The 54721-nt window shown below is 40.7% G+C and carries 47 protein-coding genes and 5 tRNA genes (1 of these 52 only partly in view); 31 read left to right on the forward strand and 21 right to left on the reverse strand.

What is annotated here, in order from left to right; all coding sequences use genetic code 11:
• The 5 genes in view from G6Q06_RS03770 to G6Q06_RS03790 are tightly spaced (at most 41 nt apart) and all read right to left on the reverse strand, a layout consistent with a single transcriptional unit that may run on beyond the window.
• On the reverse strand, positions 1 to 959 hold the 5' portion of the coding sequence (locus tag G6Q06_RS03770; RefSeq protein WP_240329191.1) for a hypothetical protein. 127 nt of this gene lie to the left of the window's left edge; only the first 959 of its 1086 coding nucleotides appear in the window; its start codon is at positions 957 to 959; its stop codon lies off the left edge, out of view.
• A 14-nt stretch (positions 960 to 973) separates the two neighbouring features.
• On the reverse strand, positions 974 to 1396 hold the full coding sequence (locus tag G6Q06_RS03775; protein ID WP_163534410.1) for a 23S rRNA (pseudouridine(1915)-N(3))-methyltransferase RlmH: 423 nt from the start codon (positions 1394 to 1396) through the stop codon (positions 974 to 976).
• On the reverse strand, positions 1393 to 2244 hold the full coding sequence (gene accD / locus G6Q06_RS03780) for an acetyl-CoA carboxylase, carboxyltransferase subunit beta (RefSeq protein WP_163565775.1): 852 nt from the start codon (positions 2242 to 2244) through the stop codon (positions 1393 to 1395). Before accD ends, G6Q06_RS03775 begins: the two co-directional genes overlap by 4 nt.
• Positions 2245 to 2285: 41 nt before the next feature.
• Positions 2286 to 3425, reverse strand: coding sequence for a YbfB/YjiJ family MFS transporter (locus tag G6Q06_RS03785; protein WP_205435855.1), 1140 nt, complete (start codon positions 3423 to 3425; stop codon positions 2286 to 2288).
• Between the two features lie 23 nt (positions 3426 to 3448).
• Entirely contained in the window at positions 3449 to 4585 is a 1137-nt protein-coding gene (locus tag G6Q06_RS03790; protein ID WP_163565801.1) for a YbfB/YjiJ family MFS transporter, read from the reverse strand.
• A 133-nt stretch (positions 4586 to 4718) separates the two neighbouring features.
• On the opposite strand from G6Q06_RS03790, the gene G6Q06_RS03795 reads away from it, so the two are divergent.
• The 10 genes from G6Q06_RS03795 (at position 4719) to mnmA (ending at position 17396) form a co-directional block, all read left to right on the forward strand.
• The gene (locus G6Q06_RS03795) at positions 4719 to 6239 is read left to right on the forward strand and encodes a flagellar hook-length control protein FliK (RefSeq protein WP_163565777.1); all 1521 of its coding nucleotides are present in this window, start codon (positions 4719 to 4721) and stop codon (positions 6237 to 6239) included.
• Between the two features lie 51 nt (positions 6240 to 6290).
• Positions 6291 to 7625 carry a flagellar hook assembly protein FlgD gene (gene flgD, locus G6Q06_RS03800; RefSeq protein ID WP_163565778.1) on the forward strand — a complete coding sequence of 445 codons (1335 nt, stop codon included), beginning with the start codon at positions 6291 to 6293 and terminating at the stop codon, positions 7623 to 7625.
• Complete coding sequence (locus tag G6Q06_RS03805) at positions 7622 to 9427, forward strand: flagellar hook-basal body complex protein (protein ID WP_163564084.1); 1806 nt, start codon at positions 7622 to 7624, stop codon at positions 9425 to 9427. The genes flgD and G6Q06_RS03805 overlap by 4 nt, the downstream gene beginning before the upstream one ends.
• 3 nt (positions 9428 to 9430) lie before the next feature.
• Positions 9431 to 11053 (forward strand): GmrSD restriction endonuclease domain-containing protein, encoded by a 1623-nt coding sequence (locus G6Q06_RS03810; RefSeq protein ID WP_163565779.1) that lies wholly within the window; start codon positions 9431 to 9433, stop codon positions 11051 to 11053.
• Between the two features lie 13 nt (positions 11054 to 11066).
• A complete protein-coding gene (locus G6Q06_RS08540) occupies positions 11067 to 11834 on the forward strand; it encodes a hypothetical protein (protein WP_240329192.1) in 768 nt (255 codons plus the stop codon).
• A gap of 38 nt (positions 11835 to 11872) precedes the next feature.
• Positions 11873 to 13840: an ATP-dependent helicase gene (locus tag G6Q06_RS03820; RefSeq protein WP_163565780.1), complete on the forward strand. Its 1968-nt coding sequence runs from the start codon at positions 11873 to 11875 to the stop codon at positions 13838 to 13840.
• A gap of 119 nt (positions 13841 to 13959) precedes the next feature.
• Positions 13960 to 14451 carry a PAS domain-containing protein gene (locus G6Q06_RS03825; RefSeq protein WP_163533520.1) on the forward strand — a complete coding sequence of 164 codons (492 nt, stop codon included), beginning with the start codon at positions 13960 to 13962 and terminating at the stop codon, positions 14449 to 14451.
• 9 nt (positions 14452 to 14460) lie between these two features.
• Positions 14461 to 15600, forward strand: coding sequence for a methyl-accepting chemotaxis protein (locus tag G6Q06_RS03830; protein ID WP_163533521.1), 1140 nt, complete (start codon positions 14461 to 14463; stop codon positions 15598 to 15600).
• A gap of 17 nt (positions 15601 to 15617) precedes the next feature.
• Positions 15618 to 16316 (forward strand): hypothetical protein, encoded by a 699-nt coding sequence (locus G6Q06_RS03835; protein ID WP_240328702.1) that lies wholly within the window; start codon positions 15618 to 15620, stop codon positions 16314 to 16316.
• Between the two features lie 42 nt (positions 16317 to 16358).
• On the forward strand, positions 16359 to 17396 hold the full coding sequence (mnmA, locus tag G6Q06_RS03840; protein WP_163565781.1) for a tRNA 2-thiouridine(34) synthase MnmA: 1038 nt from the start codon (positions 16359 to 16361) through the stop codon (positions 17394 to 17396).
• On the opposite strand, the gene G6Q06_RS03845 is transcribed toward mnmA, so the two are convergent.
• Entirely contained in the window at positions 17393 to 17917 is a 525-nt protein-coding gene (locus G6Q06_RS03845; protein ID WP_163565782.1) for a hypothetical protein, read from the reverse strand. The genes mnmA and G6Q06_RS03845 overlap by 4 nt on opposite strands.
• A gap of 189 nt (positions 17918 to 18106) precedes the next feature.
• On the opposite strand from G6Q06_RS03845, the gene G6Q06_RS03850 reads away from it, so the two are divergent.
• From G6Q06_RS03850 to G6Q06_RS03865, 4 genes are all read left to right on the forward strand, one after another.
• On the forward strand, positions 18107 to 19150 hold the full coding sequence (locus G6Q06_RS03850; protein WP_205435858.1) for a type II asparaginase: 1044 nt from the start codon (positions 18107 to 18109) through the stop codon (positions 19148 to 19150).
• Between the two features lie 327 nt (positions 19151 to 19477).
• Entirely contained in the window at positions 19478 to 20149 is a 672-nt protein-coding gene (locus G6Q06_RS03855) for an outer membrane protein (RefSeq protein ID WP_240329193.1), read from the forward strand.
• 395 nt (positions 20150 to 20544) lie between these two features.
• A complete protein-coding gene (locus tag G6Q06_RS03860) occupies positions 20545 to 22791 on the forward strand; it encodes a Z1 domain-containing protein (RefSeq protein ID WP_240329195.1) in 2247 nt (748 codons plus the stop codon).
• 120 nt (positions 22792 to 22911) lie between these two features.
• Positions 22912 to 23379, forward strand: a complete 468-nt coding sequence (locus G6Q06_RS03865; RefSeq protein WP_240329197.1) for a hypothetical protein — start codon at positions 22912 to 22914, stop codon at positions 23377 to 23379.
• A gap of 157 nt (positions 23380 to 23536) precedes the next feature.
• Here G6Q06_RS03865 and G6Q06_RS03870 read toward each other — a convergent pair whose 3' ends face one another.
• From G6Q06_RS03870 to G6Q06_RS03935, 14 genes are all read right to left on the reverse strand, one after another.
• Complete coding sequence (locus G6Q06_RS03870; RefSeq protein ID WP_163565783.1) at positions 23537 to 32239, reverse strand: DNA-directed RNA polymerase subunit beta/beta'; 8703 nt, start codon at positions 32237 to 32239, stop codon at positions 23537 to 23539.
• Between the two features lie 96 nt (positions 32240 to 32335).
• Positions 32336 to 32710, reverse strand: coding sequence for a 50S ribosomal protein L7/L12 (gene rplL / locus G6Q06_RS03875; protein WP_163565784.1), 375 nt, complete (start codon positions 32708 to 32710; stop codon positions 32336 to 32338).
• Positions 32711 to 32720: 10 nt separating this feature from the next.
• Positions 32721 to 33203: a 50S ribosomal protein L10 gene (rplJ, locus tag G6Q06_RS03880; RefSeq protein ID WP_163565785.1), complete on the reverse strand. Its 483-nt coding sequence runs from the start codon at positions 33201 to 33203 to the stop codon at positions 32721 to 32723.
• 82 nt (positions 33204 to 33285) lie between these two features.
• Complete coding sequence (gene rplA, locus G6Q06_RS03885) at positions 33286 to 33987, reverse strand: 50S ribosomal protein L1 (protein WP_163564093.1); 702 nt, start codon at positions 33985 to 33987, stop codon at positions 33286 to 33288.
• A 2-nt stretch (positions 33988 to 33989) separates the two neighbouring features.
• Entirely contained in the window at positions 33990 to 34415 is a 426-nt protein-coding gene (gene rplK, locus G6Q06_RS03890) for a 50S ribosomal protein L11 (protein ID WP_006564784.1), read from the reverse strand.
• Between the two features lie 9 nt (positions 34416 to 34424).
• On the reverse strand, positions 34425 to 34952 hold the full coding sequence (nusG, locus tag G6Q06_RS03895; RefSeq protein WP_006564785.1) for a transcription termination/antitermination protein NusG: 528 nt from the start codon (positions 34950 to 34952) through the stop codon (positions 34425 to 34427).
• Positions 34953 to 34967: 15 nt separating this feature from the next.
• Positions 34968 to 35147, reverse strand: a complete 180-nt coding sequence (gene secE, locus G6Q06_RS03900; protein WP_006564786.1) for a preprotein translocase subunit SecE — start codon at positions 35145 to 35147, stop codon at positions 34968 to 34970.
• Positions 35148 to 35172: 25 nt separating this feature from the next.
• A tRNA-Trp gene (locus tag G6Q06_RS03905) sits at positions 35173 to 35248 on the reverse strand.
• Positions 35249 to 35266: 18 nt separating this feature from the next.
• A complete protein-coding gene (gene rpmG / locus G6Q06_RS03910) occupies positions 35267 to 35428 on the reverse strand; it encodes a 50S ribosomal protein L33 (RefSeq protein WP_006564787.1) in 162 nt (53 codons plus the stop codon).
• 8 nt (positions 35429 to 35436) lie between these two features.
• Complete coding sequence (gene tuf / locus G6Q06_RS03915) at positions 35437 to 36636, reverse strand: elongation factor Tu (RefSeq protein ID WP_163533530.1); 1200 nt, start codon at positions 36634 to 36636, stop codon at positions 35437 to 35439.
• 52 nt (positions 36637 to 36688) lie between these two features.
• Positions 36689 to 36763, reverse strand: a tRNA-Thr gene (locus G6Q06_RS03920).
• A 13-nt stretch (positions 36764 to 36776) separates the two neighbouring features.
• A tRNA-Gly gene (locus G6Q06_RS03925) sits at positions 36777 to 36853 on the reverse strand.
• Position 36854: 1 nt separating this feature from the next.
• Positions 36855 to 36939 (reverse strand) — tRNA-Tyr (locus G6Q06_RS03930).
• Positions 36940 to 37015, reverse strand: a tRNA-Thr gene (locus tag G6Q06_RS03935).
• Positions 37016 to 37325: 310 nt separating this feature from the next.
• On the opposite strand from G6Q06_RS03935, the gene G6Q06_RS03940 reads away from it, so the two are divergent.
• The 17 genes from G6Q06_RS03940 (at position 37326) to G6Q06_RS04020 (ending at position 53852) form a co-directional block, all read left to right on the forward strand.
• The gene (locus tag G6Q06_RS03940; RefSeq protein ID WP_163533531.1) at positions 37326 to 37739 is read left to right on the forward strand and encodes a hypothetical protein; all 414 of its coding nucleotides are present in this window, start codon (positions 37326 to 37328) and stop codon (positions 37737 to 37739) included.
• 3 nt (positions 37740 to 37742) lie between these two features.
• Positions 37743 to 38024 carry a YkgJ family cysteine cluster protein gene (locus tag G6Q06_RS03945; protein ID WP_163533532.1) on the forward strand — a complete coding sequence of 94 codons (282 nt, stop codon included), beginning with the start codon at positions 37743 to 37745 and terminating at the stop codon, positions 38022 to 38024.
• 13 nt (positions 38025 to 38037) lie between these two features.
• The gene (locus tag G6Q06_RS03950) at positions 38038 to 39042 is read left to right on the forward strand and encodes a hypothetical protein (protein WP_163565786.1); all 1005 of its coding nucleotides are present in this window, start codon (positions 38038 to 38040) and stop codon (positions 39040 to 39042) included.
• 11 nt (positions 39043 to 39053) lie between these two features.
• Positions 39054 to 40679, forward strand: coding sequence for a hypothetical protein (locus tag G6Q06_RS03955; RefSeq protein WP_163565787.1), 1626 nt, complete (start codon positions 39054 to 39056; stop codon positions 40677 to 40679).
• Positions 40680 to 40967: 288 nt separating this feature from the next.
• Complete coding sequence (gene alaS, locus G6Q06_RS03960; RefSeq protein ID WP_163565788.1) at positions 40968 to 43556, forward strand: alanine--tRNA ligase; 2589 nt, start codon at positions 40968 to 40970, stop codon at positions 43554 to 43556.
• Positions 43557 to 43754: a cbb3-type cytochrome oxidase assembly protein CcoS gene (gene ccoS / locus G6Q06_RS03965; RefSeq protein WP_163499115.1), complete on the forward strand. Its 198-nt coding sequence runs from the start codon at positions 43557 to 43559 to the stop codon at positions 43752 to 43754. It begins immediately after the preceding gene.
• Positions 43755 to 43756: 2 nt separating this feature from the next.
• Positions 43757 to 44713: an NAD(P)-binding domain-containing protein gene (locus tag G6Q06_RS03970; RefSeq protein ID WP_163533540.1), complete on the forward strand. Its 957-nt coding sequence runs from the start codon at positions 43757 to 43759 to the stop codon at positions 44711 to 44713.
• A gap of 123 nt (positions 44714 to 44836) precedes the next feature.
• Complete coding sequence (locus G6Q06_RS03975) at positions 44837 to 45460, forward strand: YbhB/YbcL family Raf kinase inhibitor-like protein (RefSeq protein WP_163565805.1); 624 nt, start codon at positions 44837 to 44839, stop codon at positions 45458 to 45460.
• Positions 45461 to 45539: 79 nt separating this feature from the next.
• Complete coding sequence (fabZ, locus tag G6Q06_RS03980) at positions 45540 to 46016, forward strand: 3-hydroxyacyl-ACP dehydratase FabZ (RefSeq protein ID WP_163565789.1); 477 nt, start codon at positions 45540 to 45542, stop codon at positions 46014 to 46016.
• Complete coding sequence (gene lpxA / locus G6Q06_RS03985; protein WP_163565790.1) at positions 46013 to 46819, forward strand: acyl-ACP--UDP-N-acetylglucosamine O-acyltransferase; 807 nt, start codon at positions 46013 to 46015, stop codon at positions 46817 to 46819. Before fabZ ends, lpxA begins: the two co-directional genes overlap by 4 nt.
• On the forward strand, positions 46816 to 48120 hold the full coding sequence (clpX, locus tag G6Q06_RS03990; protein WP_163533543.1) for an ATP-dependent protease ATP-binding subunit ClpX: 1305 nt from the start codon (positions 46816 to 46818) through the stop codon (positions 48118 to 48120). Before lpxA ends, clpX begins: the two co-directional genes overlap by 4 nt.
• A 30-nt stretch (positions 48121 to 48150) precedes the next feature.
• Positions 48151 to 49188 (forward strand): rod shape-determining protein, encoded by a 1038-nt coding sequence (locus tag G6Q06_RS03995; protein WP_006564795.1) that lies wholly within the window; start codon positions 48151 to 48153, stop codon positions 49186 to 49188.
• A 4-nt stretch (positions 49189 to 49192) separates the two neighbouring features.
• Positions 49193 to 50047, forward strand: a complete 855-nt coding sequence (locus G6Q06_RS04000; RefSeq protein ID WP_240329199.1) for a rod shape-determining protein MreC — start codon at positions 49193 to 49195, stop codon at positions 50045 to 50047.
• Positions 50047 to 52182 carry a glycosyltransferase family 4 protein gene (locus G6Q06_RS04005; RefSeq protein ID WP_163565791.1) on the forward strand — a complete coding sequence of 712 codons (2136 nt, stop codon included), beginning with the start codon at positions 50047 to 50049 and terminating at the stop codon, positions 52180 to 52182. The genes G6Q06_RS04000 and G6Q06_RS04005 overlap by 1 nt, the downstream gene beginning before the upstream one ends.
• Complete coding sequence (locus tag G6Q06_RS04010; protein ID WP_163565792.1) at positions 52170 to 53018, forward strand: hypothetical protein; 849 nt, start codon at positions 52170 to 52172, stop codon at positions 53016 to 53018. Before G6Q06_RS04005 ends, G6Q06_RS04010 begins: the two co-directional genes overlap by 13 nt.
• 290 nt (positions 53019 to 53308) lie before the next feature.
• On the forward strand, positions 53309 to 53653 hold the full coding sequence (locus G6Q06_RS08840) for a polymorphic toxin type 50 domain-containing protein (RefSeq protein ID WP_163565793.1): 345 nt from the start codon (positions 53309 to 53311) through the stop codon (positions 53651 to 53653).
• Positions 53646 to 53852, forward strand: coding sequence for a hypothetical protein (locus G6Q06_RS04020; protein WP_163565794.1), 207 nt, complete (start codon positions 53646 to 53648; stop codon positions 53850 to 53852). Before G6Q06_RS08840 ends, G6Q06_RS04020 begins: the two co-directional genes overlap by 8 nt.
• Here G6Q06_RS04020 and G6Q06_RS04025 read toward each other — a convergent pair whose 3' ends face one another.
• The gene (locus G6Q06_RS04025; RefSeq protein WP_275896949.1) at positions 53853 to 54593 is read right to left on the reverse strand and encodes a phage portal protein family protein; all 741 of its coding nucleotides are present in this window, start codon (positions 54591 to 54593) and stop codon (positions 53853 to 53855) included.
• Positions 54594 to 54721: the final 128 nt, after the last annotated feature.

Consider the following 54721-nt stretch of genomic DNA (forward strand, 5'->3'; position numbering starts at 1 on the left):
TAGGCTTTGATAATTAAAAACTCATCTTGAGGGTGGGTGTTTAAACGCTCTTTAGCCTGCTCAAGCATCTCTAAATCTAGTAGCACAAACAACAAGGCCTTTTCAGCTAACTCGTCTTTGCTAGCTAACAGCTCAAAGAATTTAAACCAATCATCAGGGGATAAAAAGGGTTTAGAGTCTAGTGCCATTTGTAAATACTCTTGTTTATCATAACCCACCCCCACACACAGCTCCACAACTTCTACTTGATTTAAACCCACATTTTTTTGCCAAAACACCTGCAAAAGAACCGCCAAAACAGATTTATCCACTAGCCCTTTAGCGCCTTTAAGCACCTTAGGGATTTCTTTTAAAGAGCCTCTTTGGATGATATTAATCAATGCCTGTTTTTTAGCCTCCGGACTAAAGCCCTCTTTTTTAAGAACATAAGAGGCGTATTTCAGATCGCGATCTATTTTATTGGAAATATTTTGGGTATAAAGAGAATTATGCGTGTCTAAATGGTATTTTTGCCACTCCACTTCCTCTCCGCTTTGTACTTTTTGATAAAGCTCAAAAAGCTGATCGACTCTTTCATGCCCACTTTGTGCTGTGTTTAAATCCTCTTTGAGAAAAAAGCGGGAGAGAATGTTAGAGAGCTCTGCAAAATGGGCGTTAGAATAATTTTGCTTACTAAAACTATTATGGGTGTTTTGATCAATGATCTGCCCTACAAGTTTTTCAAAATCCCGTTTTTCCTTGTAGCGTTTAAAAAAGCTACCAATCCCTCCTAAGAGCATAAAAAATAGGGTAAAAAGGAAAAACACAAACACCGCCCCCACCACCCAAAAAGCAACGGGTAAAACAAAAGTGTGTTGTGCGATATTGAGTGTGAGTTTTTCTGGGGTAGCGTGGTAGATATACCAGCCAATAGCTGCCATAAATAAAATTGTAAATGTACCATAGTAGCGCAGTTTCATATTGCCTCCATTTCTTATTTGTGATAGGGGTGTTTGTTTAAAAGGCTAAGCCCTCTAAAAATCTGCTCGCATAAGACAAGCTTAGCTAGTCCCGCGCTTAAAGTCAGTGGGCTTAAAGAGAGCGGGATTAATTTATCTAAAAAGGTTTTCTCAAAGCCATAAGCCCCCGCGATGAAAAACTGCACGCGGGCATGCGTGCTTAATAGCTGGCTAAATTGCAAACTATCATAAAGCTTACCTGTTGGGTGCATGGCATAAGAATTTGGCTTAAGATAGGGGTTAAAGGCTTTGCTGTAGTGCTCTTTACTCTCTTTTGATACAGAAATATCTACAATTTCAAGCTTAGTCTTAAATTGTAAACACGCCTGTTGGTGGTGTTTTAAAAGAGATGCATAGAGGGGATTTTTCTTAGAAATAGAATAAATAATGCAGGTCATCTATTTTCTCTTAACATCCCTACTAAATCGCTGAGTGTCTTTTTTAAACCTTTGCGTTGTACGATCATATCAATCAAGCCATGCTCAAGTAAAAATTCTGCACTTTGAAAGCCTTCTGGTAATTCTGCCCCGATAGTTTGCTTAATCACTCGCGCCCCAGCAAAGCCAATCATCGCCCCGGGTTCAGCAATGATTAAATCGCCTAAAAAAGCAAAGGAGGCGCTCACACCCCCAAAGGTCGGATCGGTTAGTAGTGAGATAAAGGGCAATTTAGCCTCTGAGAGTTTATTAAGCGCAGCGCTGGTTTTGGCCATTTGCATGAGTGCATAAGTTGATTCTTGCATGCGCGCCCCTCCGCTAGCAGAAACTATAAGCAAAGCTTGGGATTTTTCTACAGCCCGGTTAATTGCCCGCACAATTTTTTCACCCTCCACAGAGCCTAAAGACCCTCCCATAAAGGCAAAATCAAAAACAGCAATTTGTAAAGAAATCCCATTGATTTGCCCCTCTCCGCTGATTAGAGAACTAGGCCGTCCTGTTTTAGCTTGGTACTTTTTAATGCGCTGTTTATAACTTTCCTTGTCTACAAAATTGAGGGGATCAACGGGCTGTAATTCTTGATCATTTTCTACAAAAGTATTAGGATCGCAAAGAAATTCTAGGCGATCATTAGCACTCATTCTAAAATGATAATTGCATTTAAGGCAAACATGGTGCTTAGAAAACACTTCTTTATAATACATGAGAGCCGCACATTTAGGGCATTTGATCCAATGGCTTGGCATGTCCTGTCCAGAGGATTGCACTCTATTTCTCTTAAAATTCTTTAAAAAGTCTGCAAAACCCATCCATTATCCTCAATCAAAAAATAGGGCTATTTTAGCATGGACTAGGCGCTTTTAAAAATCTTTTGTGCAATGGGGAGCAGTACTACAAAACTTAAAAAACACACAACCGCACAGATCATAAACATCCAATAAAAGCTTATAACTCCCAAACACCAAGTAAAAAAGAAGGAAAAGAGTGCTTGAAAAATCCCAAAGGTTAAAAAGATAGCGCTAGAGGCGGGTACAAAATGCTCCTTGCCTACGATATAGATAAGCATAGTACTTGTAAGAACAACATTGCCTGTCGTGGTAAATCCCATTAAAAAGATCGAGAGGTTAAGCCAGTAAATGTTAGTACAATATGCAGCTAGGATACAAGAGAGAGTTTTAAGCAGCAAAACCACACTAGAAGCGTTTTTAAGCCCGATTTTACTAGACATCCCCGCGCTTAAAAAAGTACCTAACACTGCCCCAAAGCCAAAAAACGCCCATGAAGCCCCAGCGCTAGCTTTATTAAAGTGTAAAAAGCGGACTAAATAATCCACCCAAAAAAGCGTGTGGGGTAAATAACCGATCGCATTGAGGGCAACAGAGATAAGCAAGAGTACAAAGTAATAGGAAAATTTAAATTTTTCTGTTTGTGTGGTGGTGGTGGGTTTTGGGGGGTGCAGGGTTTTTAAAGAGAGTGAGCAGAGGAAGGCTAGAAAACTTAACCCCCCTAGAAAAATCCAAGACCAAGAAATGATATGAGCAAAATGGGGCAAGGCAAAACCGCTAAACACCACCCCTACGCCAATGCCACTAAAGACTAAGGCGCTCACATAGGAGCGGTATTGTTCTTTAATAAAACCTAGACACAAAGGCGCGGAGAGAATCATCAAGCAGGAGGAGGCAATGCCAGCTAGAAAGCGCCAAATCCATGCCCAAATAAAGGGGAAATTATCTAAATAGCAAGCAAAAAAACTAAGAGCGATGATTAAAAAGCTTATTTTGCTAATACTCTCTAAGGAAAAGTGTTTTTGTAAAAGACTTAAAACCACACTCCCAAAGATATAGCCCACAATAACAGCAATGCCTAATTGCAAACTCTGATTTTCTGTTAACTTACCAGAGAGAATTAGAAAGGGAATAAGCGCTGTATAGCCAAAGCGAGCTAGACCATTGGAGACAAAGGTAGCTAGAAAGCATACAAATACACGCATTGTCATCATCAACTCCTTTTAAGTTAGGCGCTTTTAAAAGTTTTTTGTGCAATGGGGAGCAACACTATAAAACTTACAAAACACACAGCCGCACAGATCATAAACATCCAATAAAAACTTAAAGTCCCCAAACACCAAGTAAAAAAGAAAGAAAAAAGCGCTTGAAAAATCCCAAAGGTTAAAAAGATAGCGCTAGAGGCGGGCATAAAATATTCCTTGCCCACGATATAAAGCCCCATAGTGCTTGTCAGAGCGGTATTACCCATAGAGCTAAAGCCCATTAAAAAGATAGAGAGATTAAGCCAGTAAATGTTGGTACAATAAGCCGCTAAAATACAAGAGAGGGTTTTAAGTAACAAAATCACGCTGTGGGCATGTTTAAGCCCAATACCACTAGCCAAACTCGCGCTTAAAAAAGTCCCTAAAGCCGCCCCAAAGCCAAAAAGTGCCCATGAGGCTCCGGCGGTGGCTTTATTGAAATGTAAAAAGCGGACTAAATAATCCACCCAGAAAAGGGTGTGGGGCAAATAACCAATCGCATTGAGGGCAACAGAGATAAGTAAAAGTACAAAGTAATAGGAAAATTTAAATTTTTCTGTTTGTGTGGTGGTGGGTTTTGGTGGATTCAGGGTTTTTAAAGAGAGCGAACAAAGAAAGATTAAAAAACTAAACCCCCCTAGAAAAATCCAAGACCAAGAGAGGATATGAGAAAAGTGAGGCAGAATAAAACCACTAAAAACCGCTGCTATGCCAACACCGCTAAAGACTAAGGCGCTCACATAGGAGCGGTATTGTTCTTTAATAAAACCCAGACATAAAGGCGCGGAGAGAATCATCAAACAAGAGGAGGCGATGCCTGCTAGAAAGCGCCAAATCCAGATCCAAACAAAAGGAAAGCTATCTAAGTAGCAAGCAAAAAAACTAAGCGCGATGATTAAAAAGCTGGCTTTGCTGATACTCTCTAAAGAGTAGTATTTTTTTAAAAAACTTAAAACGGCGCTCCCAAAAATATAGCCTACGATCACAGCAATGCCTAGTTGCATGCTCTGTGACTCGCTAAATTTGCCCGAAAGAATGAGAAAAGGAATGAGTACGATATAACCAAAGCGAGCTAGACCATTTGAGACAAAAGTAGCCAAAAAGCACACAAATACACGCATTGCCATGAAAAACTCCTCAAAATTAGACCGGGAAACTAGGGCAAATTGTACTCCTTTTTTTGTTAACAATTTCAGGCTATCTTAGAGGAATTGCTTTTGCTTGTATTTTGCCAATACCACCACAAGGATATTTGTGCCAAGCAGTGTCAAGGGCTTAAATGCCCCTAATCTTAAAAGTAAACCCACGCAAGGGGCTAGCAAAAAACACACAGCTACAGAGGACAGGGACGCCTTTAAAAAGCTTATTGAAACAAAGAAAACTAACCTTAAAACACCTCCTAGTACGGCTAAAGTACCCCCAGATAAGACAAAGAATTTAAATAAGGAAGAAAAAACCTCTGAGAAAAATACCGATAAAACTAAGCACCCCCATATCTCTCCAAATAGCCCTTTAGCCCAACTGCTTGATAAAAAAGCCCCTCTTAAAAGCACAGAGTCTAAAGAAACACACCCAGCAGGAACCAAAGGTAAAGATAAAGCCCCGTTAAATTTTGCACAGCAATCTAAAGCCTTTGAAAAGGCAAATGCCCTTAAAAAAAATAGTGCTAAGCTTTCAGATATTAAACAACTAGATAGCGCCAAACAACTCAAGTTAGGTAAAATCCAACATGAGAGTAAACCCGGTGCAAGTAGTGCTAAAAATCAAGGCACAGAAACAAAGCAAGCCAAAAATCCCCCTAATCCAGAAAGCAAAGCTGATAAAATGTCAACAGCTGATTTATTGGCTCTTAAAAATAACCCCACCACTGCCCCTAAAACCCCCACTCCTCAAGCCACCCCTAAAGAAACCCCTAACCCTGCAGAAGTTAGTAAAACCCCTACTCAAACCCCAAAGCTAGCCTCCACAACCCCCACCACCGCGCCAACCACACCACTAAGTAGCCTCATTAGTAAAAACCAAACACCAACTCCCCCTAAAATAATTAAAGATAGCCATACAAATGATAGAGATATTAAGCAGGCCTTTGAAGAAGCCTTTGAAGGGCCTTTAAGACAAAAACCTGCCATAATCCCCCTCTCCTTTAATCCTAACCATTTGCCTTTACAAAGTCCGGGTAAGCCCCCCACACCCTCTAAAGACACAGGCGAGGAAGTTAAAACTAGTTCTGTAGAAACGCCTAATCATTCTATGCACAACACCCAAGTAGAATCCCAACCCTCTTTACAAGCTCCTCAAATTAAAGAAACCTTAAAAAATTTTGCCACTACTTTACGCCAAGAACTTTTAGATTTTAAACCACCCATCACAAAACTTTCTATAGAGCTTAACCCCGATAATTTAGGCAAAGTAGAGGTTGTGATTGAGCAAGTGGGTAAAAATATTCAGGTGAGTGTGGCTTCTAGTCCGCCGGTAAGTGCTCTTTTAGCCACCCACCAAAGTGAGTTACGGCAAAATTTAGCCCAAATGGGCTTTAACGATGTGGATTTGCGTTTTAATGCTCAAAATGATACAGGGGGGAGTTTTCAGCAAAATTTAGGCCAAAACCCCGGACAACACCCCCAGCAACAACAAAATTTAGACCAAAACCCAAACCAACCCCAGCAAAGCCAGCCCCAGCAAAATATAGAGCCATCTACCCAAGCCCCTACACTCACTACGCGCGATCAAAATGCGCCCCCCTCTACTAGTACACAAATCCCTAACTACGCCTAAAAGCTAGAAGTTCTAGTGTATAATGGGCGCAAATCCTGTTTGGAGGCGCACATGCCCATTGATTTAGCAGAGGTAACCGGGGCTAAGGCAGCAATGGAGAAAAAGAAACACGAGCCCAAAGTTGCCAATGGCTTAAATAAAGATGCGTTCATGAAGTTGTTTTTAGAGCAACTTAAAAACCAAGACCCCACCGCGCCTATGGAGACGGATAAAATTATCAGCCAGACCGCACAACTCTCGCAAGTAGAAATGCAAGAGGAAAACAAAAAGGCGATGAAAGAAGTAGCCGATGCGATGCAATCAACTAAAGAGACAAATAAATCTTTAAAAGACTCTCAGGGCAAGCTTCAAGATACCCTTGAAAATCTGAATAAGGGAATGAATAACACCTTGCAAAGCAACATGGCTATGGCTCAGGTAGCAGGGTTAAATAGCGTCTCTATGATTGGTAAGATTGCTGAAACCGATGTGAAGGGGATTAATGTTACTAAGGGCAAGGTGGATTTTTCTTTGTATTTTGATGAGCCGATTAAAGTGAGTGAGGGTAGCCCGGGAGTGCAGATTTTTGATAAGGATAAGCAATTAGTACGCACCCTCTCTTTAAAAGAGAAAAATGGCAAACAGGGGTATGTAGCCTTTGAGTGGGACGGGTTAAATGATCAGGGTAAACCCGTGCCAGCAGGCACTTATGAAGTTTTTGCCGAATACAATTTAGACCCGACGAGTAATAAATACCTACACACCCGCATTGGTAGAGGCGAGATACAAGGCGTGGTGTTTGATAAAGGAAAGCCCATGTTACGCATGGGGGAGATGATTTTGCCTATGGATAGTGCTTTAGAGTTTTATGATAAAACTAATTCGCGTCAAGAGGAGGAGCAACGCGAAAATATTGCCCATTTTGTACCCTCCAAAACCCAAAAACCCCCCGCACCCACACAAAACCCTCCCTTAAATACTAACCAAAATCACCCCTTAAACGCCCCCTTAAATGCGCGCCATGGTACAAACGCCCCTTTAAATCCTAAAGCCCTCGTAAATACACAAACCCCGTTTGTATCTAATCAAAAACCCCCACAAGTACAACACAGCTTACACGCGCCAGATAAAACCTTACAAGGATTAGGCCAAAAGCCCTCTTTAAATCCGGTAAAAACTACAAATCAAAATACAGCTAGAGTTAATAGCTCAAGTCCTCTAACTCATAGCCAAACCCCACCCAATAACCCCACTCTAGCGCATAATGTGGCAAGTAGTGCTAATAGCGTCCACCCCGCCCCTAAAAGTGCTTTTGAAACGCCTGCTTCAAACACTGCTTTAAAACCTAAACTCAATCCTTTAGAACGGGCTAGTAGCCATTCTAACCCACAAGAAAGCGCCACATGAACGACACCCTCTTACATGCCTACTCCGGGATTAAAACCCACCAGTTTGGAATTGATAGCCTTTCTAATAACCTTGCTAATATTAATACGGTGGGGTATCGCGAGAATGAACCTGAATTTAAATCTCTCTTTGCAGCCCATTTTGATTCGATGAGTAATAATGTTACGGCTGATGATCGCAATTTTGGGGTTGCTAAGGGGAGCAATGCGATTTCAGATAAAGATGGCGAGTATATGCCAAGTGATTCGGATTTTAACATGGCCTATCAAGGGAGTGGGTGGTTTATTGTAGGGCCTAATAAAGATGGGAGTTTTGAAATTGATAAAGATGGCTATAAACAAAGCCAAGAAAACTTTTTTACCCGCGATGGGAATTTTTTACGCGATGCAGATGGTTATATTGTCAACACGCATGGTTATTATGTTTATGGCATTGATTTACACAAGATCAAAAATGGCGTACTTACGGCGGGTAATGAGGCTGAGGAAGCCAAGATTTTAAAGGGTGGCAAGCTTAGTACGCTGTATTTGCCCCGCGATGTGCAGTATCAACCGGTGGTGAGTACTAAGGTTAACATGAGTTTAAATTTAAACCCTAAAAACCATGTGCGCCCGGCTGAGGAATATTTTTTAGATGAAAATGGAGAGGTGATTACTGATCGCTTTTTAAACCAAGATGCCAATGCTTTAGCCAATAGTGATAATGAACCTTTGGATTTAGCTATGCATCGCAATTTAGAGATCATGATTGTTAAGGGCGATATGGCTCAGGATTTGACCTTTAAATACGGCACAGGCGGACCTGAAAAAAACGAGTTTCACACTTTGGGGGATTTAAAAAACTTACTCAAAAGCAAGGCTAATTTAGATCTTAGCATTGCCAAAAGTAAACCCGATCAAGTGATCTCGCCTTTGATGTTACAGATTAAAAATCCTAGCGATCCAGAGGCTACGCTCTTTATTGGTGGTCAAATGGCCGAAAAATTAGGTTGGACAGCAAGTGGGATGATTTTAAAAAAGGGTGAAACGCGTGATTCGGTAAATATCCGCATTCCTTTTTATAGCACCACTGTAGAAATTTATGACAAGGCTGGGGATAAATATTTGCTTAAGAGTGATTTTTTCATGACTAACTCCAAAGACCCTATGGCAACCCCGCCTACAGAACAAAAATGGGATGTAGAGAGCTCCATTTTAGAAATGCGGGATAAAAAACCCATCACCCCTAAACCCGTGCGCCAGACTATCACCTTTGATCAAGCCGGTAAAATGCAATCTAAACCTATCACGCTTAACTTTAAAGGTAACCCCCTTACTTATTCAATCAATAAAAGCGATGATTTTGAATCTAGCGATGTGCCTTATGAGGACTCTAAAATTTATCAAGTTTCTCAAGACGGCAAGCCTAAGGGGTTATTAAGAAATATGCGCATTGATGATGATGGGATCATTCATTTATCTTTTAGTAATGGAGCAATTGAAACTATGGGGCGGGTGGGCATTGCAGCCTTTACTAACGATCAAGGGCTTAAAAAAGTGGGGAGTAATTTATTTGATATTAGCAATGCTACGCGCAATGGCCGCGCTGTACCTTTAAGCGGAAACCCCATTTTAGGCTGGGATCGCGACGATGGCAAACTTAAATTTGGCAAGATCATGCATAAATATTTAGAAACTAGTAATGTCAACGCCGGACGCTCTTTAACGAATTTAATTTTAATGCAGCGCGGTTATTCTATGAACGCTAAAGCCTTTACAACGGGCGATGATCTAATCAAAGAAGCCATTAATTTAAAGAAATAATCCATGCCTTTTAATAACTACATAGAAAAAGAATTTAAGGAAATTGTGGCGCTTTTATCAAAGGGGGAGTATTTAATCCCGCGTTTTCAAAGAGGCCTTGTGTGGAAAAGAGAACAAGTAGCCAATTTTTTAGACAGCATTTTAATGGGGTATCCTACGGGTATTTTTGTGCTGTGGAAAAGTAAAGAGAAATTAGCTTGCCGCAAAATGGGAGACTCTGCGCCTAAAGAATTGAAAGAGGGTGAAGTGTTCTATGTCTTAGACGGGCAACAACGCATGAGCGCGCTTTATTTGGTTTATGAGGGCTTAACACTACCCCAAGCTAAGGGATTGGAGGAAAATTACAAAGATATTTTATTAAGTGTAGAACCTAATGCCAATGGGGAATATTGCTTTGTTAAACCTAAAAAATCTGAAAAGATAGAGCAGGCAATTAGGGCTACAGATTTACTTAGAAGCGAGAGCATCTATGATATTGAGGAAAAATACGGGCTTGATAAAAAGACGGCTAGGGAATTTGAGCGTTTTAAAACTAAGCTTTTAAACTATAAATTCCCTATTGTAGAGATTACAGACGCCTCTTTAGAGGAGATTATCAAAATTTTTACCCGTATCAATACGGGGGGTACTAAATTAAGCCTTTCTGAAATCTTGTATGCTAAGTTTTATATCGCGCCTACAAACACACAAAAAGGCTTTGATTTAGAGGCACATTTTAAAGAACTCCAAGAGGAGCTTAAAAGCCTAGATTATGGCTTTAACTCATGTGTAGTGGTTTTACAGCTAATCTCTTTTATTTTGCGGTATAACGCCTCAGGCAATTTAACAGAGAAAATTTCTACATCCACCCTTTTAAAACTAGAGCCAAGAAGTATAGAGGGACAATGGAAAGCTGTCGCCCCCTGCTTTAAAGAGGCAGCGCACTTACTTAAACATAGCCTAAAAATCCCTTCCTCTGATTTTTTGCCCTCTGCTAACTCTTTAATGCTCATAGCCTATTTCTTTGTTTTAAGCGAGGGAAAAAGTCCTAATGCTAGCCAAATTACAAATTTACAAAAACTCTTTTTTAGAAGTGCGTTTTTTAGTTCTGGCCCAAGTGGTGATACCTTACTCAAACAGCTAGGGTTAATCCGCCGGATTTATCAAGAGGAGACTATTGATTTTAATAAAGAGTTGCCCTATTACATCACGAAAAAGTATTTAATGGAGGAAAAACTCAATATTAAAAATGGGCTTCATAGAGGTGTTTTTTGTGTTTTAGCAACCTTAGAACCTAAAAACTTTGATAATAATAGCAAAGTGGTTTTAGATCATCTCTTTGTAGCAGGAAAACATAAAAGAAATTTCCACCACTTCTTCCCTAAAAAATACCTTGAAAATAAAGATATAGAACATGTAGATGTGATTGCCAATATTACTCTCATTGATGCTCGCCTCAACCAAGCCATTAAAGATAAATCGCCTCAAATATACATAGCAGACTACCAACAAGTAAACAAGGATTTACAAACAACTTTACAAACCCATTTAATTACTTTAGACGATCCTGAAATGTTAAAGGATTATTCAAAATTTTTAAACCTGCGTGCGCGTTTGATTTTAGAAAAAATCCGCGAGATCACTTAAAAAAGGGATAATAATGTGGTGTTTAGGGATTGAACATAAACAAAATAAGGATATAGATACGCTTAAAGATGTGCTGCATGATTATGGGTTTTCTAAATTAATTGGGGGTGTGTATATTTTAAGTTCGCACCATGACAATCCATTAGCCCAAATTTATACTTGTTTATCTGAAATTAAAACCCTTTTTGATAGCTCCAAACTTGAAATTAAAAGTTTTAAAATTAGCGATCTAAACGATCTAAGCAGTTGTTTAACAACAACTCAAAATAGAACTATAAAACCTAAAACTAACTATATTCCTCCAAAAAGTACCTACGATCACATTGGAGAAAAGAGTATTGCGCTATCTGAGACTATTTTTAGAGATTATGATCTTAAAGATTTAGAAAAAGCTTATTTTCTTTATACAGACGCGGGGGTTAAAGAAAATGAGGTGATGTGTGGATTTTGTTTGTATTCCTTTGAAAATGGATATTTTAAAGAGATAGGCCGTTACAAATGCCCCCTAAAATCAGATCTCAATGAAAGTTTTAAAGCCGAAAAACAAGCCATTGTTATTAGCATGAAATGTTTGCAAAACATGTTTAAAACCAAAAAACTAGACTCTAGCTATAAACTTTTTGTAATAGGGGATAATCAGGCTGTGATTAATGGTTATAGGTGTCAAAACGAGGGTTTTACTCTTAAGAGTGGTTTTACAAATATTGAATACAAATGGTGCAAACGCGGTTCTGATGCGTGTAATAAAGTGGTGGATGCTATTGTTAATCTTAGAGGGTAAAAAGCGTTCTTTTTAAAATTTATCAAGGGTAGGTTATTTTGCAACTTAATAGCGAACAATTACAGGCTATCAAAGCGCCTTTGGGGCGTAATTTAGTGATTGCCTCAGCTGGTACGGGTAAGACTTCTACTATCGTGGGGCGGATTTTACACCTGCTGACAAGTGGCATTGATCCGCGCCAAATTCTTTTACTCACCTTTACCAATAAAGCAAGCCAAGAGATGAAGGAGCGTTTAGCACGCTACACTAAAGAGGCTGAAAAAATTGAAGCCGGGACTTTCCACGCTGTGGCTTACCGCTTTCTTAAATTACAAGACCCCTCTTTAAGTTTAAAACAACCAACAGACATGCAAACCTTATTGAAGGGTTTTTTAGCAGAGACAGAGGGGGTTTATAGCGCGAAGTATTTATATGAATTGTATTCTTCTTATTTGAATGAAAATTGCGCGCAAAGTTTTACAGATTGGCTATTAAAGCGCACCCCTGAGCAAGAGGAGTATACAGAGTTGTATGAATGCGCGCTAGGGCTTTTTGAAAACTGTAAAAGAGAGCAACACTATGTAGATTATAACGATCTATTAATTCTTTTTAAAGAGCAAATCAAGCACCAACCTGAAGCCTTTTGTGAAGTTTTATGCGATGAGTATCAAGACACAAACCCCTTACAAGATTCTATTTTAGACGCCCTACAACCCTCTAGTCTTTTTTGTGTGGGTGATTACGATCAAAGCATTTATGCCTTCAATGGGGCAGACATTTCTATTATTAGTAATTTCACACAAAAATACACAAACGCGCAGGTTTTTAGTTTGCGTAAAAATTACCGCTCATCAGGGGCTATTTTAAATTTGGCTAATCGCGTGATTGCTAATAACCCGCGTATTTATCCTAAGAGTTTAGAAGTGGTGAAACAAAATAACCCCTCTACCCCTAAACTTTTAGTTTATGACGAGTTATTAGATCAATATCAAGGCATTGCTAAGCAAATCGCGCTAAGGGGGCGCTTTGAGGAAGTGGCCATTCTCTTTAGAAATAACGCTAGCGCTGAAGGCTGTGAGGCAGCTTTGCGGCTACTTGGTATCCCTTCTATTCGCAAGGGTGGGGTGGGTTTGTTTGATACTAAAGAGGTGAAATTACTCTTAGATGTTTGTGCTTTTTTGATCCAGCCTAAGGAAATGGTAGCAACCATGCAGATTTTAAGCTATGGGCATGGGGTGGGGGCTAAGCTATGTGCAGAACTTTACCAAGCTTTGCAGATTTTAGGCGAGGGTAATAGCTTAAAGGGCTTACTCACCCCCAATCAAAAAGAGCCCTATCCTAGTATAAAACGCCCCCAAATGGGTTTGTTTGAGAATCTCTTAGCTAATACCTCTCCTTTTAATCTCCACTCTGATTTTAAAGATCACCCCCTTTTAAGCCACCCTAAAATAAAACCACCCATCGCCTGCTTTTTAGAAGATCTTTATATCCTTTGTAAAACCCACTCTTTTAAAACCCCCGCCCAAAGCCTAGAGCATATTATGCAATCTGTGTGGTTTGATAACATTATGCAAAAGCTTGCACGGGAGCGCTCTAAAAATAAAGATGGGAGTGTGGATACAAACCGCTATGAACAGGCTTTAGAAAAAATTAAAAGGCGGGGGGAACTACTTATGCAGCTATCTAACAAATATGGCCATTTGAAAGATTTTATCAATGAAATAGGGCTTGACTCTAGAGAAATGGATAGTGGAAGTGGGGTACATTTGCTCACCGTGCATGCAAGTAAGGGGCTTGAATTTAGCGAGGTGTATGTGATTGATTTAATGCAAAAGCGCTTCCCTAATACCAAGTTAGCCAAACAAAACGGAGGTTTAGAGGAGGAGCGCCGTTTGTTTTATGTGGCAGTTACTAGGGCTAAAGATCATCTTTATTTATCCTATGCTAGAGAGGATCGGCGTAAAAATACCCGTTATGAACCCTCATGTTTTTTAAAAGAGGCGGGGCTTTTACAACTAGCGCCATAAAACCCTTAGCTTAGCCATAAGGAGGTGTCAAAAAGCTAGTTTTTGGACGATATTGGTAAACGCGTTTAGGTTTTGTTGCCCTTTGATGGGCTATGTGTACAAGAATAAAAAAGGGTTACATGGAAAAGTTTGTGAATGAAGATCACTTTTTGGTTACTAAGACGGATTTAAAGGGAGTGATCACTTATGCGAATAAACCCTTTATAGACATTGTGGGGGGCAGTGGAGAAAAAGACCTTTTGTATAAACCCCATAGCGTGGTGCGCCATCCAGAAATGCCTAAGGTCATTTTTAAACTCCTCTGGGATAACATCAAAGCCCAGCATGAAATTTTTGCCTACATCAAAAATAAAACCTTTGATGGGCATTTTTACTGGGTTTTTGCCAATGTAACCGCCTCTGTAGATGAATCGCAAAATTCTATCGGGTATTATTCTGTTCGAAGAGCCCCCAATAGAAAAGCCCTTAAGGTGATCATCCCTCTTTATACTTCTTTGTTATCTGCTGAAAAAACACAGGGGATACAGGCTAGTTTAAAAGCCCTCCAACAGGTTTTACAAGAACAGGGTTGTGATTACCACCAATGGGTCAACCAGCTACAACGATTATAAGGATCATGCATGTTTAAATGGCTCTCAGATGATTCAGATTCTTCTATTCAGAAGATCCATGAGTTTATTGCTCAGGTTAGAAATGGGTATTTAGAATGCCGCATTGTAGATATTGATGAAAAGAGCCCTTATAGCGCTATGATGCATGGTTTAAACGATCTTTTAGATCAAATCGAATCTTTATTCCGCGAAATGGATGCGTGTGTACAGGCGGCTAAAGAAGGTAGGGATTATCGCAACATCTTTTTAGAGGGGTATCGGGGGATTTTTAAACAATATGGAGTGCATGTTAAATCCCATGTTGATGGAATCATTGCAAGCAATAATAGTAAGATTGTACAACGATTATTAGAAATGGGAGGGGGTGCTAAGGGGATTTTAGCCATATTAAACGAACTTAGCCGGAGAGTACAGCAGTGTACAGAGAATAAGCAATTAGCGCAAAATATTGAAGGGAGTTCTTTAAAAAGCCAAGATGAAATCTTAGGTATCCACACTAATTTAGATAATTTTAGCGCGCATTGTTTACATGCCAACACGGTTGTAGAAGAGTTGAAGAAAAACATGGATTTTATCATGCAGGTTGCTGATATTATTAAAGATATTGCCGATCAGACTAACCTACTCTCTTTAAATGCAGCTATTGAGGCAGCTAGAAGTGGAGAGCATGGACGGGGCTTTGCGGTGGTGGCTGATGAAATTAGAAAACTTGCTGAAAGGGTGGCTAAGGAAGTTAGCAGTATTAAAGGTAATTTGAGTGGCTTTAAAGAGGAAATTGATAAGTTAGAGGAGGCTTTTTCAGGAGTAACAAGTCTAAGTACAGAAATTGGCGCGCATTTTCAGGATTTTTCAAAGGTGTTAGAGGCCTTTGTGCAGGGTAGCCGTAAAAGTTTAGAGAATAATACAGGATTAGAACAGGGTTTGAGTAAAATCATGCGCCATATTGAGTGGATTATTCTAAAGATGTCTATTTATAAAAGCGTACTCACTAATGAAACCCAAAATATCGCTTTAGACAAGGCACTCAATGATAAAGCCAAAACCCTAACACAGGAGGTACTAGCCCATGTTAAAGATCATTATAAGCCAGATGAGGTAGAACAAATGGCAGCGCGCTTACAGGCCTTAGATGCTGTTGAATTAGATTAATTGATAAAGGAGATCATATGCGGTATGTTTTAAGCTTAGTGTTGGCGGTGGTGTTTTTAGGTTGTTTTATCGGGGGGCTTGCCTTTGAACGCTTTGTTTTGGGCAAACACAAAGCTAAAAGTGGTAGTGAAATTACCATGCAAATCCAAAGTAAGCAAGTGGTGATGCCCGGAAGTTATAGCGCGCATCTTCTTTTTAGTAGCGCTAATGGGCTCTTAAAAACAGAAAAACTAACCCCTGAACAAGAGCAAAGTATCAAAGAGAGTTTTAAACAAATTAATGATCTGGCAAAAGATAGCCATTTATGCCAACAAACTTCTTACAGCCTAGAACCCCATTACACTTTTAAACAAGAGTTAAACGGCTATTCTTTGCATGCTTTAATGGTTTGTGAAATCCCTACTTCTAAGCTAAGCGAGTATGAAGCCCTTAAAGGTAAAATCTCTGAAGTGGTTACAAAAAATGCTTTATTTGTACTCAATACACCCGCCCTTTATGCCAAAATGCAAGAATCTGATTTAGTAGCGTTGCAGGATGCATTATTACAAAAAGCCCAAGAGAAAGTGAGCTTTTTTAGCCAAAAATTTAAAAAACAATGCATGGTTAAAAGCCTAGATTTTTACCCCAATCATTTCCCTATGCGCTTTAAAATAGAAAAACAACAAGAGACACAACAAAGCTTTAGCCTCACGGCTAGACTCACGGTGGGTTGTTAAAATGTGTTATAATGCCGCCCTATTAAATAAGAAGGTTAGGCCGTGAAAGTTGCTGTTTTGATGAGTGGAGGGGTGGATAGCTCTTATAGCGCTTATTTGTTAAAGCAGGCTGGGCATGATTTATTAGGGCTGTATTTAAAATTACATGGGAAAGAAGAAAAACATGCCATGTATATTAAAAATTGCCAAGAAGTGGCCTCTTTTTTGAATATCCCCTTTGAAGTGGTGGATTTACAAGAATCTTTTAAAAAACAGGTTTATCAAGTTTTTATTGACACCTACAAAAGTGGCCAAACACCCAACCCTTGTGCTCTGTGTAACCCTTTGATGAAATTTGGTTTAGGGCTAGAATTTGCCCTTGATCGTGGGTGTGAAAAAATAGCTACAGGGCATTATGCTAGATTAATGGATTTGGAGGGTGTGCTACGCATTCAAGAGGCCTTTGATTTGAGTAAAGATCAAAGCTATTTTTTATACGCGCTCCCACAACGCGCCATTGATGCGCTCATCTTTCCCTTAGGTGGCTTGTTAAAAAGTGAGATCAAACCAAAAGCTCTAGAAGTGATGCCCTTTTTAGGAGACTTACAAACTTATAAAGAATCCCAAGAAATTTGCTTTGTAGAGGGTTCTTATATAGACACGCTTAAACAGCATATTGATGTGGATCAAAAGGGTCTGGTGCGTAATTTAAAAGGGGAGGTGGTGGGCACGCATAAGGGTTATATGCACTATACAATTGGCAAACGCAAGGGTTTTACAGTTCAAGGGGCACATACGCCTCATTTTGTTGTGGGTATCCATGCTAAAAGCAATGAGATTATTGTAGGCGAAAAAGAGGATCTAGCAATCTTTACTCTAGAGGCTGAAAATAAATCCTTGCCTTCTAATTTTAAAACAGGCACTTACATGGTTAAGGTGCGCTATAGAAGCACCCCCACTAAAGCTAAAATCACTCTAAATCATAAAACCATCCACGCCACCTTTGAAGAGCCGGTTTATGGTGTGGCTCTGGGGCAAGCGCTCGTGGTCTATGAAAAAGACTGCGTTTTAGGGGGAGGGGTTATCACCAAGAGCGCCTAAAATTTCCAGTGAAAACTGGCATGAAAGGTAGAAGTTGGTGATACTCCTGAACCCATTTTAGGGAGGTGGACCTTGACATGTTTTTGGCACTTGCTCACGAAATCATCGTACTGGTGAGATAAGATATTTGAAAAGTTACGGGCTGTCAGACGCTTAAGCACTTGATCTGCATCACCCAAAACTAGGGCATCAAATCTAGCATTAAAAAGCCGTCTTATCTTTTTACCAGCAATTAAAGCTTCAAGGCTTAAAATAGTCAGATTAGATTGACCCATAATATCCCTGCGCCGGCGGTATAAGATGTTTGTAGTTTTAGGGGCTGCTAATCGCTTGAGTACTTGTTTAGTGTTGCCTAAAACGAAGGCATCAAACATAGCATTAAAAGTACGCCTCTCTTCTTTACCAGCAACCAAAGACCCGATACTTAAAACGGATAATTTTAAAGGATTAACAAGCACGCTAGAATCCCTAGCGTAGCCAACTTCAACATGTGCCACGCGGCTCACAAAGACCGCAAACATCAATGGCTTAAATACCCCATCAACAACTCCTTATGTTTTTCTCAGCTGAGTCAATATTTTAACATGCAAAATCTTAGGCTTATTTGAGAAAAGGGTTGGAAGTTTTATTTTCTGTTACAATATTATTTTAAAGTTAAAGAATCAGACCTTAGTGGGTAAAATTTATATAAATAGTGGAGAGTGTGTATGTTGAGGTTGTTTTATCCATTTATGATTGTAATGGCGTTAGTGGGGGTTGTGTGTGCAAAACCTAATTTGTATATTCTTGCTACAGGGGGAACTATCGCCGGGAAATCTTCTAGTGCGCTAAATAGTGCTTATAAATCTGGGGCGTTATCTGTAGATAGTCTGATTAGTGTAATCCCACAGGCTAAAGACTTAGCTAATCTCAGAGCTGAGCAAATAAGCAATATCGGTTCTCAAGAAATGAATAATCAAATTTGGCTCAAACTAGCCAAACGGGTACAGGCCTTACTCTCTAAAAAAGATGTAGATGGAGTGGTGATCACACATGGTACAGATACAATGGAGGAAACGGCTTATTTTTTAGATTTGGTGATTAAAAGCCATAAACCTATTGTAATGGTTGGTGCGATGCGCAATGCTAGCTCTTTAAGCGCAGATGGCCCTCTTAATCTTTATAATGCAATTGCAGTAGCTAGCAATCCCCAATCTAAAGGCAAGGGGGTTTTAGTGGTGATGAATGGCGAGATCCATGCGGCTAGAGAAGTGAGTAAAACACACACGACAGATGTGGCTACTTTTAAATCTCTTAATAGTGGTCCTTTAGGGAAGGTGATTTATGGGCATGTGCGCTTTTACATGCAACCTTTGCGCAAACACACGCTAGAGAGTGCTTTTGATATTGCTAAGATTGATCAAATGCCTCGCGTGGATATTATCTATAGCCATGCTAATGATCATGCAGATTTGATCCAAAGTGCGATCAAACATGGCGCTAAAGGAATTATTAGTGCTGGGGTGGGTAATGGTAATCTTTATCCGGCCGTGTTAAATGCACTAGCTAATGCAGTTAAACAAGGTGTAGTGGTGGTGCGCTCTAGCCGCGTGGGGAGTGGATTTATCACACCTTTAGGTGAAATTGATGATTCTAAATATGGCTTTTTAACTAGCGATAATCTCAACCCTCAAAAGGCTAGGGTGCTTTTAATGCTAGCCTTAAGCCAAACCCATAATCGCCAAAAAATCCAAGAATATTTTGAGACGCATTAATTTTTAGCTATCAAGTTTTAGCCCAAACGCATATTTGACATTTTATTTTTAAATTTGCTAGGATATGACTTTATATTTTTTTGAAAGGGTCTTTATGGTATCATTGATTCAAACAGCAAACAGCAAACAGCAAACAGCAAACAGCAAACGCGTAGCGTTTTCCCTCTAGTTTTTATTCGTTCTATTACTTTAGTCGGCGCGCTTAGTCTTATTTCTTTAGTACCTTTAAGTGCAGAGAAAAATGGCGCATTTGTAGAGGGCGGTTTTGAGTATTCTAATTTTAGTGGTGCGGATAAAATTTTTAGTGGGGCGTATTCTTATAATGGGGTGGTTCAGTCCCAAGCTTTTAGCTATACCAACAAGTATAATGGTAACCTCTTTGGGGCAGATATTCAGATAGGGTACAAACAATTTTTTGGGACTAAAAAGCGTTTTGGTTTGCGCTACTATGGCTTTTTTAGCGGTCAGGGGGGGAGTGCTACTATTCATGTCCCGGGGTATTCTAGTTCTTTTTATAATTCTCCTAGCTATAGTTTTAGCCAACCTTCGGCTAATCTCTTTTATGGTGCAGGGATAGACGCGCTTTATAACTTCTATGAAAGAGGTGATAAAACCTTTGGGATGGCCTTAGGCGTAATGATTGGAGGGAGTTCGTGGTTAATGGGGAAAGCCTATCATCAAGGGCAATGTTTATGGCCAGCATTCAATGCACAGGGTGATTACACTGGTTGTACTACAATGAATCATTCTTTTAATCAAATAGCAAGACTACTTGGTAGTAAGTCATCTCCTAGTTATGTGCAATTTATCTTTAATGTCGGCTTTAGGGCTAACTTTAGTAAACATCAGGGTTTTGAATTTGGCGTGCGTATCCCTACTATTGATGATCCGTATTTCACAACACCAAAGATAATCGGTGATACTGGGGCACACAGGCAAGCCACCTTCACTTTTAGACGCAATATAGCCGTTTATGCTAATTATGTGATCAATTTTTAGAGAAGTTTAGGGCAAAGGCTGGGGCTTTGCCCGTGTTTTACTTCTTAGATACATTAGTAAAACTTTAAACTAAATTGTGAATGTGCGAGATTTTTTAAACCTGAAATTTTAACTAAATCTGTAGTTTAGAGCTGGGTGTGCTTGGTGTGTATTTCGTGCTATAATCACCCGGATTGGTTAGTTTTGAGTTTTTGACCGGCTTTTTAGAATTTTTAGATGAGGAATAGTTGAATGGATGATTCTAATTATAAAAAGTTTTTGAATTTGCAAGAAACAGACTTAACGAAAAATCTGAAGTTAGTTTAAAGGACATAACCGATTGTATCCAAAATATTAGAGACCTCTTTTCATTAGGACGGGCGTCTTTCGTGTTTAGCGTTGGTGATGGTGTAAAAATGAGCGAAGATGACTATACAAGACTATACCAAGTTTTAAGCGATCATTTTATTAACATAAAAATGGAAGTGGGCATGTCTTTACAAGGAGAGGAACAAAGAAAACGAAATACTAGGTGGTATACGGAGTTTAAATCTAAAAATAATAATTTTTACTGGGATAGGCTAAAAAAATACCTCAAGAGTTACCCTTCAAAGGTGGTTGAAGCGCTTGATAAAGATACAGACGCGATTATGAATCAAATCGGCAATCCAGAAGAGAATAATTTTGGTATCTATGGCATGGTGGTAGGGAATGTGCAATCAGGTAAAACCCTAAATTATACCTGTTTGATTCACAAAGCTATGGATGCGGGGTATAAATTCATCGTTATTCTTGCTGGAGATAAAAAAAATCTAAGAAGCCAAACGCAAAAACGCCTCAATGAAGTGTTTGGTATGCTAGGTAAAAAGCAACCCATTAGCCTGACAACAGAGGACTATGACTTTAATAAAAGGGATTCTGATAGGGATGCTCGATTTAATTTGGAAATGGAAGTACCTATTTATGCAGTTTTAAAGAAAAACAGCAAAGTACTGGATGCCCTTATGAAATGGTTTGATGCTTATAAGGATAAGGGAATTTCAGAACATGCCATATTGCTTGTTGATGATGAGTCAGATTATGCCTCTGTTGATACCAAAGAAGCTAAGAAAAAAGCCAGTGCCATCAATAGAAAGATTAGAGAGATTTTGAATCGTTTTAAAAAATATTCCTATGTCGGCTACACAGCTACACCCTTTGCTAATATTTTTATCAATTACAATCTTAAAAAGGATAATCTCCCCGATCTGTTTCCACAGGATTTTATCCGTGCCCTTAAGACGGCCACAAACTACTTTGGAGCACAAAAAATTTTTATAGATTACCCAAAGAAATTTCTGATAAACATAGAAGACTATGAGGAAGCCTTTCCTCTAAAACATAAAAAGAAACACCAGATTTTAGAATTACCCGAGAGCTTGGTAGAAGCTATCTTTGTTTTTTGTCTTAATATAACCATAAGGTATTTAAGAGGGCAAGAAAAACATAACAGCATGTTGGTCCATGTTAGCCGCTCTAATGTTGAGCAAAGACAAATATCTGAAAAATTAGAAGAACTAAAAGGGAGTTTGGGCGATTTTATTACAGAGGCAAAGAATGTTTTTGATCGCAGATTTGCAGATCATAAACATTTGTGGGAGCAAGTGCAAGAAGTGTTGCCTGAAACTCTAACTAGCATGCAGGTTCGGCTAGTCAACCAAGAGAGTGATGAATTTAGTTATCCAAAGGATAAAAAATTAAATGTAATTGTGGTGGGAGGGGCAAGTTTATCGCGTGGGTTTACACTTGAGGGCTTAAGTGTGAGCTATTTTATTCGAGACTCCGAATTTTATGACACACTCATGCAAATGGGTCGCTGGTTTGGTTATCGAGATGATTATAAGGATTTGTGCAAAATCTACATACCAAAAAAGATTCAAGAAAAATTTAAAAAGATCACAGATGCTATAAATGATCTTATGGCACAATTAAAAAGGATGAATGAGGAGGGAGGAACACCTCTTGATTTTGGGCTAGCTGTTAAAAAAGTCGCTAGATTACGGCCTACATCTGGAAATAAGATGAGAAATGCCCAAATACGAACAAATAAAAAGCTCTCGTCATTTTTTGGTGTCTATCGTTTTGTAAAAGATAAGCAAGTACATGAGAAAAACCTAAGAATCTTATCTGCATTCGTTAAATCAAAGGAATTTGAAGAAAAAGGGTTTTATAAGGTTTGTAGAGGAGTGAGTAAAGGGGAAATATTGGGTTTTCTTGAAGAATTTGAGCAAGAATTTAAACATGAAGAAATATTAAATTATCTTAATGAGAAAGATGATCTTTGGGATGTGTATTTTAATAACGAAGGTCGTGAAAAAGTGGATGAATGGAAGGTAGCAAAGCGGAATACTCAAGTGGAGGGGAACTACTTAAAGCGCAAATTCCCGCGACTGTCGCATCAAAGAGTAGTAACTGAAATAAAAGAGAAACCAGCTTTAATTTTATATATCCTAGAACTAACAACAAAAGAGGGAGAAGAAAACCCACTCAAAGGAATTTTAGTACCCGCATATGAGGTGTCTTTCCCTCGTGGTGTGCAAAACCAAGAACAAGAAAGAGAAGGGCGCTACTATAATGCCCAGCAGGATAATTTAAACAAGGAAGAAGAGGAAGAGGACAATTAGGTTAACTCTTTAGAACTTTGCTATTGTCTAATGCTTTTCACTAGTCGCCTTGTTTGTTTAAAATATCCTCGCTTTGATCAAATGCAGTAGTTATGCCTTTATACAACCCACAAACAACCGATGTCGCAAAGATTCCAATATAAGGAAAAATTACAAAAATTGCCACTTTACAACCACAAAAACAACATCATCGCCTTGTTGCTTGTGTGTATTTCTCTTAACTTAGATAGCCATGAACTCCCTGCGTTTGTGCGCGCATGGCAGGGGATTTATAAAACAGAATGGCTACAAAAAGGGCAAAAAATCCAAATGGCTTTTTTAGTGAGTGATAATTGTTATGCAAATGATACAGATGATGGAATGGGGAAATTTTACTGTGAGATTGGGTATTCTAAAAACAGAAGTTCTTTTGATAATAGCGATATTGATTTTTATACAGAAAAACCTAACCAGATGGAGTACTCTACCGTGTGCATTTTAGATATTCAATCACCTAAAAAGGCCGTTATTAAAGTGTATTCTATGGAATATAGCAATGATTTTTGTCATATTGTGGTTAAAAAAATATCAAGATTGCATCACCCTTAAATCCGGAAAATGCAAGCTTAAAGATTTTATGCTACACAAAGATATTTTTCACACCTACACAAAACAAACCGCCCTTAAAACCGGACGCTAACCCTCTACCGCCCTCATTTTATAACCCGTGTAGAAAATATTTTTTACTCCCCTCCCTCTTGATGCCTTAAGTATCTTTAATCACTTCTTGCTCTTCTTCAATCTTTACCCCTACCTTTTTATCCTTATAAAGCCCCGTACCCACAGGAATCATGCGCCCTAAAACTACATTTTCTTTTAAGTCCTCTAAAAAGTCCTTTTTCATCGCAATACTAGCCTCTGTGAGCACTTTAGTTGTTTCTTGAAACGAGGCAGCTGAAATAATGCTATCGCTGCCAATAGCCGCGCGGGTAATACCAAGCAACACGGGTTCAGCAATGGCTGGTTCGCCCTTAGCTTGTAAAATCCGCTGGTTTTCCTCCCTAAAATGTTTCTTGCTCACTAAATCCCCCTCAATAAACTTTGTATTCCCGCTATCTAAAATCCGCACTTGGCGCAACATCTGCGAAACAATAATTTCAATGTGTTTATCTGCGATATTGACCCCTTGGCGTCTATAAACCTGTTGTACTTCGCTTACAATGTATTTATGCAGTTCTTTTTCCCCGCTAATGCGCAAAATATCATGGCTACTGACCACCCCATCAGTAATTGCCTCACCGGCGTGTACAAATTCGCCCGGCCGGACTAAAATCTGCTTGCCTTTATCAATAAAGTACTCTGCTTGTCTTCCATCACTAGCGGTGATACAGATTCGTTCTTTATTGCGCACGGGTTTTTCAAAGCTCACCTGCCCATCCATTTCGCTTAAAATGGCCAGATCTTTTGGCTTACTTTTGCGGGCCTCAAAAATATCTGAAACACGGGGTAAACCGCCGGTAATATCCTTAGACTTAGCCGTAGCTTTAGGGATTTTTGCTAGCACATCGGCCACTTCTACCTGTGCGCCCTCTGCTATCACAATAGAGGTTTTAGGCTCTAGTGGGTAAAAGATATTTTCTTGATTAGGATTTTCAATCACCAAACTAGGCTTAAGCCCCCCAGTGATGTATTCATTCACCACCAAAGATCGCATCCCCGTATTTTCATCCTCTGTTTCGGTTACACTCACCCCTGCTACAATATCTACAAAGCGCACCACCCCGCTTTTATCCGCAATAATAGGTGTGTTATAGGGGTCCCAACTAGCAATCGTGGTTTTGCCCTCCACACTAGGTTTAGCCAAAAGTGTATGCGTTTCAACTGGGCTTTTATCGCCTACCTGCATTAAAGAATTTCTAGCAATGTAGTGGCGGATAGCCTCCTGTCCGTTTTTATCCACCACCACCGCAAACAAGCCCTTTTCTTGTACCACTTCCCCCGCTCTTACCGCTTCAAACCGTTCTAAATGATCCCCTTCTAAATAGTAAAACTGCACAATGCCTTTTTCTTTGGCATAGATATTCTGAGCGATAGGCTCATTATCTTGAATGGCAATTTGGCTTGCATAGGGAATGCGGTGGGGCACATTCCAGCTATCTTTAATGATGTCTGCGATGCTATCGCCGTATTTAACCTCTTGATCATGGCTATAGGGTAGATAAAATTTTCCCTCAATCTTACCCCCCACTCCAGCTAACTCGCTTGGCTTAGCCACATCGCTTTTACGCAAAGTAAACTTAGCCTCTCTCTCTCCTATTACGCTTAAAAAGATTTCCTCATGGGCATTGTTAATTTTAAGCACCCCATCAAAGGGGGCTTTAATCTTAGGCTCAACCACCAAAATAGCGGCGTTACGGCGGTTGGTGATGATATTATGCCCCTCTTTGTTTTGGTAGGTTTCAATGTTAAAGAAGCGTACAAAGCCCTCTTTTTCAGCGATAATCTCGCGCTCCTCTTGGCTTCTGGAGGCCGTACCGCCCACATGGAAAGTTCTTAGGGTTAATTGCGTGCCCGGCTCGCCAATTGATTGTGCTGCTACCACGCCTACAGCTTCACCCGGTTTAATCATCTTGCCCTCGCCTAAATTAAGCCCATAACATTTTGCGCACACACCCTTTTGTGCCTTACAAGTTATGGGAGTGCGGATAATGACAGATTTAATCCCAGCCTCAATAATGCGTTTGGCTTTTTCCTCTGTGATGAGAGTATCTGCGCTAAAAAGTATCTCATTTGTAAGCGGATCTAAAATATCCTCCACAATAACCCGCCCAAAGATGCGCTCCTCTAAAGGCTCAATTAGTTCACTACCCACAGTAATATCTGTAATCTCAATGCCTTCATGCGTGCCACAATCCTCTTGTACCACCTTAACATTTTGAGAAACATCAATGAGTTTGCGCGTGAGATAGCCCGCTGTAGCGGTTTTAAGTGCGGTATCGGCTAGACCTTTGCGCGCCCCGTGAGTGGAGTTGAAGTACTCTAATACATTCAAGCCCTCTTTAAAGTTAGAAATAATAGGCGTTTCAATAATAGAGCCATCTGGTTTAGTCATAAGTCCACGCATAGCAGAGAGTTGGCGAATCTGAGCAGCTGAGCCACGCGCCCCGCTATCAGCCATCATATAAATAGAGTTAAAGCCCTCTTTATCTTTAGAAATAGCCTCCATCATCTCCTTACTCATAGAATCGTTGACTTCTGTCCAAATATCAATAATTTTATTGTAGCGCTCTTGATCGCTTAAATGCCCGCTTTCAAATTGTGCTTGGATTGCTTTAACCTGCTCTTTAGCCACTTCTACCATGCGGTTTTTATTAGCCGGTGTAATAATATCCTCCATAGAGATAGAAATCCCGGCCTTAGTCGCGTATCTAAAACCTAACATTTTTAGATTGTCCAAAAAGCTAGCCGTTTGGCCAATGCCACTTTCTTTATAAACAAAATCTACCAAAGCCCCGATGTCTTTTTTCTTCATCACTTTATTCCACAAATGTGCAGGCACAAAATCCGGTAAAATAGATTTAATAATAAGGCGTCCGGCTGTGGTTTGTAACATATGGCGATCTTGTAAAACCCGTACTTTAGCGTGTACATCTAATTCTTTAGTATCCACAGCGATTAAAACCTCAGCCACACTTGAAAAAAGCTTATGTTCGCCTAAAACGCCACTTTTTTCTAAAGAAAGGTAATAAATCCCTAAAACCATATCCTGACTAGGTACGGCTACAGCCTTACCACTAGCGGGCAATAAAATATTCATAGAACTAAGCATTAAAACTTTACATTCCGTGATTGCCTCTTGGCTTAAAGGTACATGTACAGCCATTTGATCCCCATCAAAATCGGCGTTAAAGGCTGAGCACACAAGGGGGTGTAATTGGATTGCCTTACCGTCAATGAGTTTTGGGTGGAAAGCTTGGATAGATTGTTTATGTAAAGTAGGCGCGCGGTTTAAAAGCACCGGATAACCCTTCACCACTTCCTCCAAACACTCCCAAACTTCGGTACTTTTTTGTTCAATCATGCGCTTGGCTTGTTTTAGCGTAGTGGCAAAGCCCTTTTCCTCTAATTTGGCTAATAAATGGGGTTTAAAGAGTTCTAGCGCCATATTTTTAGGCAATCCGCACTCATCCATTTTTAAATTAGGCCCCACCACGATGACGCTACGGCCTGAAAAATCCACCCGTTTACCTAATAAATTCTGTCTAAAGCGCCCTTGTTTGCCCTTGATAATTTCTGAAAGGGATTTAAGTGGCCGTTTATTGGCTCCCTTCACTGCATTCGCGTTGCGTCCATTATCAAATAAAGCATCTACCACTTCTTGGAGCATGCGTTTTTCATTGCGCACAATAATTTCAGGTGCGCCTAGTTCAATTAACCGTTTGAGTCGTTGGTTGCGATTAATCACTCTTCTATAAAGCTCATTAACATCACTTACCGCAAATTTGCCTCCATCTAAAGCCACCAAAGGCCTTAAATCAGGTGGTAGTACGGGTAAAGCCGTAAGCATCATCCACTCAGGGCGATTTCCTGAATTAATAAAGCTTTCCACCACTTTTAAGCGTTTGACTAATTTCTTTTTCTTAGCATCTGAATGTGTGTCTCTAACTTCCTCTTTAAGCGATTCAAGTAAACTAACAAGGTCTAATTCTTCTAAGAGTTCTTTAATGATCTCGCCTCCCATTTGGGCGTTGAAATCTTGATCGCTGTAGTGGCGTTGGATACTTTGAAACTGCTCCTCATTTAAAATATCGTATTTAAGTACAGGTCTAGTGCCCTCTAAGTCATAACAAACTTGACCGGGATCTTTAACAATGTAAGCTTCGTAGTAAAGCACCCGTTCTAAATCTTTCATTTTGATGCCAAGAAGCGTACCAATGCGGCTTGGTAGAGAGTTAACATACCAAATATGAGCTACTGGAGTGGCTAACTCAATATGTCCCATACGAAAAGATCGCACTTTAGAGCTAGTGATAGCCACCCCACATTTTTCACAAGTTCCAATGGTTTTATAACGCGGCTTTTTATACTTGCCACATAAACATTCATAATCTTTAGTGGGCCCAAAGATCTTCATGCAAAAAAGCCCGTCTCGTTCGGGTTTAAGGGTGCGGTAATTAATCGTCTCTGATTTTTTCACCTCCCCATAACTCCACTCACGGATTTTATCCGGGCTAGCTAGTGTGAGTTGGAAGGAATTAAAGTCTTTAGGGCGATCGTCCTCTTTAATCACAATGGGTTTTGGCATGCCAAATTCATCTACTTCTTCATTAAAGATATTCACATCTAAAGCCAAGGATTGTAATTCCTTAGTTAAAACATAAAAAGTTTCTGGAATTTCTGATTCGCCCACATGCTCACCTCTAGCAATGGCTCTATAGGCATTTTCCCGTCCTTTAATATCATCTGATTTAACCGTGAGCATTTCTTTAAGCGTGTGTGCGGCTCCATAAGCCTCAAGTGCCCACACTTCCATTTCCCCAAAGCGTTGCCCGCCAAAGAGTGCCTTACCGCCCACTGGTTGGTGGGTTACTAAAGAATAAGGCCCGGTAGATCTAGCGTGTACTTTTTCATCTACTAGGTGGTGGAGTTTAAGCATATACATATAACCCACATTCACCCGCTCTTTCATTTTTTCACCTGTACGCCCATCATAAAGCTCAGTTTTGCCGTCTAAATCAATCTTAGCTAGCTTAAAGAGCTCCATAAATTGCTCTTCAGAGATGCCCTCAAAAACAGGGATAGCAAATTTCACCCCAGAGCTCCAGTCTCTAGCATAGCTAAGCAAATCTGTATCGCTACAACTTTCTAGTATTTGGGCTAGAGCTTGGTTATCTACATTAACTACATGGGCAATTTCTAGCATTTTAGAACGCAATTTGGCGATAAAATCCTTAGTCTGGCTATCTAAAAGGGCTTTAATTTGCTTGCCTAGCTCTTTGCCCACAAGCCCTAAATGCACTTCTAAAATCTGCCCAATATTCATGCGGCTTGGCACGCCTAAAGGATTAAGCACAATATCAACCGGTTCGCCATCAGCTGTATAGGGCATGTCAGCAATAGGTACAATATTAGACACAATGCCCTTATTGCCATGCCGTCCGGCCATTTTATCGCCCACTTTTAATTTGCGCTTAGTGGCGATGTAAATTTTAACCAGCTTAATCACCCCATTGGGTAAAATATCATCTTTTTCTAAGATAGAAAGTTTTTTCTCATGCCCTTGACCTAAAAGTTTCTTTTGTTCTAAGATATTGATCTTAATTTGTTCAAAACGGTCTTGTACCTCTTTGCTGTACTTTTTAGCTAGAGAAATCAACCCAAAGCGATTACTCCCCTCTATAACTTCTCTAGGGATTTTTGAGCCTTTCGGATAGGTGATTTCATTAAACACAGCCTCTTCCTCTAGGGGCTCTTGGGAGAAAATATCACTGATTTGTAAAAGCTCCTCTTTATCAATCATTTTAAAATGTTTATCATGCCTATCATCTAAGACCCATTTTTCCTCTTCATAAGCATTAGTAGCCCGGGTATCTCTTTCATAACCCTTTTTAGTGAAAATCTTAACCCCAATTACAGTCCCCTCTAGCGAAGGCGGGCAGTAAAGCGATTTGTTGACCACATGCCCGGCCTTATCCCCAAAAATAGCGCGCAACAAACGCTCCTCAGGTGTACTTTTAATTTCCCCCTTAGGCGAAACTTTCCCCACTAAAATCATGCCCGGGGCCACATAAGTTCCGATCTTTACAATCCCCCCGCTGTCTAAATGCGCCACCTCCTCCTCTTTGACATCAGGAATATCTGCGGTAAATTCCTCAATGCCATGTTTAAGCTCTCTAGCCTCAATTTCTTTTTCATAGATATGTACAGAGGTGAAAACATCTTCTTTAATGATTTTCTCACTCACCACAATCGCATCTTCAAAGTTATAGCCATTCCAAGGCATGAAAGCCACACGGACATTTTTACCTAAAGCTAGCTCGCCTTTATCCATGCTAGGGCCATCGGCAATAATTTGGCCTTCTTCTACCACATCGCCAACTTTGACAATAGGTACTTGATTAAAACAGGTGTTTTGGTTGGTGCGTAGATTTTTTTGTAACAAATAAGAGGTGATATGCGGGCCTTTTTGGGGGTCTTTTTCAACAATATAAATATTTCCCGCATCCACTTCATCTACCACGCCCTTACGCTCAGCCTTAATACTGCCCCATGAATCGCGTGCAATTACGCTTTCAATACCCGTTCCTACAATAGGCGCTTCTGAGCGCAACAAGGGTACAGCTTGGCGTTGCATGTTAGTTCCCATTAAAGCGCGGTTAGCATCATCATGTTCTAAAAAGGGGATCAAAGAGGCGGCTACACCTACTAAAATCCGTGAACTTAAATCCATTAAGGTAACCTTGTGCTTTTCATTAAGCACAATTTCGCCCCCCACTCTGGTTTCTACTAAATCCTCTTGGATATAACCCTTAGAATCTACAACTGTGCTAGCCGGTGCAATCACATGCCCTTCTTCTTGAATAGCGGTTAAATACTCAATTTGTTCGCCCACATGCCCCTCAACCACCTTTTTATAAGGCGCTTCAATAAAACCTAAATCATTAACCCGCGTAAAAGTAGAAAGGGTGTTAATAAGCCCGATATTTTGCCCCTCAGGGGTTTCAATAGGGCAAATACGGCCATAGTGGGTGGGGTGTACATCGCGCGCCTCAAAACCCACGCGATCTTTAACAAGCCCACCTTCACCTAAAGCTGAAAGTCGGCGTTTATGCGTAACTTCTGAGAGGGGATTTGTTTGATCCATAAACTGGGAGAGCTGGCCACTCATGAAAAATTCTAAAATCGTGCTGGTAATCATTTTAGAATTAACTAAGTCATGGGGCATGAGTGAATCTAATGCGTTATTCATCGTGGTGAGCTTATCTTTAATGGTTTTTTGCATTTTCATTAAGCCCTCATGCAATTCATTAGAGAGCAATTCGCCCACCGCACGGATACGGCGATTACCTAAGTGATCGCGATCATCAATACGCCCCTGTCCATTTTTAATTTTAATGAGATATTTAACGGTCTCAATGATGTCTTCATGGGTAAGAACGGTTACATAATTAGGCACTTTTAAATGCAGTTTATGATTCATTTTCATCCGGCCTACCATTGTTAAATCATAGCGCTCTGGATCAAAAAAGAGCTGTTGTACATAAGTTTTAGCCACTTCAGTTGTAACGGGATCACCCGGGCGCATGACTTTATAAATGCGGATTGCAGCCAAAGCGCTTTCATCTTCAATTTTTTCGCTTTGTTTGAGTAATTTAAGCGATTCATTGCGCAAAGACTCAGCATCAGATGTAAAAGATCTAATGATAGAGGCGTCATGGCCTAATGCTAGATCATTGGCAATTACAAATGCATCAATGCCAGCCTCGCGAATTTTGTCTAATTTAGGTTGTTCTAAAAGAGTGAGTGCATCTAACAATACAGATTGATTTGTATCCATAATAGGTTCTGCTAAATAGCGGTTGAGTAAAATTTTAGTGGGATACTCCACCCATTTAACCCCACTCTCTCTAATTTCTTTAGCCTTTTTAGCCGTGATTTTTTTACTAGCCGCTAGCAAAACCCGCCCTTTTTCATCTTTTAGATCAAAATCAAGGCGGCTATCTACCATAATGCTTTCAAATGGAATATAATATTTGCTCTCGCCATTGATCACTTTGTGGCGCACTTTTAAAAGAGGGTAAAAAATCTTGATAATGTCTTGTTTGCTATAACCAATGGCTCTAAATAAAATCGTCGCAGAAACTTTACGGCGTTTGTTAATGCGCACATGCAAAATATCTTTTACATCATACTCAAAATACAACCACGATCCGCGATCTGGGATAATCTGACCGGCATAGATAAGTTTATTCGTGCTAGTGGTGGATTTTTCCTCTTTAAAAATCACCCCGGGGCTTCTATGTAACTGGTTAACCACCACCCGTTCAACACCATTGATAATAAAAGAGGTACGATCCGTCATTAAAGGGATTTCACGGATAAAAATGCTTTGTTCTTTAATGTCTTTTGGCCCTAGTTTTTCTCCTGTTTTAGGGTCTTTTTCCCATAAAATCAAACGAATCTTAATTTTGAGATAAACCGAATAGGTGATGCCCCTTTCCATAGCCTCGCGCACGGTGTATTTGGGTTCGCCATATTCATAGCCTCCATATTCTAATGTGATACGATTTTGGCTATCGTGTATGGGGAATACGGACTTAAAGACCCGTTCAATCCCGCTTTCTTTCCCATCCTTAGCGTATAAAAACGCCTCGTAACTCTCTTTTTGTAAAAATAAAAGATTGGGGACTTGCAATTCTTGAGGGACTCTTGTAAAATCCGCACGCAACCGATTTTTTAAAGTTTCCATGTCATTAAACCTTTGTAATGGAGATTTAAGCTGATGTGTAACCAGCTGGCATTAACCACAAACACTCAAAACGCGCCTTCAACCCCTCCTTTAAGACTACTTGATTTCTGCTTTAGCCCCCACCTCTTCTAATTTCTTTTTAATCACCTCAGCCTCTTCTTTATTCACCGCCTCTTTAAGCACATGCGGGGTTTTCTCGGTAGCCTCTTTAGCCTCTTTAAGACCTAGCCCGGTAATTTCGCGTACCACCTTAATAACCTTAATTTTCTCAGCCCCGGTTTCTACTAGAGACACGCTAAACTCGGTTTTTTCCTCTACAGCCTCTGTTACAGCTCCAGCCACAGCCCCGGCTACCATAGTAGGCGCTGCACTCACACCAAATTTTTCCTCAAACTCTTTGACGAGCTCAGAGAGTTCTAAAACACTCAGGTTTGCGATGTACTCTAAAACTTCCTCTTTTCCAATAGCCATAATCTGTCCTTTATTCTTGTTCTTTTGACTTTCTCAAATTGTCTAGACCTGTAACAAAATACCTAGCAGGCGCACTCCAAACCGATAATAGCATGCCAATGAGTTCTTGTTTGCTTGGCAATTTAGAGATGGCCTCTATATGCGTACTATCTACAGCCTGTTGCTCATAGATCCCAGCCTTGATCACAAAATGATCCTTGTGATCTTTAGCAAAACCCATGACCAGTTTAGAAAGCGCGATCTGATCAGCGCCCCAGATAAAAACATTGTTCTCTTTGAGGTTTAAAACGCCCAAATTTGCCTCTTTTAGTGCTAACAAGGCAAGGGTATTTTTAATCACCTGCACAGAAATACCCTGCACGCGGGCTAAATTGCGCAGTTTTTCTAAATGCTGCACACCCAAACCCTTATAATCACACACCACTAAAGCCTGCATCGTACTAAAAGAATCCCTCAAACGCGCTACAAGTTCTTGTTTTTGCTCTCTATTCAAGATTTCCTCCTTTCCAACCAACTTCCACAAGGCTACAAAGTAAATTAAGCCAAAAGCCCTTGTTTCTTCAGTTTAAGATGAACTATTTCACATCCATGAGTTCTTGGGAGTTGAGTTGCACGCCCGGAGACATCGTAAGGGACATGACACTATTTCTAATATACTTGCCTTTGGCAGTATTGGGTTTTAAGCGATTAATCGCGCGCACCAAAGCCAGCATGTTTTCTTTGATCTGCTCCTCTGTGAAACTCACCTTACCAACGGGGGCGTGTACATTGCCCTTTTTATCCACACGGAAATTCACCTGCCCGCTTTTAGCATTGCTCACAGCCTTTTTAATATCCATCGTTACCGTGCCGGTTTTAGGATTTGGCATTAAACCCTTAGGGCCTAAAATACGCCCCACTTTCCCCACAACAGCCATCATGTCCGGAGTGGCAATAACCATATCAAAGTTTGTATTGCCATTTTTAATCTCCTCAGCTAAATCCTCGCCCCCTACAATATCTGCACCCGCTTCTTTGGCCTCATCTAGTTTAACATCTTTAGCAAAAACAGCTACCCGTACTTTTTTCCCTGTGCCATGGGGTAAAACCACCGCCCCACGCACCATTTGATCGGCATGTCTTGGGTCTACTCCTAAACGCAACGCCACCTCCACGCTTTCATCAAACTTAGCCGAAGCCAGAGATTTAAGCACTCCTACGCCCTCCTCCAAGCTATAAATTTTATCCTTTTCAAACTTGTCTGCTAATTTTTGCAAACGCTTTGCTATCTTTGCCATGTTTATCCTTCTATCTCAATGCCCATACTCTTAGCACTGCCCATCACAATTTTTTTAGCCGCCTCTAGGGTGGTGGTGTTGAGATCTTCCATTTTATTTTGTGCGATCTCCTCTACCTGTTGCATGGTCAGTTTGCCCACCTTATTTTTTAGTGGATTATCTGAGCCCTTAGCCACCCCGCTAGCCTTTTTGATCAAATCTGTAACCGGGGGTTTTTTAGTGATAAAAGTAAAACTCTTATCTTGATACACCGTGATAATCACCGGGATATTAAAACTACCCATATCCTTAGTTTTCTCATTAAAAGCCTTGCAAAATTCCATGATATTCACCCCTCTTTGGCCTAGAGCGGGTCCAATGGGGGGGGAAGGATTGGCCTTACCTGCGGGGACTTGCAATTTAATCTGGCCGACAACTTTTTTTGCCATGCACTCTCCTTAAATGATTTTTTCTACCTGTGAATATAAAATATCAATCAGTGTATTGCGCCCAAAAATAGACACACTGAGTTTGAGTTTTCTATGTTCCACATCATACTCCTCAACCGTGGCTGTAAAGTTAGCAAAAGGCCCCTCTACAATGCGCACCACCTCACCCTTTTCGTAATAAATTTTAGGTTTAGGCGCGGCGCGATTGGCCATCTTTTCTAAGATATTGCCAATATCTGCATCGCTTAAAGGCGTGGGTTTTTTGCTCTCACCAATAAAACGGCTCACTTTTGGCAGAGACTGGATTTTATGCCAAAGCACCGTGTCTAAATCTACCTTAATAAAAACATAACCCGGGTACAAACTACGCTCTGTAACTTTATTTTTACCCTTTTTAGAGAGTTCAATCACATCTTCAGTAGGCACAATTACCTTTTCTACCCGATTAGCAATGCCATTTTCGCGTACCATGTTTTCAACGGCCTTTTTAACAGACTGCTCGCTACCTGAGTAAGTCTGGATTGCATACCATTCCATGCCCACAGCTTCCCCCTAAAGAATGCTAGCGACAAAAGAGGACAAAACAAAATCAATCAAAGTCAAAAACAGCGTGATAATGGTTACCACGATCAGAACAGATATTAAGGCGTTTCTAATCTGCTCTTTGAGTGGAAAAATCACCTTTGATAGCTCTTCTTTTGTCAGTCTATATTGTGATAATAACTTCTTCATGCCACCTACTTTAATGTTCACCCCTTGGCAGGCCAGGAGGGACTCGAACCCCCAACAATCGGTTTTGGAGACCGACGCTCTACCATTGGAGCTACTGACCTTTGCACCCCCCTCTTTGCTTAGCTACTTTTTAGCTTGACTTCTTTATGCACCGTGTGTTTATTTTCACGAGGACAAAACTTTTTGAGCTCCAGTTTTTCTGTTTTGGTTTTAGCGTTTTTGGTTGTGCTGTAATTAATCTCAGCACAATCCGCACACTTCAACCCAACCTTGACTTTCATGAAAGCCCCTATTCTACAATCTTAGTAACCACGCCCGCGCCCACGGTTTTACCCCCTTCGCGGATAGCAAATTTAGTGCCAAGCTCTAGCGCAATGGGATTAATAAGCTCCACTACAATTTTTGTATTATCTCCGGGCATGATCATCTCAGTGCCTTCTGGTAGTGAGATAGAACCGGTAACATCTGTGGTGCGGACATAAAATTGGGGGCGATAGCCGTTAAAAAAGGGAGTGTGCCGTCCGCCTTCCTCTTTGGAGAGCACATACACTTCGCCCTCAAATTTTTTATGGGGTGTGATGGATCCGGGTTTACAAAGCACCATACCGCGGAAAACTTCCTCTTTTTTAGTGCCTCTAAGCAAAATGCCCACATTATCCCCCGCTTCACCTTTGTCTAGTTCTTTTCTAAACATCTCAATACCCGTAACGGTGGTTTTTTGGGTGGGTTTGATCCCTACAATTTCTACTTCATCCCCAATTTTAACCATGCCCCGCTCAATCCTACCAGTAACCACAGTACCACGACCCGCGATAGAAAACACATCTTCTACAGGCATCAAAAAGGCCTTTTCAGTATCGCGCTCAGGGGTAGGGATGTATTTATCCACTTCTTCCATGAGTTTAAGCACTTTTTCACCCCATGTACCAATGCTTCCAGATTTAGCCTCTTCTAAGGCTTTAAGAGCAGAGCCGGCAATAATGGGGGTGTCATCTCCGGGGAATTCATAGGTGCTTAAAAGTTCGCGTACTTCCATTTCTACCAAGTCTAAGAGTTCTTGATCATCTACCATGTCTTGTTTATTCAAAAACACCACGATATGGGGCACACCCACTTGGCGGGCTAAAAGAATGTGCTCGCGGGTTTGAGGCATGGGGCCATCAGCGGCTGAAACCACTAAAATCGCGCCATCCATTTGGGCTGCACCGGTGATCATGTTTTTAACATAGTCAGCATGGCCGGGGCAGTCTACATGGGCGTAGTGGCGGTTTTCTGTAGCGTATTCAATATGAGAGGTAGCAATAGTAATCCCTCTTTCTTTTTCCTCAGGGGCGTTGTCAATGTTGTCATAATCCTTGAGTTCTGCCAAACCTTTTAAAGACAACACAGCTGAAATTGCCGCGCTCAAGGTGGTTTTGCCATGGTCTACATGCCCGATGGTGCCCACATTGACATGGGGCTTGTTTCTTTCAAATTTTGCTTTTGCCATTGGATAACTCCTCTAAAATTTTATAAATAAGCGCGTGCTAGGGGACTCACACTGGAGCCCATAAGCGGGATTGAACCGCCGACCTCTTCCTTACCAAGGAAGTGCTCTACCCCTGAGCTATATGGGCACTCTCCCTAAACTGGAGCGGGAAACGGGGCTCGAACCCGCGACCCTCAGCTTGGAAGGCTGATGCTCTAGCCAACTGAGCTATTCCCGCATGGTGGTGAGGCGTGGATTCGAACCACGGAAGACTAAGTCAGCAGATTTACAGTCTGCCCTCGTTGGCCACTTGAGTACCTCACCTGGAGCTGGCTAAGGGACTTGAACCCCCAACCTGCTGCTTACAAGGCAGCTGCTCTACCAATTGAGCTAAGCCAGCAAAATAAACTCACATTATAGCTAGTTTTGCGCTACTTTGTCAAGATTACAAATGATAATGAAAGACTTATAAGCAAACCCTCACTTTTAGACGCAATATAGCCGTTTATGCTAATTACATGATCAATTTTTAATAAAGCCTTTTTAAATTCTTGTTGGTAGAGGGCTCTTTGGAGGGCAAGTAGCTTACTTAACCCATGCAAAATAGCGCTGTATGCGCGCTTTTTTAACTATTCTTGCGCCCCGACTTGACAGGGGGGGGGGGGGGGGGGGGTGATAAAATAGCGCCATTAAATCTTAAAGGAGTTTGTATGTTTTTGGGCGCGTTAAGTGTAGAAGAGAAAAAGGCGTTTTTACAGATCGCCCACCATTTTGCATGGAGTAATCACGATTTTTCAGACGCACAAAAGGGTGTGATCGCGACTTATTGCGTGGAAATGCAAATAGAGGATGTTGTTTATCATGCAGAAACATTTGATCTGAAAGAAACACTTTCTATTTTCAAACAAAAGGATCACCAAAAGATCGTGTTGTTAGAAACAATGGCCTTAGCGATGGCCGATCGCCTCGCCCATTTAGAGTCCTTGCACGAGGGCGAAAAGGCGGTTTTAGATACCATGATTAAAACCTTTGGCTTAAAACCTAAGCTTGCCAATGTTTATGCAGATTGGACTAAGGCTATGTTGGTGCTTGCCGATCAGGGCAAGAATTTAATCCAGTTATAAAACATGGGCTTTCCTTGCACCATTTGTGGAGCGTGTTGCCGCAATATCAGTGGGGTGAAAGAATTAGCCCCTTTTGATCTAGGTAATGGAGTATGTTGCCATTTGGATCAAAAAACCCAGCGGTGTTTGATCTATGCAAATCGCCCTCAAATTTGCAGGATCGATGCCATGTATGAGAAGGTGTTTTACAAACACTACAGCCTAGAGGAATTTTACGCCCTCAACATAGAAGCTTGCAAAATCTTGCAAGAAAAAGAGGGTGTAGAAGAGTCGTTGAGAATTTAGCAAGGAGAGAAAGATGCCTTTACCATTTATTTTAGGGGGGATAGCGTTAGCGATTGCGGGATATGGAGTTAAAAAGGGAGTGGATGCCTATGAGAATGTCAAAGAAGCAGAGGAGTGGCATCAGCGCGCACGAAGCCATCATGGAAAATCTAAGCAAAAGTTAGAAGAAGCGCAGGGCAGTGCCCAAAAGGCCTTTGAGAAACTAGGGAATCTGCAAAAAATGATTGTCAACACTTCCTTAGAACGCTATAAGGACATTGTTGATAAATGCAAAATTAAGGATGATGTAAACTGGCAAAAAATTGTTGATAAAGAAAGTTTGCAACATTTAGGAGGCGTATGCAGTGCTATTGTTGATTTAGAGACGATGTTAAATTCTGTAGCGGGTTCTGCAGCAGCGGGGGCGATAGCTGGCTTTGGAGCTTGGGGAGCGGCTGGCTTAGTGGGGAGTGCTTCTACGGGTACAGCTTTGAGTGTTTTAAGTGGAGCAGCAGCAACCAACGCCACTCTAGCGTGGTTTGGAGGAGGGAGTTTGGCAGCTGGGGGGTTTGGCATGGCGGCGGGTAGTTTAGTTTTAGGGGGGCTTGTGGCTGCGCCTGTTATTGCGGTAACAGCTTCTGTCTTTGCGAATAAAGCAGAGGAGAGGAAAGATGATGCCCAGAGTTACTATCATAGTGTGTGCGCTGCTTGTGAATGCATGGAAGCTGAAGGGCTTGCTTGGCATAATCTTTGTAATAGAGCCCAGGAGAAAATCGCTGCTTTGCTTGATCTTAATGTGACTTTTGTAGAAGTTTTGGATGTTGTTGAGCAATGCATGGAGGCTAAGGGATTTGATTGCCACAAATGGAGTGGAGAAGAACAAGAACAGATTAAAACCCTTATTCAGCAGGCAGAAACTCTAACCACTATTATCAGTGCACCTCTTATGCACGATGACGATCCGCTAACTCAAGAGATCAAAGAGCACAGAGAGGCATGCCAAGATTTGATGGATAACATCCAAGCTAAATGGGGTTGAAAGGAGTACACATGGTAACTAAAGCCTTTTACGAGGAAGTGATTGAGGAAATTGGCACACAAACTTTAGCACGCTTGGGGCTTAATATTTTTAGCCTCAACACTTATGGAGCTTATGGGGCAAGTGTGGTGGCTAGTGCGGACAGCTTTAGATCTTATGCAAAACACCATAACAACCCCAGCTATTTCGGACAAACCTTTGAAGAATTAGACATAGGACAACGCAACATTAAAGACGCATTTTCTAACACAGGGAATAAAACTTACACCACAGATACATTAGCCGACATTAGGAAGGTTAGAGGTATTTTAGAAAGTGGCAAGAAACTAGAAAACTTGGAGCCAAAAGATCGAGATAAGGTAGAGCACATTCTAGCCTTTTATGGAGATGAGGTAAAACACATGGATTTTAGTGGCGCGCTAGATGAACTAGCCCGCACCAACCACCCCACTACAGACACAGCTACCCTAAATAAACAAGGCCATGTCATCAACACCGCCCAACTCAAGGTGATCAAAAACACGGAGGGGTTGTTAGAGGATCGCTACCTAGAGAGTGGGGTGGATTTGAGAATGCCCTATGAGGACTACAAACACCACAAAGAAAACCTAGAAAAAATGGTGGCAAAAGGGGGCACTAAAGCACAGAAAGCACAAAGAGCTTTAGAAAAACTCCAAGCTAATAACTTGACTAACCGCCTTATGTGTGAAAACCCTAGAGCGACAGCACTGATGACTCAAAGCCTAGCTGCTAGCGCACACATTGCCCAAGCAGGTTTGAGCGATGCGATTGTGGCGAGTCTGTCCACTTTGGCAAGTGGGATTGTGTGGGAGATCAAGGACATGTATGCCAAACATCCTATGGATACAGACACCTCTATTTTAGAGCGGATCAAACGGCTTTTAAACAAAACACTAGAAACTTTTAAAGCCACTTTTATGAGAGGGGCAGGGTTTGGGGCAATTGATGTAGTAGTGGGCATTGTGGGGCAAATTTTTAAAAACATTGCTGGATCTTTAAGACAACTTTGGCATGCTCTAAGAAGCGCAGGTAACTCTATTTATAATGGCATTGTCTCTTATATCAAGGGGGAAATCACAAGCTTTAAAGATTTACTTAAAACCATTCTCAAATCCCTTTTAAGTGCAGCGTGGGTCGTAGCTGTTGTGGGGTTAGAAAGGAGCTTAGAGGCTAAGTTAGCCCTAGTCGTCCCTGCTCTAGCTCCCTTTGTTGCGCCCATCTTGGCCATTGTAGCAGGGGCGTTTGCAGTGGTAGTGAGCCATAGAAGTATTGATATGGCTCTAGATTCTTTATTTGGAGCGTTGGCAGCTAGAGATCGCGCTAAACTTAGAGCTGAAGAAATTGCCCAATTGGTAGAAGCACACTTGCCCGCCCTTATGGCTAAAAGAGAAGAGCTAGAAGCTTTGATCGCCTCTATCCATCAAGAACGTTTGATGGCTTTAGATGTGTGTTTTAGGGATTATCAGAGTGCCTATGCACGCTGTGATGGGGGTAAAATTTATGAGGCCTTAGATGGGATTTGCCAACTTTATGGGGATAGATTATCTGTGAAAACCATGCAAGATGTCCAAAACATTTTGGAAAACCCAGATCGTACGGGTAAATTGCGTTGGTGAGTCTTAAAACACCCTTGTTATGGCTTGGCTATAAAAACCTTTAAAAAACTTTGTGCTGGGGTATATCAAGGGGCTATGTTTCATAACTTGTCTGAACTAGTGTTAGGGAAAAGTAAAAAGCTCTATGTCTAGCGCATTTTTTTTAACCCTCTTAAAGTGATAAAACAACCAGCTAAAAGAGCATTTAATGGACACCAAAAGCCTAAAATTATGTTAAAGTACTTTCTTAAGCTAAAATTTTGCGTAACTTAGATTTTTAAGGTTAAAAATATTTAACGGGTAAGGGACATGGATATTAAAAAAGCTTTTCTGGAGTATTTTAAAAATCTTAATCACTTACTCGTGCCTAGCTCGAGTTTAGTGCCCCAAGATGCTTCTTTACTCTTTACCAATGCCGGCATGGTGCAATTTAAAGATATTTTCTTAGGCAAAGCCAAACCCTTTTGTAATAAGGCCACTAGCGCCCAGTTATGCATGCGCGCAGGGGGCAAACATAATGATTTGGAAAATGTGGGCTATACCAACCGCCACCATACTTTATTTGAAATGCTGGGTAATTTTTCCTTTTTTGATTATTTTAAAGAGGAGGCGATTGCCTATGCTTTTGAATTTGTACACCGCCATTTAAACTTTGATTCAAAAGATATTTACATTAGTGTGCATGAAAAAGATCAAGAGGCTTATAAATTGTGGCAAAAGTTCGTGCCCACTAGCCACATTAAAACTATGGGCGATGCGGATAATTTTTGGCAAATGGCTGATGTAGGACCTTGTGGGTATTGCAGTGAAATTTATATTGATCAGGGGGAAAAATATTTTCATTCTCCGGAGGATTATTTTGGAGGGGAGGGGGATCGCTTTTTAGAAATCTGGAATTTAGTTTTTATGCAGTATGAGCGCTCAAGCGCGGGGGTTTTAACCCCACTAGAGCGCCCCTGTATTGATACAGGTATGGGTTTAGAAAGGGTACAAGCGCTTTTAGAAGGGGTGCAAAATAACTTTGATAGTTCGCTTTTTAGGTCATTAATTTCTCGCATTGAAGAAGTTTTTGATCTAAATTATACAGATCATCTTGAATCTTTTAGAGTGCTAGCCGATCACGCTAGAAGTGTGGGGTTTTTACTAGCAATGGGGGTATATTTTGAAAATACGGGGCGGGGTTATGTTTTGCGCCGCATTTTAAGACGCGCACTTAGACATGGCTATTTGCTCAAACAAGCCCAACAAAAACAGCTAGAAGAGCCTTTTTTCTACAAAATTTTAGGCTATCTATGTGGCTTAATGCCAGATTATCCCTTGCTTGCAGAACATAAAGAGAGTATAGAGGCTGAGTGTAAAGCAGAGGAGGAGTTATTTTTAGCCACTTTAGATAAGGGCATGCATTTATTTGAAAGCGCTTTAAAAGAGTGTAGCGGTTCTAGTTTCAGCGGAGCAGTGGCTTTTAAGCTTTATGATACCTATGGTTTTCCGTTGGATTTAACTATGGACATGCTCCGCCATAAGAATATCACGGTCAATCTAGAAGAGTACCAAGCCTGCATGCAAGAGCAGCAGCAACGATCCCAGTTTAAACAAAGCCATGCCAAAGAGGGGTTTAAAAATTTAGATTTAAGCGCGCTTATGCCTAATGTGTTTGTGGGTTATGAGTGTGAGAGTGTGCAGGCTAAAGTCTTAGCGTTCTATTTAAAGGAGGCTAATAGGGCTTTTTTAGTGCTAGATAAAACCCCATTTTATGCGCAAGGAGGCGGACCCATCGGGGATAGAGGGGTGATTTTAAATACTAACCAAATTTTACTTGCCCAAGTTTTAGATACCCAAAAGATAGGAGAAATTAATATTAGTCTTATAGAGTTAGTAGAGGGGGCTAATTTAGGAGTAGGTGATAGCGTGGTTGCTGAGGTGAGTCATCGCTTAGAGATTGCCAAACACCACAGCGCCACGCATTTACTACATCTTGCCTTGCGTGAAATTTTAGGCAAAAAGGCTAGAGAGGAAAACAAAAAAGTAGAAATCCAGCAAAAGGGTAGCCACATTGAACCTAGCCGTTTGCGCTTTGATTTTAGCTTTTACCGCAATTTAGAGGATACAGAAATAGAGCAGATAGAAGCCTTTGTGAATGCTAAAATCGCCCTAGCCATGCCCACAAGCGTGGAAAATATGCAGGCCTTGCAGGCAAAAGAAAGCGGGGCTATCATGCTTTTTGAGGATAAGTATTTAGAGCAGGTGCGGGTGGTTAAAATTGCAGGGAGTGTTGAGGCCTGCGGGGGGGTACATGTGCAAAATAGTGCACAAATTGGAGGCTTTGCTATTATAAAAGTTTCTAGTGTGAGTGCGGGGGTTAGGCGCATTGAGGCGGTGTGTGGGGAGGCGTATTATGATTTTATTGCACAAGAGAGGCGTATTCTTAAAGAGGCGCGCCAAAGGCTTAAAACCCATGATATTTTAAAAGCCCTAGATCACAAACAAAACCCCAAAAGCCCTGTTAAGCCCGCCCAAAAACCCACTTTGCACTCTATCCCCGGACAAAATTTTCCTTTAGCCGTGCTAAAAGGATTAAAAGAACATTTAGATGATTTTTTTGCCTTTGTTGATCTTTATAAAAGTAGGCAAGAGTCTTTAGTAGCACTTTTCCAGTATCATAATTTACAAAAAGGCTGTTTGGAGTGGGTGTTAAAATCAGTTGGAGAAGCGGATATGCGCGTTTTGCTAGAGGCGTTAAAAAACCATGCAAAGGATTTAGGCTATACAAGTAAGGGTGGAGGTCGTAGCGATCATGTATCCTTTGTACTGCTTAAAGAGGGGGATTTTAGCCCACAAGAGATTAAGCGTCTGCAAGAGGCTATTTATCAAAAAACCTTAGAGGTTTTGCAAAATTAAATGCACACCAACACGCTTTTTTTAATGCTTTTTGTTTCACTCACGCTAGGTTTAGTGGGCTTGCTTATTTTTTTATGGGGTTTAAAGGGCAAGCAGTTTAGCGATGAGAAAAAGATGTTAGAATCCTTGCTTTATGATGGTCCTGAGGATCTCAACCTTGCCAAAGAAGAAGAGGCTAAAAAACTTAAGAAAGGATAGTCATGAGTGAGTTGTATGATGTGGTGGTTGTGGGGGCTGGACCTAGTGGGATTGCTGCAGCTGTTGAGTGCCAGATTAATGGGATTGAAAAGGTTTTGCTTTGTGAAAAAGATGAGCGATGTTGTGGGATGATACGCAAGTATTACAAAGCGCATAAACGGGTGGATAAGGATTATCGCAAACAGGTGGTAGAGATCAAGGGGAATATTCCTTTTACAGACATGGACAAAGAGGAAACTTTGCTAGTGTTTGAGCGGGTTTTAGAAAAGTATAAAACCCCTACTCTATACGAAGCAACCGTAGAAAGCGTACAGAAAAAGCAAGATATTTTTGAGGTCTTGACGGGTAAAAATGAAGTACTACGGGCTAAGTGTGTGGTGATTGCTATTGGCAAAATGGGACAGCCTAATCGCCCAAATTATCCCATTCCCGTAGAGATCATGCGCCAAGTGGTGTATACGATTAATGATTGTAAGGAAAAAGAAAAGGTTTTAGTTGTAGGCGGGGGTAATTCAGCTGTGGAGTATGCCATTGCACTAGCTAGCACCAACACCACCACACTTAATTACAGACAAACCAGTTTTAGCCGCGTCAATGATGAGAATTTAAAGGCTTTAGAGGAGGCTTTTTCTAAAAATCTCTCTAAAAAGCTAGGCGTAGAGATTGAAAGCTTAGAGGCTTGTGAGGGGCAAATTAAGGTCAACTTTAAAGATAGCACGCATGCGATTTATGACAGGGTTTTATTTGCTATTGGTGGATCCACACCCTTAGAATTTTTAAAAAAATGCGGGGTAGCTTTAGATGCGAGCAATTTACCCGTTGTGAGTGAGGAGCAAGAAAGCAATATCGCTAATTTATTTGTAATAGGCGATATTCTCTATAAGTCAGGGGCTAGCGTCGCTGTCGGGCTTAATGCCGGTTTTGATGTGGCACAGGTGCTTAAAAGGCGTTTGCATTAACCAAGTGTTTTTTTTTGGCACTACAATACTCCCTTGTTATTTTGTGCCTTCATAGGATACAAGTAGCAAAAAATTACACAAAGGAGAAAGATGCGCATTTTAAAGGTTTTTTTATTAGCTTGCATGTTGGGCGCGGTAGCTAACTGCGATCAGATCATGCATCTTAAACAACACCAACACAAAGGAAAACACATGCAGTTTTTTAAGGTTTTTATCCATACGGATGCACACGGGTTTTTAGATTCTAAGTTTGGCGGGAATGCGGATGCTAGTTTTTTAGACAACCATGGCATTCCTAGACGATCGCCTGAAATTAGCTGGGAGAGTGTAGCTGGGGCTAAAAGTTATACTTTAGAACTCATTGATTATGACGCAGCAGCCTCTGGAGGCAAAGGAAGACCCTTTATCCACTGGGTGGTTGGCAATATTACAGCAACTAAGCTAGCAGAAAATGCCTCTGTAGAGGATAAACAGATTGATCAAGGGATTAATTCACTCACAGAAGGTTATGCCGTGTCTTCTTTGAGTGCAGAGCAAAAACAAGCCTCTAATCTAGCCAATAGCAATTATATTGGACCCATGCCTCCTGATAAAGATCACTATTATCTGATCCAAGTTTATGCCTTAGATGTGGCGCATTTAGATTTAAAAAAACCTTTCTTTATCGGGCAATTACACGATGCGATGCGCGGGCATATTTTAGGTTTAGGGCGCGTGGAGTTTAAGTATCCAAAGTTGCGCCGTTAACTCTTAAACTTGTTTAAATCTGAGATGTGCTAATATAGCCCTTTTTCTGCGGTAAGTTTTAAGGAAAAAGGGTTTAAGAATGTCTGAGGGAATTATAAATTTAGACATCCATATGATTAGCCAAATCCTCCCCCACCGCTACCCGTTTTTGCTGGTAGATCGAATCGTGCACCTAGAGCCTTATAAAGAAGTGCATGCCTTTAAAAACATCACCTATAACGAGGAGGTTTTTACAGGGCATTTTCCAAGCAGGCCTATTTATCCGGGAGTGCTAATTGTAGAGGGCATGGCACAGGCGGGGGGGTTGTTGGCCTTTATTAGTTTATTTGGGGTGAGCCCAGAGGTAGCGGCTACTAAGCTTGTGTATTTCATGACCATCGATCGGGTAAAATTTAGAAATCCGGTGATTCCCGGCGATCAACTGCATTATCATTTGAGTGCTCAAAAACATAGAGGTATGATTTGGCAAGTAGGCGGTGTGGCTAAGGTGGCAGAAAAGATTGTAGCAGAGGCTGAATTAAAAGCCATGATTGTTAATCGCGAGGCTAATACATGAGCATTGCACCGACTGCTCTTATTGATCCACAAGCGCGCCTCCACCCTTCTGTTACTATCGGTCCTTTTTGTGTGATTGGACCGGATGTTGTACTAGAGGAGGGGGTTACGCTGTATAACAATGTAACGCTTTTAGGGCGCACCACCATTAAAGCCCACACAACTGTTTTTCCCTATGCCACGCTTGGTACGATCCCACAAGATCTCAAATACGATGGCGAACCCTCTACTCTTGTAATCGGGGAACATAATTTGATCCGCGAATATTGCATGATTAACACGGGTACTAAGGGTGGAGGAAATGAAACCATTATTGGTAATCATAATTTATTAATGGCTTATGTACATGTCGCCCATGACTGCAAAATTGGCAATCATTGTATTTTGGCCAATGGCGTAACTTTAGCCGGGCATATTGAAATTGGCGATCATGTCAATATTGGCGGACTTACAGCAATCCACCAATTTACGCGTCTGGCTAAGGGGTGCATGGTGGCTGGGGCGAGCGCTCTTGGTAGAGATATCCCTCCATTTTGTATTGCTGAGGGTAATCGCGCCTTTATCAGAGGGCTTAATCGCCACCGCATGCGCAAACTCTTAGAACGCAAAGAGATTGATTTTATTAACATACTTTATAAACGGCTTTTTAATATCAATGGCACTTCTGTACGCGACAATGCCTCAAAAATTTTAGAAGAATACCCTGAAAATGCGCACGCTAAAGAGATTTGCCAATTTGTTTTAGAAAGCAATAGAGGCATTGCCATTAAAGCGGGGTATTTTAACGATCAGGAGGATTCATGAACACCCGTTACTGCAGTTTTTGCAATAAGCCGGAAAACACCCTGCAACACCACCGCCGCTTGGTGTTTTCCTCTAAAAAATCGGGTAAGGATATCCATATCTGTGAGTACTGCGTGGAATATCTTTATAAAGAACTCCACACAGAACTACACACCAGTGTTTTAGATGTGCGCAAGCACACAGGAGAAGATCCCTTACCCCTTAAAAACAACACCCCTGCCATGATTGCCTCTCCTAAACTTTTAAAAGAAGCCTTAGATCATTATGTTATCGGGCAAGAGGACGCTAAGCGGGTTTTAAGTGTGGCGGTGTATAACCACTATAAACGCTTGCATTACCAAGAAACCCGCGATTCAAACACGCAAGAAGTAGAAATTTCTAAGTCTAACATTTTATTAGTAGGGCCTACTGGTAGTGGTAAAACTTTAATGGCACAAACTCTAGCGCGCTTTTTAAATGTACCCATTGCCATTAGCGATGCAACTAGTTTAACAGAGGCAGGTTATGTAGGAGAAGATGTAGAAAACATTTTAACCCGTTTGTTGCAGGCTAGCGATGGAGATGTAGAGAGGGCGCAAAAGGGGATTGTTTTTATTGATGAGATTGATAAAATCGCGCGCCTTTCAGAAAACCGCTCCATTACCCGCGATGTTTCTGGTGAGGGAGTACAGCAAGCGCTTTTAAAGATCATTGAAGGGGCTGTGGTCAATGTCAGCCCCAAAGGGGGGCGCAAACACCCTAATGAAAACTTTGTTCAGATTGATACGACCAATATTTTATTTATCTGTGGTGGGGCTTTTGATGGGATCATTGATGTGATCAAACGGCGCATCCACAGCAATGTATTAGGTTTTGGCAATGAGAAAAAAACCAAAGAGGAATTAGAGGATATTTTGCACCTAGTTGAACCAGAAGATTTAATCTCTTATGGCTTAATTCCTGAACTCATCGGCCGTTTGCCGGTTATTTCTACTTTAAAACCCATTTCTAAAGAGGCTATGGTAGATATTTTACAAAAACCTAAAAATGCGCTGATCAAACAATACCAAGCGCTTTTTAAAATGGATGGCGTGGAGTTGGTTTTTGAAGAGGAAGCTGTTGAGGAAATTGCCAATTTAGCCATTAAGCGCAAGGTAGGGGCGCGTGGTCTCAGGGCAATTATTGAAAGTTTTGGTTTAGATATTATGTTTGATTTACCTAATCTCAAGGATTACCAAGTCATCATCACTAAAGAGTGCGTGCTTAAACAAGATAAACCGCTTTACATTAAAAAAAATAAGCCCTTGCTCATGCCCTCTTAAAGGCCAGTAAATCCAACATGAAAGAGTTCTATGATACTAGATAAATTAATTGGTGTCTTTTCCCACGATGTGGCCATTGATTTAGGGACGGCTAATACGGTGGTTTCTGTCAAAGGGCAGGGTATTATCATCAATGAGCCCTCCATTGTGGCGGTTAAACTGAATAAGTACGATCACATGGAGGAAGTTTTAGCGGTGGGGAGTGAGGCTAAAGAAATGATTGGTAAAACCCCAGCCGGTGTACAAGCCATTCGCCCCATGAAAGATGGAGTGATCGCCGATTTTAATATCACCGAGAAAATGATTCGCTATTTCATTGAAAAAGCCCATAAACGCAAATCTCTAATCCGCCCCCGTATCATGGTTTGTGTACCCTATGGTCTAACTAGTGTAGAGCGTAAGGCGGTTAAAGAGAGCGCGATGAGTGCAGGGGCTAGAGAGGTGTTTTTGATTGAAGAACCTATGGCAGCTGCTATTGGGGCGGGTTTACCGGTAAAAGATCCACGAGGGAGTTTGATTGTAGATATTGGCGGGGGTACAACTGAAATTGGGGTGATTAGCTTAGGCGGGTTAGTGGTGAGTAAGAGTATTAGAGTGGCGGGTAATAAGTTAGATGCTAGTATTGTAGATTATGTCCGCAAAACTTATAACTTGCAAATTGGGGAGCGCACCGGTGAGGAAATTAAAATTGCAATTGGTTCGGCTATTGAGCTAAACCCCCCTTTAACAATGGAGGTGAGTGGGCGCGATCAAATAAGCGGGATTTTAAACACCATTGAACTTAATAGCGAAGATGTACGCGAGGCAATTAAAGAGCAGTTAAGAGAAATTAGTAATGCGTTGCGATCGGTGCTTGAAGAGGTTAAACCGGATCTAGCTAGAGATTTAGTAGAAAATGGCGTGGTACTTACAGGTGGGGGGGCGCTTATTAGAGGTTTAGATAAATATTTGAGCAATATTATTAAATTACCCGTATTTGTGGGTGAAGAGCCCTTATTAGCCGTAGCCAGAGGCACGAGTAAAGCCATTGAGGATTTGGATTTATTAAGCAGCCTAGGAGATATTTAGTCTTTTGAGCAGTTGGCGTACCCTTCTGATCTTAATTGTGATCTTTGGGGTGCTTTATTGGTTAGATATTAAAGGTTCTAGTAGTTTTATAAGCGATAAGATTAAAGTTGTTTTCCTAGATATTAAAGATGATATAACCTTAGCCTATCAAAAACACTTTGAGCAGGCCCAAATGGTTGCAGATTACAAAAAGCAAACCCATGCCTATGAACAGCTCAAACTAGCCTATGCCAATTTAAACGCCCGTAACCAAGCCTTAGCTTTAGAGGTTTATGATTTAGAAAAACTCCAAGAAAAACATGCTAAGGCTAACCAGCCCCAGCCACTTTTTTCCAGCAAAGGCGATATTTGTACGCCCAATCAAACCCTTGATTTAGATAATCTACTCCCTGAGCCTACTTTCACCCTTACGCGTATTTATGGTTTTGTCTCCTTAGATAACCCCTATCAAGTGTTTTTAGACATCAAAAAACCCTACCCTAAGGATAAAATTTTAGGCATGGTGGCCTTTAACCGCGTATTAGGTACCGTCGTGCAAAGAGAAGGGCGCTTTGTAGGGCTCTTACATGGAGATTCACAGATGAGTTATAGCGTGATGATTAAAAGCGGGGGCAAAATCTATTATGGCTTTGTTAGCAATGAATCTTCTAAGAGTTATATCAACTTTTTACCTGCCTATGCGCCCATTAAAGCAGGCGATCAAGTTTTTACCAGTGGACTTGATCATATCTTTAGCCCTAATATTTATGTGGGCACAATTGCTAGTGTTGAAAACCACTATGTTTACAAAAAAGCACTCCTCCAGATTGAGGATTTTAAAAGCATGCTATTTTACGCCACGATTGTAGATGTGCCCTAATGCCAGATTTTGACTCTTTTTACCGGGGGCTTGTGGATAGTCAGGGTTTATTTTTCCTAGAGGCTAGTTTAGAGAGCTTGCCAAGTACGCCCATGACAGCTAAGCAAAGTTTAGAAGTGTTTGGCATTTTCCAAAAAAAGAGCATGGAATTACTCAAACACGCAGAAGTTTTATCTATTCATACTCTTTATTTAGCCCCCCTCATTCCAGATGATATAGCTATAGATCATAGCTTTAAAGACTATGCTAACTTAGCTATAAAGGGCATGCAAAATAGCCAAAACACAGCAGAAGAACGGCTTTTTTTTGAATTAGCCTGTGCATGCCTGATTTTATCTGGATCTAAACTAGAAGCCCTAGATTTTTTAATCCGCCAACTTTGTTTAAAAGATAGCGCTTTTCTAACCCATTATAGTGCCTTTGTAGATAAACTCTTAGACTACTTGCAAATCCCCTTTAGCCTGCCTCAAAAAATCTTAGTAGAATTACTATCCCCTCCCTATTTTTTAACCCTAACCCCCAAAGTCCAGCGTAATATTCTTAATGCCCAATTACACTTGCTTTGGAATGTTAAAACCTATTTTGCCTCTAAGGCATGGCTTGATCTTTACCCTACTTATAAAGATTTATTTAAAGCTCTTTTAGAAGATGGGCAACTAGATAGCGCCTTATTCACGCAGTTTATGATCTATCATGTATGCGGGAATGCCTTTAGTCAAGCAGATGAGTGGGCGGATTTTAACACAAATATTAGTGCCCTTGCTGCGCGCTTTTATCCTAAACTTTTAAAAATAGAAACACAAAAACGGGGGAAAGATTACCCTAGTTTTAACCCTGAAGAATCGCATAAGATCGTAATTGGTGTGTTAAAAGATCGTCTTGTAGAAAATTCTCCATTTAAGGTAGAGTGTAGTTTATTTGCTATGCTCTTAAAACACCAAGCCTTTAGAGATCGTTTTATCTTTAAGGTTTTTAGTATGGATTATGATGAAAAAAGCCCCAATGATTTAGAATGTATCACACTCCTAGAAAACTTGGGGCAATATGGCGGTTTTGAGGGAGGTATAGAGGTGATCTCAATTAATAAAACACTCCCCCAAGATCTTTTTTATCAAAGCCATTTAGAAAAAGCATTAAAGCTTAAAGAAATCCTCTATGCCCACCGCGTCCATATCCTCATTAGCCCTAATAATGGCTATGGCATTAGCGATTTTTTACTTGCTACGCGCAGCGCACCCGTGCAGATTTATTATAGCCATGGCAATAAAGCTTACTGTCTTGATACTTTAGAAGGGTATATCACCCACATCGCCCCTACCATAGGGCTTTATCAAGAAGGCAATATTTCTTATTTGGGTATCTACGCGCCCATGCTTTCTTTCTTTTATAACCCTCCCCTAGATAACCATAGCCAACGCCTCATTGAAAAAACCCGCGCCCTTTATGCTCCAGATACACAAACACAAATTTTAGGTACAATTGGAAGGCTCACCAAATTAGATTCGCTAGAATTTTTACAAAGTGTGCTAGAAATTTTACAACAAGCGCCTAAGGCTATCTATTTAGCATGCGGGATAGGCGATCAAAAGATCATTTTAGAAAAACTAAAAGCCCTGTGTTTGGATCTACACCTCCCCAGCGACTTATTAAATCGCTTCCAGTTTGTTGGCTATGTTAACGCCCATTTATACGGGCATGTGATTGATTTATTTTTAGACACTTTTCCTATGCATCAGGGTGAAAGTAAATCTGAGTTTATGAGCAAAAATAAACTTGTTTTAACCCTATCAGAGAGCACGCCAGAGGAACGGATAAATGCGTTTGAAAAGTTTGTTAAAACCCACTTTAAAACTCTTGAAAAATGCTGTGAGGATTATCATATTTCATTAGATGAGTACCAAAAAGCTTACCACTATGAGAGCCAAAGCGTGATAGCCTTTAATCCAAAAGATTATGTTAATAAAGCCTTAAAACTTTTAAGTGTTTTAAAAAATCCTAATCAATTATCCTCTCTACTACAGCAACGATCCATGTTGCGCGCCATTACAGGGCATGTTAAATCCAATCAAAGCATTATGCAAATCATCACTTATTTAGAACATCTTTTGGGTAAGACAACCCCATGCGCTATATAGTGGGTCTTCTTTGTGTGTGGATTTTTTTAGGGTGCATGGGAATGGGCGCACTTTTTCCTATGATGATGATGTCCCCTCTTTCCTCAGATCATGAAAACTCGCTCAAACAAACCCACCAAGGGCTACAAGCTGATGATGATGACGATGATAATAGTCCACCTACTTATTACACCCGCATGGAACCTGTGATGCTAGATACACCTCAAGAGCATGAGAAAAAAGAAGAACAACAATTAGAACAGCAATTTGGGGGTAAAGCACCTAAAAAACCCGCCCCTGCCCCAACTACTACAGATTCAGTTATTTCCTCTCAAGATATCCATGGCTCACCTTTGCCAAATGGGGTTGAGATCAAAAGAAGCGATGTTTTGGCCGCGCTTAAAAACACCCAAGAGGCATATGCTAAAGACCCCACAAAGCCAAGAGAGTCTTACTACACTCTTTTAAACTACTGCGCTAAAAACGACTTATTTAACGAATTGGGGGCACATCTTATCATCAATCAAGCAGAACAAACCCGTTGCAAACGCATGCAAAAGGCTTATTTCCATGTTTTAGCTGAGCACTATCAAGAATTAGATCAAAAAAAGCAAATTTCTGTATTTCTCCATGATATTCTTTTGGGTTGCAGTACCCAAATAGATCAACAAAAAGTCCTTAAGAGTGCCTTTTTTAGAAGTCTAAAACCCCAAATTAAAAGCTATAGGGATAAAGCACTCCTCAAACGCTTTTTACAAGAAAAACCCCTTGATAATGACAAATTACACGCCTTATTAAACGATTCTAAACTCGGCGAGCGTTATTATCGTTGCCATTATTTTATCAATCTGCCTTGAAAACTTTTGATTCAAACTGGGAAATTTTAAAGCAACAAAACTAGATCAAATAGGCCTATTAACAAACCCTTGATTGTGAGTTCTATGGTACTCAAGGCAACACAAGAAAACTAGTAGGGCAGAAGTTAGGGTGCTGGTATGAGCTTGAGATTCAAGGTACAGAATTAACCAGTTTAGAGCACTTCAAGGAGGCGCCTCCCTTAAAAGAGGGCTTTAAAATCCAAAGTCTAGATTTTGATAAGTTAGCTCAGCGCCTCCCAAATGAAAAACCCTATCCCTTCACTCAAAGAGTGCTAAATACAATCAAAAGCGCGCTATCTTTACTAAGCTTAAATAAAAAGCAAGAAAAGCATGTTTTAGATAGCCCCGGATACATACAAGGCCGCAGTTATTACACAAAAGCGCCAAGTATTGAGCAGGTTAGGGAGTGGATAAAGGAAAGTTTAGAGATTGACCTAATAACTAGTGATAAGTGGAATAAACATGGCATTATTAGCCACCCTGATTTTGAGGGCGTAGTTTTGCCGTTTTTTGACAAGTCAAAAGCTCCGGTTAAGGTGTATAAAAGTAAGCTACACTTTAACAAAAAGGGCTTTCATATTGTGCCGGTTGCGCTAGGTGATAAACATGATTAATAGAGATTACGGAAGCTATAGCAATCAAATTAAGATTATTTTTAAAGACGGCAAAATTTGGAGAGGTGTACGCATTAAATATTTTAGTTGGGCCCCGGGAAACGGAGAGGAGGAAGATAGTATAATAGTTTCTTATGGCGGGGTGCTTTATGAGTTGACCCCTTCAGAAATTCAAGATATACAAAACGAAGTGGAATAACTACAACGCTCCCGCCACTTGATCTAATAATTCTAAAATTTCGCTTTCATCAACCCCTAAATCTAACGCGGGAGGCTTTTCCGTTATCTGTTTTTGAATGCTATTAACTTGCGTTAAACCGCCATTTAACCCCGGTTGAATACGGGTTAAAGGCACATTAAAGGCCTTTTGCAAAGTCTCTAAATCTACTTGCAAGCCCATATCATAAAGGGCTTTATAAACCTGTACCTGTCTTGCCTCATCCACTTCGGTGTTAGTATCAAGGCTCAACACAAAGGGCGGGATTGGATCTAAATATAATTTAAAGGCCTCTTTTAGCGCCTCATTTAGCGCCACTGAGATAAAGCGCGCGTCAAATTCTAAAAACGATCGGCCTACATTTTCATGTACCGTGCCTAGTGCTTGTGTGCCCTTTTCTACCGCATTACCGGCTAGCACTTGCCCATTAATCACCTTACTAATGCATTCATCACAATACCTTATAAAACTCAAAAAGGCATCTTTATCTACTGAGCCAGTCAACAAGTCTATTTGATCATCACTCCCAAACACACCTACAGAAGCCGATCGCAAATCCTCCAAATTATCTAACAATCTTTCTACGCTATTTTTTTCCAAATCGGGGCTTTTGGCCACTAGTGGTGGGATACTTAGATTTTCTAAATAGCTCATGTATTTACCAAGCGCTAAGTATTTAAGCGCACAGATAGAAACTACCCTGTAAGCGCTACTTTCATACAAAAATTAAAAACAATCTCTAGGCTCTAGGCAACAAACACGCTAGCAACAAAGGCAGCCATAATCTAGATCAACAAGGTTTGTTAGAAAGCCGCACCGCTATGATGTGTTATCAAAATGAGGACGGCCGT

It is taken from the genome of Helicobacter suis, assembly GCF_902196135.1.
GTDB classification, from domain to species: Bacteria; Campylobacterota; Campylobacteria; order Campylobacterales; family Helicobacteraceae; genus Helicobacter; species Helicobacter suis_A.

Coding starts and splice junctions, on each gene's coding strand:
- ccoS (WP_163499115.1), top strand. CDS start 43,557: ATGCACACCAACACGCTTTTTTTAATGCTTTTTGTTTCACTCACGCTA.
- G6Q06_RS08540 (WP_240329192.1), top strand. CDS start 11,067: ATGTGGTGTTTAGGGATTGAACATAAACAAAATAAGGATATAGATACG.
- G6Q06_RS03970 (WP_163533540.1), top strand. CDS start 43,757: ATGAGTGAGTTGTATGATGTGGTGGTTGTGGGGGCTGGACCTAGTGGG.
- G6Q06_RS03785 (WP_205435855.1), bottom strand. CDS start 3,425: ATGCGTGTATTTGTATGCTTTCTAGCTACCTTTGTCTCCAATGGTCTA.
- G6Q06_RS04010 (WP_163565792.1), top strand. CDS start 52,170: ATGCGCTATATAGTGGGTCTTCTTTGTGTGTGGATTTTTTTAGGGTGC.
- clpX (WP_163533543.1), top strand. CDS start 46,816: ATGAACACCCGTTACTGCAGTTTTTGCAATAAGCCGGAAAACACCCTG.
- G6Q06_RS03950 (WP_163565786.1), top strand. CDS start 38,038: ATGCCTTTACCATTTATTTTAGGGGGGATAGCGTTAGCGATTGCGGGA.
- G6Q06_RS04020 (WP_163565794.1), top strand. CDS start 53,646: ATGATTAATAGAGATTACGGAAGCTATAGCAATCAAATTAAGATTATT.
- G6Q06_RS03945 (WP_163533532.1), top strand. CDS start 37,743: ATGGGCTTTCCTTGCACCATTTGTGGAGCGTGTTGCCGCAATATCAGT.
- G6Q06_RS03865 (WP_240329197.1), top strand. CDS start 22,912: ATGTCGCAAAGATTCCAATATAAGGAAAAATTACAAAAATTGCCACTT.
- secE (WP_006564786.1), bottom strand. CDS start 35,147: ATGAAGAAGTTATTATCACAATATAGACTGACAAAAGAAGAGCTATCA.
- G6Q06_RS03830 (WP_163533521.1), top strand. CDS start 14,461: ATGTTTAAATGGCTCTCAGATGATTCAGATTCTTCTATTCAGAAGATC.
- lpxA (WP_163565790.1), top strand. CDS start 46,013: ATGAGCATTGCACCGACTGCTCTTATTGATCCACAAGCGCGCCTCCAC.
- G6Q06_RS03860 (WP_240329195.1), top strand. CDS start 20,545: ATGAGCGAAGATGACTATACAAGACTATACCAAGTTTTAAGCGATCAT.
- rplL (WP_163565784.1), bottom strand. CDS start 32,710: ATGGCTATTGGAAAAGAGGAAGTTTTAGAGTACATCGCAAACCTGAGT.
- G6Q06_RS03975 (WP_163565805.1), top strand. CDS start 44,837: ATGTTGGGCGCGGTAGCTAACTGCGATCAGATCATGCATCTTAAACAA.
- G6Q06_RS03940 (WP_163533531.1), top strand. CDS start 37,326: ATGTTTTTGGGCGCGTTAAGTGTAGAAGAGAAAAAGGCGTTTTTACAG.
- G6Q06_RS03995 (WP_006564795.1), top strand. CDS start 48,151: ATGATACTAGATAAATTAATTGGTGTCTTTTCCCACGATGTGGCCATT.
- G6Q06_RS03810 (WP_163565779.1), top strand. CDS start 9,431: ATGCCTTTTAATAACTACATAGAAAAAGAATTTAAGGAAATTGTGGCG.
- nusG (WP_006564785.1), bottom strand. CDS start 34,952: ATGGAATGGTATGCAATCCAGACTTACTCAGGTAGCGAGCAGTCTGTT.
- accD (WP_163565775.1), bottom strand. CDS start 2,244: ATGGGTTTTGCAGACTTTTTAAAGAATTTTAAGAGAAATAGAGTGCAA.
- G6Q06_RS04005 (WP_163565791.1), top strand. CDS start 50,047: ATGCCAGATTTTGACTCTTTTTACCGGGGGCTTGTGGATAGTCAGGGT.
- rplK (WP_006564784.1), bottom strand. CDS start 34,415: ATGGCAAAAAAAGTTGTCGGCCAGATTAAATTGCAAGTCCCCGCAGGT.
- flgD (WP_163565778.1), top strand. CDS start 6,291: ATGCCCATTGATTTAGCAGAGGTAACCGGGGCTAAGGCAGCAATGGAG.
- G6Q06_RS03835 (WP_240328702.1), top strand. CDS start 15,618: ATGCGGTATGTTTTAAGCTTAGTGTTGGCGGTGGTGTTTTTAGGTTGT.
- rplA (WP_163564093.1), bottom strand. CDS start 33,987: ATGGCAAAGATAGCAAAGCGTTTGCAAAAATTAGCAGACAAGTTTGAA.
- G6Q06_RS03955 (WP_163565787.1), top strand. CDS start 39,054: ATGGTAACTAAAGCCTTTTACGAGGAAGTGATTGAGGAAATTGGCACA.
- G6Q06_RS03775 (WP_163534410.1), bottom strand. CDS start 1,396: ATGACCTGCATTATTTATTCTATTTCTAAGAAAAATCCCCTCTATGCA.
- rpmG (WP_006564787.1), bottom strand. CDS start 35,428: ATGAAAGTCAAGGTTGGGTTGAAGTGTGCGGATTGTGCTGAGATTAAT.
- G6Q06_RS03845 (WP_163565782.1), bottom strand. CDS start 17,917: ATGTTTGCGGTCTTTGTGAGCCGCGTGGCACATGTTGAAGTTGGCTAC.
- alaS (WP_163565788.1), top strand. CDS start 40,968: ATGGATATTAAAAAAGCTTTTCTGGAGTATTTTAAAAATCTTAATCAC.
- fabZ (WP_163565789.1), top strand. CDS start 45,540: ATGTCTGAGGGAATTATAAATTTAGACATCCATATGATTAGCCAAATC.
- G6Q06_RS03805 (WP_163564084.1), top strand. CDS start 7,622: ATGAACGACACCCTCTTACATGCCTACTCCGGGATTAAAACCCACCAG.
- G6Q06_RS03825 (WP_163533520.1), top strand. CDS start 13,960: ATGGAAAAGTTTGTGAATGAAGATCACTTTTTGGTTACTAAGACGGAT.
- tuf (WP_163533530.1), bottom strand. CDS start 36,636: ATGGCAAAAGCAAAATTTGAAAGAAACAAGCCCCATGTCAATGTGGGC.
- G6Q06_RS03790 (WP_163565801.1), bottom strand. CDS start 4,585: ATGCGTGTATTTGTGTGCTTTTTGGCTACTTTTGTCTCAAATGGTCTA.
- G6Q06_RS03870 (WP_163565783.1), bottom strand. CDS start 32,239: ATGGAAACTTTAAAAAATCGGTTGCGTGCGGATTTTACAAGAGTCCCT.